This window comes from Rummeliibacillus sp. TYF005, assembly GCF_003844195.1.
GTDB lineage: Bacteria > Bacillota > Bacilli > Bacillales_A > Planococcaceae > Rummeliibacillus.
The window spans coordinates 1-54,315 of record NZ_ML122564.1; the positions used below are offsets into that span (position 1 = coordinate 1).

The following is a 54,315-nucleotide window of genomic DNA, read 5'->3' on the forward strand; positions in this document are numbered from 1 at the left end:
TTTATGATTGACATTTCACCCCTGGGCTTTATTATGAATTAAAATATACACAGATACGACAGCTATTCATCTCTTGAATAGGAATGTCCATATCATATATTTCTTTTAATGATTCTGAGTTAATAATTTCATTTGTCGGTCCATCCTTAATGACCCTTCCATCCTTTAAAGCTACAATATAATCTGAATAGACAGATGCAAAATTAATATCATGCAAAACAATGACAACTGTCTTGTCTAACTCGTCTACAAGCTTGCGTAAAATTTTCATAATCTGAACAGAATGTTTCATATCTAAGTTATTTAAAGGCTCATCTAGTAAAATGTATTCCGTATCTTGTGCAATGACCATCGCTATAAAAGCTCTTTGTCGTTGTCCTCCTGATAACTCATCTAAATAATCATGTTGAATATCTTCTAAGTTCATATATTGAATTGCTTCATCGACTTTCATATGGTCTTTCGCATTTAGATGTCCATGTGAATACGGGAACCTCCCGAAAGAAACAAGTTCACGAATCGTTAAACGTACATTCATAAAGTTCGATTGTTTTAATATCGAAACTCGTTTTGCAAAATCATTTGATTTTACTTTTTTCACATCAGTACTATCAAGTAATACTTCCCCAGTATCTGCATCCAATAATCGACTTACCATTGATAGTAATGTCGATTTACCAGCCCCATTCGGACCGATAAATGACGTGATTTTCCCACGCTTTATATCAACACTTACCTTATCAACAACTCTCTTTTTACCGAAGTTTTTGGATATTTCTTTTACTTGGATCATGCAGATCGACTCTCCCTTAATAATAAGTAAATAAAGTAAATACCACCGATGAAATTGATGATGACACTTAAAGTTGTTGAGAATGTAAATACACGTTCGACAATCCATTGCCCACCGATTAAAGCAACTAAGCTTAATAGGGCTGCACCCGTGATTAACACGGAATGCTTATAAGTATTAAAAAATTGATAGGAAAGGTTAGCGACGATTAATCCAAAGAATGTGATTGGACCAACTAATGCTGTTGAAACAGCAATCAATACAGCAGATATAATAAGCATACGTTTTACAACCTTATCATATGGGACACCTAGATTAATGGCATTATCACGTCCAAGGGATAAAACGTCTAACTCATTGACCATTCTCAATCCAATAATCATAACAATGATGACGATTACTAATGCAAACCACACTAAATCACCATTCACATTATTAAAACTTGCAAACATCTTATCTTGCACTCGAGTAAACTCATTCGGATCGATTAATACTTGCAAGAAGGTTGTAATGCTTCCTAAAAATGTCCCTACAATGATTCCTACTAGAAGTAAAAAGTAAATTGGACGTCCGCCGGAGCGGAATAAAAACTGGTAAAGTAGTAAGGCAAAACCAACCATAGCGATAACAGATATAAAGAAGTTAACTTGTGTATTCATCACCGCCATATGGCTAGAGCCAAGGAAAAAGATAATCACCGTTTGCAGCAATAAGTACAATGAGTCTAATCCCATAATACTTGGGGTTAGAATACGATTATGTGTGATTGTTTGGAATATAACGGTTGAATACGCAATTGAAACCCCTGTCAGTGCCATAGCAATCAATTTGATCATACGTCGTGGCAATATGTAATCATAATTACCATTCAATCCTTGAAACAAATATAATCCACAAAAAATCGTAGACAAACCTGCTAATATTAAAATCTTTATACTATTACGCATATGCTTTCCCCCTAAACAACAAGAATAGGAAGACTGCACTACCAATAACGCCAACCATTAAACTAATCGATATCTCATATGGATATATGAGCAATCGTCCTAAGATATCGCAAACCAAAAGGAAGATTGCACCGAGTAATGCAGTATGAGGTAAAGTCTTTTGTAAATGATCCCCCTTAAAAATGGAAACAATATTCGGGATAATCAACCCTAAAAATGGAATCATTCCTACAGTTAATACAACAGTAGTTGTTATTAACGCTACAAGGATTAACCCAAAATTAACGATACGTTTATATGCTAGACCCAAATTTTTCGCAAAGTCTTCCCCCATTCCTGCAACAGTGAAACGATTTGCATATAAATATGCAATGATTAATACTGGCACACTTATATAAAGTAATTCATAGCGTCCTTTCATAATCATTGAAAAATCACCTTGCAACCAAGTCGAAATATTCTGAATAGTATTCGTCTTATAGGCGAAGAAAGTGGTAATTGAAGACAAGATATTTCCGAACATTAACCCAACAAGCGGAATGAAAATTGCATCTTTAAATTTAATACGGTCCAAAATTTGCATAAATAATAGGGTGCCAGCTAAAGCAAATACAAAGGAAACCGCCATTTTCTCTAACATCGATGCATTTGCAAATAACAACATCGATACAAGAATACCTAAGCGAGTGGCATCTAATGTTCCTGCTGTGGTTGGTGAAACGAACTTATTACGGCTTAAACTTTGCATGATTAAACCAGCAATACTCATTCCAACCCCCGCCAATATAATGGCTATTAACCTTGGTACACGGCTAATAAGGAAAATTTGTGTTTTGTCCGAATGTATGTCTAGCAAATCCTTTGGTGAAATACTACTTACCCCAACAAAAAGAGATAAGATTGATAAAACAATTAATGCTATAAACAAATATCGTTTCTTCATAACAACCCCGACTTTTTCCATTTTATAAGTAATACAATCTATTGAAAATCATTATCATTTACTTACAATACATATTATACCATCAGTAAATTCTATTTCAATAGTTAAATGAAAATGATTATCAAATATTTTCCGAAGACTCTATAAACCCCTTCACCATCGATGTTTAGAGTACCCATATTCTCAATTAGAATGAAGAAGGACGTTATTATGCCTCTCCGCAGCAAAAGTATTGTAGTTGGAGAATATAAAAAAACCTGTCCCAAAATCATCTAAAATGATTTTAGGACAGGTTTCTATCACAATTAGTGACTCTTATTACAGGCGTTTCACTTTATCGAATATTACCCATTTTCTTAGAAATCCATGGGCTTAAGATTAACATAACTAAGAATAGTAAAACAGATGCTCCTCCTAGATATCCGAAATATTGAACTTCAGTAATTTTTGCAAATAATTTTGCAAATTGAGCATTCAATGCTTGAGCTGCAGTACTTGTTAAGAACCAAAGTGACATCGTTTGTGCTGCAAATGCCGCTGGAGCTAATTTAGTTGTTGCTGATAGACCTACTGGTGACATTAATAATTCCCCTACGACTACTAAGAAGAATGAAAGAACAATCCACCAAGGGCTAATTAATTCTTTACCACCAGAAGTGATTGCTGGAATAATCATGATTAAGAATGAAACCCCGGCAAATAAAAGTGAGAATGCAAATTTAATCGGTGTAGATGGTTGACGTTTACCCATTCTCACCCAAATCCAAGCAAAGATTGGTGCCATCGTAATGATAAATAATGGATTCAAAGATTGGAACCATGCTGCTGGAATTTTAAATGATCCCATTGTTAAATCTGTACGAGTATCAATATACGCTGCAAGAATTGTTGATCCTTGTTCTTGAATAACCCAGAACATTGTACTTGTAATGAATAAAGGAATATATGCAAGAAGATGTGATTTTTCTTCTTTTTTTGTTTTTTTACTAGTAAACATCCAGATGAATACAGCAATTGGAGCTAATAAGCCGATTACAGTAAAGAAGTTAACGACGCTACCAATTGATAACATACCTGACATTGCTGCAATAACTACCAATACTGCCACGATAATAACAGCAGCGATGAATTTTTTAAGGATACTGTTACGTTCTTGAATATTTAATGGATTTTTAGGTTCTAGACCTGCAAGGCCCAATTTTTGTTTTTGTTTATGTGTATACATAAATAAACCAATTGCCATACCGATTGCTGCAATACTAAAACCTACATGATAATTATACTCTTTTTGTACTGCCCCTACGATTAATGGAGAGATAAATGCACCTGCGTTAATCCCCATGTAGAAAATGTTGAAACCAGCGTCACGACGAGTATCATCTTCTGCATACATATCACCAACAACTGAAGATACGTTTGGTTTCAAAAGACCTGTACCAAGAATAATCAAAATCATTGAAGCAAATAAGAATGTTAAACCACCAGGAATTGCTAAAGACAAGTGACCTAAGATGATTAAAATACCACCCCAAAAGATTGTTCTTCTTGTACCGAGAATACGGTCAGCAATCCATCCACCAATAATCCCTGACATATATACAAGTGAACCATAAATTGCCATGATTGAAGCAGCTGTAGCTTTATCTAATCCTAAACCACCGTTTTGAACAGTATCATACATGAAGTAGATTAGGATTGCTTTCATACCGTAGTATGAGAATCGTTCCCAAAATTCTGTAAAGAACAAACTAAATAAACCTTTAGGATGTCCGAAGAATCCTGTTTGAGGAACTGACTTGACGATTTCCTCTTTAGTTGCCATAAGAAAACTCTCCTTCTTTCAATATAAAAAATAGTCTCACAATTCAAACTATAAAAATTATAGGTTTATAATTTAGTGAAGATGTTGTCCATTATACACGCACAATTTGAAGTTGTCAAAAAAACATAATAAACAGATAATTTTATATTTTTAGACTATTTAAATAACAAAAAACCCCATAAATAAAGGATTCCTGAGATTAACGAGGGTGGAAAATTATTATTTATTTAACTTTTGGGAACTCCTTCTATAACATTGCTGTATTTTCCAGAAACACACTTCAATTCATAAATACCCATAATTTACACATATAAAAAGAGATAGCAATTTGCTACCTCTTTAGTTTAACCAAAATTCCTTATATTTTTCGGCAATCGCCTCATGAAGTTCTACTTCAATAATAGTTCCTCTTTCATCATATGAAGTTTCCATAATATGTGCATGCTCGTTCATATACGATACAATGTCCCCACGTTCAAATGGTATACAAAGCGTACAAGTTACATAATTTGAGAAAATATGTTTGCGAATTAGTTCTAGTAGTTCGTCTATTCCTTTTCCTTCTTTTGCAGATATCCAAATTTGTTCGTTATTAACATAAGGATAAGCGAGATTGGCTAAATCTGATTTATTGAATACATATAAAGTTGGAATATCCTCTACACCAACTGCTTGTAAAGTATTATTTGTAATTTCCATCATATACTGATTTTCATCATTTGATGCATCAACAACATGCAAAAGTAAATCTGCATCTCTCGCCTCTTCCAAAGTAGAGCGAAATGCCTTTACTAAATGATGTGGAAGCTTACTAACAAAACCAACTGTATCTGTTAATAAGAAACTTTTATTATCCGGCAATGATATTTGTCTGACCGACGTTTCAAGTGTCGCAAATAGCATGTCTTTCTCAAAAACTTGTTTATGATCTTCTTGATCTATTTTGTTCAGTAGCTGATTCATAATAGTGGACTTTCCAGCGTTTGTATACCCAACTATTGAAACAATAGGAATTTCACTTTTGCGACGTTGCTTTCTTTGCGTCTCACGTTGTTCTTTTACACTTTCTAATTCTTTATGCAGTTTGGCGATTTGATCTTCAATCTTTCGTCGATCTAATTCTAACTTTGTTTCACCAGCTCCACGGTTTTTGAATCCACCGCCTGTACCTCCACCTTGACGACTTAAAGAGTCTCTAAGTCCTACTAAACGAGGTAGCATATATTGTAATTGAGCTAATTCAACTTGCATTTGAGCTTCTTTTGACTTTGCTCTTCTAGCAAATATATCAAGGATTAGCATTGTTCGGTCAATTACTTTACATTCCAAATCTCTCTCTAAATTTCGAATTTGAGATGGCGATAATTCATCATCAAATATTACCAAATTTGCATCTGCTGCTTCATAAAAATGTTTAATTTCTTCTATTTTTCCTGTACCTACATAGTGTGAAGGATTTATTCTTTCTAAATTTTGTGTTACTACTCCAACTACCTCAACATCTAACGCTTCAGCTAAATTCCCTAATTCTTCTATTGAATAGTCAAAGTGTAAGTCATTACGTAAGTTAACTCCTACTAATACAGCTTTCTCTATAAATGGTTCCAAAAAACTTCCTCCTTCACGTTACAAAATCACAATCTCAAAAACAATAGGAGAGTAGAATTCCACTCTCCTTAATCTTCCATAATATAAGTTATGTCCATCCTAACATAAGAAATGTCTAAAACTCAAACTTTCACAATATCGATTGTTTGTAAACGTTCCTTACCTTCTGGTAACTTTTGAAAAGAAAATATTGTATTCTTTAACCTTAAAGTATTACCTGTAATCGGCAAGGATAATAGGCGTGACCACTGAATTAGTTTTTGCTGTACATCTTTTACCTGAAATACGCATCTTTCTATGCGTATTTCTTCATTACCTTTTTGGATTGTCCCATCAGCTTTTAGCATTTTTTGTCGCTCTTCAAACGAATGCTCCCATTCTATAAAAAAAGGATACGGTAAAGAATCCCCAAGCTTATGTTTGATGAAAAGCATTTTCCATCTAATAATTTGACCATCTGCCGTTTTTCTTTCTGCAGGAATAATTCCAGTCGTTCGATAACCTAGTTTCCGGATATATCTATCACTTTCCTCCAAATTTTCGGAACGTAAACACAACGCTTTATATCCTTCACCATCATCAATATCATAAAGTAATTGTTGAACAAGAGGGTGAGTTGACCTCTTTGCTATAGTTGAATCTTCAACAGCTAACCATTCAATGTAACTATTCTTTGTATAAAATAAAGCATTAAATGTACCCCATTGTAAATGTCTTCCTCCCACAACAGGCTGAATCCCTTCAATAGTTATGTCTTTAGCAATATCTACAGGTGCCTTTTTCGTGAAATAAACAACATGATCTAACTCAAACATTGCACTCATCCCCTTACTTGTAAAAAAGCCCGTAGCTATATATAAAACTACGGGAAATTTACAGTTTCTTCTTATTTATAAGATACTCATTTTTGTTCCTCTTGCAACAAAGTTAATGTTTCATCAAATTCTTTCTCAATTTCATCACTTTTCTTGTAAGTCATTAAACTTACAATCACAGCAACAATCAACCCTAATACAAAGCCTGGAACAATTTCATAAAGTCTTTCATGAAGAGAAGCAATAGTTCCCCAAACATAAGAAACAACTGCACCGACTACCATCCCCGAAAGAGCACCCCAATTTGTTAACTTTCTCCAATATAAAGAAAGTAAAATAATTGGGCCAAAAGCTGAACCGAAACCGGCCCATGCAAATGCCACTAAATCCAATATTTTGTTATCTTGACTCCAAGCAAGAACAATAGCGATTAATGATACGATTAATACTGCCATTCTTCCCATAAAGACATAATGCTTATCTGAACCGTCTTTTTTGAAAATCGCCTTATAAATATCCTCAATTAATGCTGAGGATGTAACGATTAGTTGAGATGAAATTGTACTCATAATTGCAGCTAAAATTGCAGCTAACATAATACCTGCGATAAAAGGATGAAATAATATTTGGCCTAATGCAATAAATACTGTTTCAGGATTTTTCAAATCCAGACCATTTTGTTGGTAATAAGCGATACCAACAAGTGCAGTAGCAATGGCACCAAATAGGCTTAAGAACATCCAACCAATACCAATACGACGAGCTTGTTTCGTTTCCTTAACACTTGAAATAGCCATAAAACGAACAACAATATGTGGCTGACCAAAGTAGCCTAGTCCCCATGCCAATGCCGAAATAATCACTGCAGCTGTTGCAGTACCTCCTGCAGTAAAACTTAACAAGTCAGGATTTACTTCACGAATAGAAGAAGCTGTTTCTGAAAATCCACCTGTTTTAAAAAGGCCAAAAATCGGTACAGCTATAAGAGCTATAAACATTGTTAATCCTTGTATAAAGTCTGTATAACTAACAGCTAAAAATCCTCCAAACAATGTATAAGCCACCACTACGCCTGAGACAATTAGCAATCCGGTGTGATAGCTATAACCAAAAGAACTTTCAAAAAATACTCCTCCAGATACCATTCCTGAAGATACATAGAATGTGAAGAATACCAGAATGATTAAACCCGAAGCAATTCTAAGTAATTTTGTACGATCACGTAATCGATTATCTAAATAGCTAGGGATTGTTATAGAGTTATTTGCAACTTGTGTATACATGCGTAAACGCGGTGCCACTAGCCTCCAGTTTAAATATGCACCGATTGTTAAACCAATTGCAATCCAACCTTCGATTAACCCATTTGCATATATAGCACCTGGCAAACCCATTAATAACCATCCAGACATATCAGCAGCACCTGCGCTCAGTGCTGTAACAGCTGGTCCTAACGAACGCCCACCTAACATATAATCTGTCAAATTAGACGTTTTCATAAATGCATACCATCCAATGCCCAACATTGCAACCATATAAATAATGATTGCAAATAATTGGTACATATTATCTGACATATCAAATCCCCCTTCAATAAAACATCATTTTTAAAAATTTTTAGATTTTTCAACAAACAATATATGACTATCACTTATATAAATCTATTATTCTATAATATCATAAGATTCTGTTATTAATAAATACTATAAAATATGTTGAATGAGATGAATTATGAATTTTGACTGTCAGAAAGTAAAAAGGGTTACCTATAAGTTTTTAACTTATAAATAACACCTCTTTAGAATTATTCTATGGAAGCATCCAAGATAGCACATTACTTTGTAAGAATGTTAGGATACAGATCAGTAACAATAGGAAAATACTATATTTTAAAGTAAACCGTAGTAATTCTGATTCTTTACCCGCTAATCCAACTGCCGCTGTCGCAACTGCAATGGATTGAGGTGAAATCATTTTGCCTGTAACTCCCCCGGATGAATTAGCAGCAAGAGATAAGGTTGGATCCATACCAACAGAACCAGCAGTAACTTGTTGAAGTTTTGCAAACAATACATTGGAAGATGTATCTGATCCTGTGATAAATACGCCTAACCAACCAAGTACTGGAGAAAAGAATGGGAAAAGTGCGCCCGTTTTTGCCAATACCAATCCTAGTGTTGTTGTCATTCCTGCAACATTTGCTACATATGCAAAAGCAACTACTGAACAAATAGTTATTAGCGGATATTTTATTTCATTAACTGTTTCAATGAGAGTTACAATCCATTTACTCCAAGATACTTTTAGAACAAATTTCGTGACAACTGCTGCCAATAGAATTGCAGTACCCGCTGCCCCTAACAATTCTAACTTGTATACAGCTGCTATTGGTTCATGAGATGTGCCACTAAGTACTTTGTTGTGTAAAAAGGGAACCTCAGGCATAAATGTAAGTGCATGTCCAATAGCATTTACACCTTTTAAAATAACATTTGTCCCTTCGTAATGTCCTGTTAAAGCAAGCTTAATTGTTGGAATCCCCCAAATAGAGATAAATCCTGTCAGAATAATAAATGGCGACCAAGCCTTTAAAACTTCCCCTCCCGAATAATGTTCTTCATGTTCTCCTTCATTTTGTCCCACTGTAGCAACGGTTACAGCTACTTCCTGTTCCGCTTTAAAACGGAAGATTGTTTTTGGTTGCCAGAATTTCATAAATACCGCAAGCGCTACCAATGATACTAAAGCTGAAAGAACATCAGGTAATTCAGGCCCTAAAAAGTTAGAAGATAAGAACTGCGTAAGTGCAAATGAAATACCAGAGATGAGCACTGCTGGTAATACTTCTACAGCTTTTTTAAATCCAGCCATAATAACAATTAGGAAGAATGGAAGAAAAACTGATAACAATGGTAATTGACGTCCTACAACTTTTGAAATTTCAGTTGCAGCGATTCCCGTTGGACCTTCCATTGCTGTAATAGGCACTCCTATTGCTCCAAATGCAACTGGTGCAGTATTTGCGATTAAGCACAGGCCTGCTGCATATAAAGGGTTAAAACCAAGTCCTACTAATAATGCTGCTGAAATCGCAACTGGTGCACCAAAACCTGCTGCACCTTCTAAAAATGCTCCAAAAGAAAACGCAACAAGCAATGCTTGAATTCGTCTGTCTTCCGTAATAGATAATACTGAATGACGAATAATATTAAAGTATCCTGTTTTTACAGTTAAATTATAAAGAAATACAGATGTGATAATAATCCAACCTATTGGTATTAATCCATAAACAGCACCTTGTGTAGCAGACATAATTGCTGTACCAGCGGGCACTTTGAAAACGATTACAGCTAAAACCAACGAAACTAGTAATGTTGTAAGTCCGGCATTATGCCCTTTCATTTTTTTAATAACTAATGCCCAGAAAAAGTATAGTATCGGAATAACAGCAATTAGTGCTGTCCATCCCAAGCTTCCCCCTACTGCTGTGAAATTTTGCGTAAATGTCATTTTTTCTCCCCCTAAATTATCAAGAAACATTCTAATCTCTGATAAAAAATCCCCTTTATAACCATATATTTATAAAATATGAATATTAGGTCATCTGATGACTATATGATAAGATTATATTGTTTAGTTTTTATATTTTCAACAATTTTTAGAAAATTTATCGTAAGTAAATAAATACTTTGAAGAGCAACATCATGTATAATTATAGAAATAATAGTGTTTTTACTATTTACGAGGTGAATACATATTGCAATATAAAAAGATCAAAGCTAAAAAAATATACGAAGAAGTTGCAGAAGCTTTGCATGAAATGATTCGAACAGGTGTCTTACAACCAGGTGATCGCCTGGATTCAGTCCAGCAACTTTCGGAAAACTTCCAAGTAAGTCGCTCTGCTATAAGAGAAGCTCTATCTGCACTTAAAGCAATGGGATTAGTTGATATCAAACAAGGTGAAGGTACATTTGTTAAATCATTTGATGCAAACCAAATAGTATTTCCGTTATCAACGGCTATTCTTATGAACAAAGAGGATATATCCGACCTTTTAGAAGTACGTAAAATTATTGAAGTAGGAACAGTAACTGCCGCGGCCCGAAATCGAACGAAAGAAGATTTAAATAAAATGCGAGAGATTTTAGAGGAGATGAAAGAATCCCCTCTTAATGAAGAGTTAGGGGAAAAAGTTGATTTTGAATTTCACACTGCTATATCCCTAGCATCACATAATCCATTACTTTCTATTTTCTTAGAACAAGTATCTGGGCTGATGTTCGAGACGATGAAAGAAACCAGAAGAATATGGCTATATTCTAAACAAACAACACGAGAAAAGTTATTTGATGAGCATATGAAAATCTATGAGGCTATTGAACAACAAGATGAAACAAAATCGAAACAAGCTATGTTATGGCATCTTGAAAACGTAGAAAATATCCTCATTAAATACTTTAAAGAAACTAATATTATGAAAAAAGAATAATAATCATTAAAATTTGCTGAGCTGGATCTAAGTTTTATCCAGCTCTTTTTTATCAAATTGACTAGATAACATATTTAATTTAATTCATTTTATTGACTACATTTAAATACGTGGTAAAATACTTTATAGATTCAACGCGTTGAAGTGAAAAAGTATATTCCAAGCGATGGACGAAAAGTAGTCTTGTCAATGACAGCAAAAAGAAACTTGGCGGTTGATGTAAGCCTAGGTTATGACAAAGATGAATTACACCATTAACAACTTGGAACCAATGAAGTGGTCAAAACTATTTTGACAATTAGGGTGGTACCGCGGAGTTTTCCTTCGTCCCTTTTGATGGGATTGAAGGATTTTTTTATTTTCAAATTGGATGACTTTTGAGGAGGATTTATAATGTTTCGAATTCATGCTAAGATGACCCCTTCCTTTTTGGAAGCATTTATCTTAATCTTTTTAATAATATCCATTATGACTGTTTGTATTGCTATTTTTGATGCAGTACCACATATGCCTATCCTTATCGCAATTCTATTATTGATAGCATATGGTTTATACAAAAAAATCCCATACAAAGATTTAGAGAATGGACTCACCCAAGGTGCTTCGGCAGGACTTAGTGCCATTTTTATCTTCTTCTTTATCGGCACATTGATTAGTAGCTGGATGATGAGTGGTACAATTCCTACACTTATTTATTTAGGGTTTGAAACAATCACTCCCCATTTCTTCTATGCAGTTGTTTTCATCGTCACTTGTATTGTAGGTATTGCAATTGGTAGTTCCTTAACAACAACTGCAACAGTAGGTGTTGCCTTTATCGGTATGGCAAACGCGATGGATATCTCTTTAGCAATTACTGCTGGGGCAATTGTATCTGGGGCATTCTTTGGCGATAAAATGTCTCCATTATCTGACACATGTAATTTATCATCTACTATAATGGGCGTAGACTTATTTGAACATATAAAGAATATGTGCTGGACAACGATTCCCGCTCTTATTCTTTCGGCTATAATTTATGCTATTTTGTCACCATCTAAGGTTTTACAGAATACGCATAAAATAAATACCTTTAAGGAAGGCCTACTTTCAACTAACATGGTACATTGGTACACGCTAATTCCCCTGTTAGTTCTAATGATCATGGCAATAAAAAAAGTTCCTGCTATTATAACATTAGCTACAGGAACACTCATAGCTATACTCATATCTTACTTTCATCATCAATATGGATTTAGTGAAGTGTTATCTAATCTATTCAATGGATACACTTCTCATACAGGTATAAAAGATATAGATTCACTCCTATCTCGCGGTGGTATTAATAGTATGATGTTTACGGTAGGTCTCGTAATATTAGCGCTTAGTATGGGTGGACTATTATTTACTTTAGGTATTATACAATCGGTACTATCACGTATTGAGAAACTATTCAAAAGCGTTGGTTCTGTAATTACAGGTGCTGCATTCACAGCTATTGGGATCAACACCTTAATCGGTGAACAATATCTTTCGATTTTATTAACAGGACAAGCATTTCAAGCCCAATTTCAAAGAGTTGGCTTAAAAAATAAAAACTTAGCACGAGTCGCAGAAGATGCAGGAACTGTCGTTAACCCACTTGTTCCATGGAGTGTATGTGGCATATTCATCACAAAAGTATTAACTGTATCTACTTGGGCATACTTTCCTTTTGCCTTCTTCTGTTTACTTTCACCTATATTAACAATCCTTGCAGGTTGGACTGGTAAGACACTAACTTATATAGATGAAAAACAACAAAACTAGCATTAGTTTAAGAAGGCCTAAATTATGATACACTTATGCCATCGATTAAATAATAAAGAAGGCGAAAAGATGGATTTTAATGAAATGAAACAAAATTTATTACAGCTTCTTCTTAAGGAGCAACTTGTATCAGCAACTATCAGTCAACCACGAACAAAATCTAACAATTTAAAACGTGTTAAGCTGAAACCACTTAAACTAAAAGGTATTTATCATATTCAGTTAGAGTACCAATACGAACGTATATTAAAACACGAAAATGTTCCATTATCTTTAATCGGACAAAGCATTAATGATCTATTTGATCAATTCCGCCAATTCCAAGGCGAATTCATCGAAGAGAATATCCATATACAACTTTCTAAGAAAAACAAAGTGTTGTGGAAAGCTGAAAAAACAGAGCTGAAAGAAATAAATTTATCACATAATCGTAAGAAGAATTATTTGCTTGATCCAGATAAACCTTATCCATTTTTAATACGTCTTGGAGTTCAATCCCCCGAGGGTAAAGTTAAAAAGCAAAAGTATGATAAATTCAAACAGATTAATCGCTTCATTGAATTTATCCACGATTCTTTAGATTATCTTCCTAAGGATAAAACAATCCGTATTTTAGATTTTGGATCTGGGAAATCGTATTTAACATTTGCTTTATACCACTATTTAAAAGTCGAACAAGGCTTAGATATTCGCGTTACTGGACTTGATTTAAAAAAAGAAGTTATTGAAGAATGCTCTAAAATCGCTAAGGATTTGCAATATGATCAACTTGAATTTTTAGTCGGCGATATTAATGACTATAATGACGAAACGTCAGTTGATATGGTTGTTACTCTTCACGCCTGTGATGTTGCAACTGATATGGCATTAGCACGTGCTGTGAAATGGGGAGCACACGTTATTTTAAGTGTCCCTTGCTGCCAACATGAACTCAACCGTCAATTACAATCCTCTCCTCTCGATATTATGTTACAACATGGACTTATTAAAGAACGCTTTTCGGCACTTGCAACAGATTCAATACGTGCTGAAATTTTAAATTTAGTCGGTTATGATGCACAACTTTTAGAATTTATCGATATGGAACATACACCTAAGAATATCTTAATCCGTGCTTACTATACTGGTAAACAACCAACAATTGTGCAAAAGGCACGTTATAATGCATTCACAGATTTTTTATCTGCCAAACCATTTTTAGAAAATGAACTAAAACAATTTCTCGATTAAATAACATTTCAAAAGTATGTTTACTTTTTCATAATTGTTAGACATGCTTTTGAATTATTAAAGACAAGAGCAAATCCCCAATGGCAAAAATTCCTATAATCTCTCTAATTCAATGTTAATATTTACTCTTTGGTATATCCCTTCCTTTTCTTAATATATATAGGAAAGCTATACAAATTTCCGTGCTATATTTTCTTTAAAAACATGATACAATTTGATAGATTATTAGCGTTATTTTTGTCTAAAAAAAATTCTTTTCTTAATTCTATTGATTTTTATATTGATAATGATTATCATTGCTATTAGTGAAAACGTACGTAACAAATCATTAGAAAGAAGGAAATAAAAATATGAAGGCACAATCATTACTAGCTATTTTATTAGCAGGGAGCGTCGTAATGACTGGATGTAACAGTACAGATGATGCAAAAAAAGACGATAGTAAAGCAAAAACTGAAGAATCAACAAAAAATGCCTCATCAGTTGATTTACAAAAAGAAATTGATGCATATCGAGAATTTGCCCTTGACCAATTAGATAAATTCACTGCTGAGACAGAGAAATTTGTAGCTGCTGTTAAAGCTGGAGATATAGATAAAGCAAAAGAAATTTATCCTGTTGCTCGTATGTATTATGAACGTTCTGAACCAATCGCAGAAAGCTTCGGCGATCTTGACCCACGTATTGATGCTCGATTAGCAGATTTAAAAGAAGAAGGCCAAGGTGAAGAAGATTGGACTGGTTACCATAAAATTGAATATGGTCTATGGGAAGAAAACACAACTAAAGGTTATGAAAAAACAGCTGATCAATTACTTGCTGATGCTAAAGAATTACGTGGCCGTGTAGAAACTGCTGAAGTAACGCCTGATACTATGATGACAGGTGCAGTAGATCTATTAAACGAAGTATCTACTTCAAAAATCTCTGGAGAAGAAGAAATCTATTCTCATACTGACTTATATGACTTCAAAGCTAATATAGAAGGCGCAGAAAAAATCTTCACTATTTTAGAAGATCAAATTAAAGACAAAGATTCTAAACTAGCAGAAGACTTAACTAACAAATTCAAAGCAGTTAATGATTTACTTGCAAAATATGAAACAAAAGATGGCGGCTATGTATCTTACACAAAACTAACTAAAGAAGATACAAAAGCATTATCAGAAGCTGTAAACCACTTAGGCGAACCATTAAGTCAAATGGGAATTATTATGGAGTGAGAAAAAAATGACTAAGACAAACAATGATGAAAAATTGATAGATAAAAAAATAACACGCAGACAAATGTTAAAAATTACTGGTGCTGGAGCTGCTGGAATAGCAATTGGCGCTACTGGTATGGGAGGCGTATTAAAAGCATTCGGCAAAGATTTCTTACAAGAAGACGATACAACCGCTACTAACAAAGTGAATTTTTATGGCAAACATCAATCAGGTATCGCCACTGCTGTTCAAACAAATATCTACTTTGCTTCATTAAATGTTTTAGTTAAATCTAAAAAAGAATTGCAAGAGTTGTTCCAAATGTGGACACCTCTTGCTGTTCAAATGATGAATGGTAATATGATTGGTGAATACAAGAATGATATGATTCCACCAAAAGATACTGGAGAAGCAAAAGGATTAGATGCTCGCAATCTATCAATTACATTCGGTGTCGGACCATCTCTATTTGAGAAAAAAGAACTTGGCCTTGCATCATTAAAACCGAAAGAACTAAAAGACTTACCCCACTTCCCTAAAGATCAACTAGAAGATGCTTATACAGGTGGAGACATATGCATTCAAGCTTGTGCTGATGATCCACAAGTTGCGTTTCATGCAGTTCGAAATTTAATCCGTGCTGCTTCAGGAAAAGTTTCTATGAGATGGTCACAATCCGGTTTTAATTCATTCCCTACGAAAAACGGAAAAAAACAAACACCTCGCAACTTGTTTGCATTCAAAGATGGTACCGAAAATCCAAATACCTCTGATGAAAAGGACATGAATAAGGTTGTTTGGGTACAATCCGGTGATTCTAAACCTTGGATGACAGGAGGGACTTATTTAATCGTACGTCGTATCCAAACACATTTAGAAACATGGGATCGTACTTCTTTAAAAGAACAAGAAAATACTTTTGGTCGTCATCGTGATTCAGGCGCACCAATTGGAAAGAAAAATGAATTTGATGCAGTGGAGATTGAACGAAAATATGAAAATGGAAATTACATCGTACCCGAAACATCACATGTTTTTCTAGCAAAACAAGCAAAAGCTAGAATAATGCGTCGTTCATTCTCCTACTCTTCAGGTATTGTTGATGCGACAGGTACCTATGATGCCGGACTCGTATTTATCTCTTTCCAAAAGAATCCTGAACAATTTATTAAGATTCAAAACAGTTTAGGACGACTAGATAAGTTAAATGAATATATTACACATCGAGGAAGCGGTGTTTTCGCTTGCTTCCCTGGTATAAAAAAAGGAAGTTATATAGGTGAAGCATTATTTAATACGTTGTAGTCAATTTCTCATTATCTTATTGTTTGCTACACTCACAACAATCCATCCTGTAGCAGCAGCGGAATCCTATAGTAACCTGTATATTTCAATCAGTGATGCCATAATGAATTCCAAACAAGGTAATGATGCAAAGGCAAAAGATGCAATCAGAACTTTTGAGGAAAGTTGGCAACAAGCTAACGTCAAAGATTCAAAAGAAGCAAAAGCTGTTGAACAAGCTCTTGAAGACACACAAACAGCTACTACTAAAGAGGATCGTTTGAAGGCATTAACTGTTCTCTCAAAAGCATTAACAGCTCTTGAAAAGGCTGAAAATCCTGTTGATGAAAAAGCTGAAAGAAAAGCCTTCGCAAATGTTATGCAACCTGCACTAAATCAATTACAAGCCTCCATTAAAGAAGGCGATGTTGAAAAACTTACAAAGGCTTATAATGCCTTTAATACTTTCTGGACAAAAAAAGAAGTACCTGTTCGAGAATACGACATTGCAGCTTATGGCAAAATTGAAACACAAATGTCTTTTATACGAATTGCACTTTCTGATGAAAATCCGAATATGGATTCCATTCAAGATCAATTTGACGGGCTACAAAAGGCCATTAATGATTTTGGAGCTGGGAAAAAAGTAGCTTCATCTGCTAAAGGTACTTACTCTTTACAAACTCTAGTTGATCTAATCGATGATGCAAAGGCTCAAATAGACGACGAAGATTATGAAAAAGCTTCTGCAACGGTCAAAAAGTTCATCACAACTTGGCCAAATGTTGAAGGGGATATCCGTACAAAAAATGCTAGTCTCTATACAAAAATTGAAAGTGATATGCCGATTATTGCTAGTGATTTGATGAAAGATACTGTTGATGTAAAAGATATCAACTCACAATTAGATAACTTTAAACAACAAATTCAACTGATTCAAGGTGATCAAAACTATAGCTTTTGGGATTCAGCTTTAATCCTATTACGTGAAGGTTTGGAAGCATTATTAATCATCGTTGCACTAATTGCTTTCTTAAAAAAATCCGATCAACAACATATGGGAAAATGGATTTACATGGGTGCTCTCTTCGGGGTTGCATTAAGTGCTGTTTTAGCAGTTTCAATGTCTACTATATTTAACTCTGCTACGATTAATACTAGTCGTGAAATGATTGAAGGATATGTAGGTTTAATCGCTGCAGCAATGATGATTGGTGTTGGCGTTTGGATGCATAGCAAGTCGAATATTAAAGCATGGAACTCTTATATAGCAAAACAGATGAATCACGCAATGTCTAAACAAAGTATTTGGGCAATGGCATTTATCAGTTTCCTATCTGTCTTCCGAGAAGGTGCTGAAACATTAATCTTCTATATGGGAATTGCTCCTAAAATGTCAACAACCGATTTTAGTCTTGGAATTGTAACTGCAATTGTCATCTTAGCAGTTGTAGCCTTCTTCTTATTACGAGTTAGCGGCAAGATTCCAGTACACAAATTCTTTGCGGTTGCTACAATTTTAATCTATATTCTTGCGTTCAAGATTATTGGTGTCAGCATTCATACATTACAATTGACTGATATATTGCCATCATCAGTAATTAGCGGTTTACCAGTTTGGTCAACTATCGGTTTCTATCCAACAGTTGAAACAATTGTCGGTCAAATTATTCTACTTGTTCTAGTTGTTATGACAACAATCTATAAAAAACGTAACGAAAAATAAATTCAAAAAATGGTATGAGTGCATGATACTCATACCATTTTTCATTCTAAAAATCATTTTACTAGAGGATTACTCTGACAATAATAAGTACTATCCACACTCCAAAAACTAAATTGAAGTATCTTTGATGATTAATTTATATTAAAAACTTTTGATTTAGTTGTGCTTTTAATCGTATCCTTTAAAGAAAGTTTATCTGTCTTTACGTATAAAGTGACTTTATATACTCCTTTTTTCAACTTTAAATCCTTGTAGCTATGTCTACTTATATCATCAACCTTTAAGGCCTTTATCTTTTGATATTTTCCAGTTGTCCCCTTTTTCCACACAGTCAAGTGACCATTATAGTAAGGGGATTCTATATTATAATTCACTCTGACTTGTTTCGTTCCTTTTTTATCTACTGATTTTCCTATTGTTAGTTTTAGTGCTGTGATTTTAGGGGTTACTTGATCTATAGCTTTAATGGTATGGTATTGTACTGCTACTGTTTTTGTTCCTTTAATCCTACTTGTTATTCTGAACTTATAATTACCTTTTTTCTTTAATTTATAGCTATATTTCTTTCCCTCATTGTATGGTGAAATATTGTCATATTTCTTTGTTTTTGGATTATACAAGTCCCACTTTGTTTCAATAGTTGCCCCTTGCAAATTAGCATGTGACACAAAGATTTCAAAACTAACATTAGTTCCTGCATAGACTAGTTTACCGCTTTTTTCTATTGGAACATCTTTTGCTAATAAAGTACCTTGTAGTGTATTCATGAGTACAAAATTATAGTTTTCTAGATTTTTCAGTTTTCCAGTATCTACTATCCGCAAAGTATAATTCCCCTTTGCTAATTTGAAGAAATCCGTTGTTATAAGCGCATTACTCATTTTGTCGCTAGGTATATCAAAACGTATTTCTTTCTTAGTGTCTCTATTAGTTAGTACCCCATAAATAGCCCCTGTCATGTCCTCTTTTGTATTTTTTGAGGACATTGAAAGGTCTACTACGAAGTTATATGGTGTTTCGGAATCTTTTGTAACAGTAAAATTATACTGTTTTTGAATTATATTTTTTAATGTCTTCTCTATGAAGGACATCTCTCCATTGTCTAATTTCAAATTCACTGTTGGTAAGTCACTAATACTTTGTGAATCTACAGCTTGTTGTTCAAAATTATAGTAGTGATAATAATCACCATAGACGAAGATAGGTTCAATAAAATTTTGATTTTCTGTAGTTGCCACTGTATTGACTTTATCTATTAAACTTAACCCTATTCCATCATTTGATTGCGCATGCGCTAAGCTGTTAGCCCCTATAAATCCTACTAGCATCACTGACACTAGACTCAAACTTGTTATAATACTTTTCTTTTTCTGCATGTTAAGTTCCCTCCCATAAAACTAGAACACCATTTGATGCAGCACGAATAAGATATTCAAGACCTTGAATACTATGATAAGTGCAAGTAATAATTATATAAAGTGTTTTTCTTATGAACTTTAAAGGGTGGCATAATTAGAGTCTTAATTGCGTTTGCGCTTTAAATCATATGAAAGCAAAATCCTTCTTCTCCAATTATCCACATGTTATCCGCATTTGCATTAGTATTCTATCTAAAAAATCCTAAATCAAATATTACACTTGGGGATAATAGATAAATTTATACACAATTTTATAAATTGTAGTGCATAAGTTAGCAACTAATCATAGGCTATTTCGTAATATGTGCAAAAACTGTGCATAACCAAAAAAACATGAATTCTTAGAGTAAAAAGAAGCTGAATAAAAGATGTATATAAGTATTTTATCAAAAACACTCTAACAAAATAAAAAACGCCTGAGTATTTATTTATATACTCAGGCGTTTTTTTATTTAAAATATTAAAGACTAATTTTTAGAATTTAATCATTTTACTTGGGACAACCCATTCGTTGAATTGTTCTTCTGTTAGAAGACCAGTTTCAAGTGCTGCAGCTTTTAAAGTTAAGCCGTTTTTATGAGCATGTTTTGCGATTTTAGCAGCATTTTCATAACCGATGTATGGGTTAAGAGCTGTAACTAACATTAGTGAGTTGTTTAAGAAGTGTTCAAGTTTATCTTTGTTTGCAGTAATACCCACTAAGCAGTGTTCATCAAAGCTGCGGATTACATCAGATAATAATTCAACTGATTGCATGAAATTGTGAAGGATAATTGGTTTGAACACGTTCAATTCAAAGTTACCTTGTGATGCAGCAAAGCCGATTGTTACATCGTTACCCATAACTTGTACAGCTACCATTGTAACAGCTTCACATTGAGTAGGGTTTACTTTACCTGGCATGATAGATGAACCTGGTTCGTTTTCTGGAATTGAGATTTCACCAAATCCAGAACGTGGACCTGAAGCTAACCAACGAACATCGTTTGCGATTTTCATCAAATCAGCTGCTAATGCTTTCATCGCACCATGAGTAGTAGCGATTTGATCGTGTGATGTTAATGCATGGAATTTGTTTGGTGATGGTACGAAATCTAAGCCTGTTTCTTTTGAAATTTCAGCAACAACCTTTTCATCGAAGCCATCTGGAGTGTTAAGACCAGTACCTACTGCAGTACCACCGATAGCAAGTTCGCGCATGTTTAATGCTGCTTCTTTGATCATTTTTTCAGAAGACTCGATCATGTATAACCAACCACTAATTTCTTGGCCAAGTGTTATTGGAGTAGCATCTTGTAAGTGCGTACGACCAATTTTGATCAAGTGCATAAATTCTTCAGATTTAGCTTTTAATGTTGCTTTAATTTGCTCTAAAGCTGGGATTAAATTTTTCTCAACAGCGATAGAAGTAGCGATGTGCATAGCTGTTGGGAATGAGTCATTTGAACTTTGAGATTTGTTAACGTCGTCATTTGGATGAAGGCGTTCTTCAGAACCTTTTGCTTCTAAGTATTCATTACCAAGATGAGCGATTACTTCGTTAACGTTCATGTTTGTTTGAGTACCTGAACCTGTTTGATAAATCACTAATGGGAATTGATCATCCCATTTACCTGCTACGATTTCATCAGCAGCATGAGCGATTGCTTCATATTTGATTTCAGATAGAGTACCAAGTTCAACACATACTTTTGCTACGGATTTTTTAAGGATTGCATAGCCGTGGATAAAATCGATTGGCATATGGTCAGAACCGATGCGGAAGTTTTGTTTACTTCGTTGTGTTTGAGCACCCCATTTGCTGTCTGCTGGTACTTTAACTTCTCCCATAGAGTCATGTTCAATACGGTATTCCAAGACATTCATCTCCATTTCTTTTGCTACGAGTTTTGTTCTCACTCTAACAATATGATAGCGTTTTCCCCTCTAATTGTCTGCAATTCTGTATTAAATTATAGTAAAAACCTTTTGAAAAAGTAAAAATTCTAATTACTTTACATTTAACCCCTATTCTAAGAAGTACTATGATGGCATAGGAGTTGGTGTTGGTGTTGAATATCCTTCTTTATAATCCTGATCAATTTGTTTGCGTATCTCTTTAAGTGAGGCACCTTCTTGTGCCTGTTTAATGGATTTAATCGCAATTTCTACACAAACAATACAACGTGTTCCATGATCATCCCAAACAACAGCACCATTGTCTTTTACCTCTTTTATAAAGCAATTTAAATTACTTTTATGATTAGCACTTTCTGCACATCCACAATAACATGGCATCCATTTTAAAATCTCGGTAGCTTGTCCAGCAGCTTTATATACAAGTTTTAAGTCTTCAGTTTGATTTTCTAAAAAGCTAGGTAAGATTTCTGCTGATTTTGTTTCTTCTTGAAGATCACCATTCGCTAGTTTGTGTTGATGATTTGCATGATTAGTATGCTCCGTTGTTTCAGTTGTCTTTGTTTGATGATGGTCATTATGATCTTCCTTTGACGATTCTCCTGAATTGTTTCCGCAGGCTGCTAAAAGCATCGTGCCTGCTAATAACACCGATAACCATTTTTTCTTCAATTTAAAACTCCTTTAAATACCTTTTTTCTTCATTATACCTTAGGAGGGTATTATATATAATGACAAATAGAAGACAATCTTCCACAAAAAATTGCCCGGCAAACCACTATAATGGTCTGATTGGGCAATAATAATTTATTCACCTTCAATAGTTGTTGCAGCTGATGCATCGTCTTTTTGTTGTACATTATCAGCTAATCGTTCGATACTTGGACGTATTGTATATTTACCAGAATAATTCTCTAACAATTCCTTCATATCAATACCTGATGATGCTTTTAGTGTTTCTTGTAAAGTGGCCATTAAGTCAGTTGCATATCCTGTTACCTTATTGGCGCCTCCACCTTCTCCACCACCTGTATCAACTACTGTAATCTTATCGATGTTCGCTAATGGGCTAGCTACTTGTTTTGCATATTCAGGCATCATACGGATAATCATATCTAAAACAGCTGCTTGACCAAATTGCTCGAAAGCTTCTGCAATTTTACGTTTTGCCTCTGCTTCTGCAAGACCTTTCAGACGGATAATTTCAGCTTCAGATTCCCCTTGTGCACGTTCTGAATCAGCTTTTGCCAAACCGTCCAAACGGATTTTTTCAGCTTCTGCCTTTGCTTTCGCTTCGATGCGATATTTTTCTGCATCGGCTTGTGTTAATTGTTTCATCTTTTCAGCTGCAGCATTTTGTTCGATAGCATAACGATCTGCATCTGCTTTTTTCTTTACCTCTGAGTCATATTGCTTTTCACGACGTAAAATTTCTTTTTCTTCCAATTCAATTTGCTTTTGACGTTCAATGATTTGAATTTGCATTTCTTGTTCTGTTACTTCTTGTTTTGCACGAGCAGTTTCAAGCTCGTATGCTTGGTCAGCACGGGCTTTTGCAATATCTTGTTCACGACGAAACTCTGCTACTTTTAGTTGATTTTCTTTTTCAGCTTCTGCAATCTCAGTTGCACGTTCAAGTTCTGCCTTTTGTGCTTCTTTATCCGCTTCTGCACGTTTAATACGAGTTTCCTTTTCTGCATCTGCTGTTGCAATATCCGCATCACGTCTAACCTGAGCTATTCTTGGTTTCCCAAGTGAATCTAAGTAACCGTTTTTATCTCTAACATCTTTTATCGTAAAGGATACGATTGTAAGGCCCATTTTCGCTAAATCTTGAGAAGCAACGCGTTGGACTTCTTGTGAGAATTTATCGCGATTTTTGTAAATTTCTTCAACTGTCATAGACCCAAGAATCGAACGTAAGTGACCTTCAAGTACTTCTTTTGCTTCGTTTTCACGGTCTTCTTTCGGTTTACCTAAAAACTGTTCTGCTGCTGTTGCAATTTCTGAAATTGAACCACCTATTTTAATAATGGCAATCCCATCAGCCATCACCGGTACACCTTGTTCTGTATAAACTTCAGGTGTTGTTACTTCTAGTTTACTGGATAGTAAACTAAGAGGTTCAGCTTGTTGAAATACTGGTAAAACAAACGTACCACCACCACGGATAATTTTAATACGGTTTCCACCTTCATCCGTATGTACGTTTTTAGACCCTAAATAACTCCCTGTCACAATAAGTGCTTCATCGGGACCTGCAGTTCGATATTTTGTTACATACACTCCGATTATAGCTAATAAAATAACCACTACAATTATCCCAACAATTAAAATCGGTGATGCTAAAAATGACATAATAATTCCCCCTATTTTTATATAAGTAAGCCATTAAAATAATGGTTCATACTCTCTGACATATAACGTTCCTTCTTTCACTTCTACTATGAGTACCTTTGAATCATATGGTATTGAAACATGATCATAACTTGTTGCACGTTTAGATATAATGCCGTTAACTGTCTCAACAACCACTTCACCAAAACCATCGATGGGAATAGGTACAATCACCTTTCCTACTTGACCACCCAAGGATTCTTCCGTATACGCCATCGATACTTCAGCTGATTTCAAAGGAACGAGGATGAAATAATACATCAGGATATCTAGTACGATTGAAAAAATGGCAGAAATAATGGCGATAACGTAACTGTTCAAGGAAGTAAATGTTTCAATAATAAAACCAGTTGCAGAGAAGAAGGTTAAAAAAGCTAGAATAACTGTCGGATTAAAAAATGGAATTCCTTCTCCAATCCCATCAGCAATGTCACCAAAAAAAAGATATAAAATCATACAAATTGCTAAGAATAATAATGAGTACAGATACCATTGTTCAATAGACCATAAATTCAGCTCAATCATCTTCACCCCCTTTTCTGTGAATTTGTTCCTTTCTTTCTATATGTTATACGTTTGAATACAGCGGAAAGTTTCAAATTTTTCTAATTATTACAAGCGTGATTTTCAAATGTTACGGGAATGTAAATTTTAAAAAAATTCACAGGATTATTGTATTGGTTTCTCGTACAATTTGTTATGATTATAGTTGCGTTCAAAAATAAGATAGTAATGATTTATAGACAAATTAGGAGGCTTTATATGTTTAGCTCAAAAAAAGAAGACCCTTTCTTTACTGCGCTTTTGAAAGTTGCTAAAAATGTAAATGAAGCAGCTCATTATGCTGATGATTTTAAAATAACAGGCGTTGCAGATTTGAAAGAGCTTAGCGTAACACTTAAAAAATATGAAACAGATGGAGATTCGTTAATCCACGAATTAATCCAAATGCTGAATAAATCATTTATGACGCCAATCGAACGTGAAGATATTTTGGAATTAGCTGTACGAATGGATGATATTTTGGATGGTGTTGAAGGTTGTATTGCTCACTTTGAAATGTTCTCACTTACAGAAGTAGATGATTATATGAGAGATTTCTTAAAATATATTGTGTTAAGTACAGATGAAATCGCAACTGCGATGGAACATTTAACGAATAAAAAATTAATCAACATGCGCGAACATGCCATTCTCATTAAGGATTACGAACGTAAATGCGATGAAGTATTACGTACTTCAATTAAACAATTGTTCTTACATGAAAAAGACCCTATCCGCATTATTCAATTTAAAGATATTTATGAACAACTAGAAGAAGTGGCTGACTACTGTCAAAATGTCGCCAATTCAATGGACACTATTATAATGCGTAATGCATAGGAGCTGTAGAAACACATGAATACTTTAATAATCGTAACTGTTCTAGTAGTAATATTCGCATTACTATTCGACTTCATAAACGGTTTCCATGATACTGCAAATGCTATCGCTACTGCAGTTTCTACCCGTGCGCTTTCGCCTCGTGTTGCTGTAGTTTTGGCTGCATCAATGAACTTCATCGGTGCCGTTACATTTACAGGCGTCGCTAAAGCATTGGCAAAAGATATTGTTGATCCATTTTCACTTACGAATGGTTCATTCATAATATTAGCTGCATTAATATCAGCAATTATATGGAACTTGATCACTTGGTACTTCGGTATACCTTCAAGTTCATCACACGCAATTATCGGTTCTCTAGCTGGTGCTGCCATTGCTGCTGCAGGTTTCTCTGCTATAAACTATAACGGCTTTCTTAAAATCATCAAAGCCTTAATCTTTTCACCATTTATCGCAATTATTGTCGGATATTTGATGATGTCTTTATTTAAATTACTATTTAAAAACTTAAATTTATATCGTACCAACAAAAGCTTCCGACGAGTACAAATTGCTACAGCCGCACTTCAAGCATTTACACATGGTACAAATGATGCCCAAAAGTCTATGGGGATTATTACTATGGCTTTAATTTCTGCAGGATTTTTAAGTGGCAGTGATGGTGTACCTTTATGGGTTCGTATTGCATGTGCTGTTGCAATGGGTCTTGGTACTTCGATTGGTGGATATAAAATTATTAAAACAGTTGGCGGTAAGATTATGAAAATCCGTCCTGTTAATGGTGTCGCAGCTGATTTGTCTTCTGCACTTATTATTTTTGGTGCTACACAAATACATCTTCCAGTTTCTACAACTCATGTTATTTCTTCATCTATCATGGGTGTTGGTGCTGCACAAAATGCTAAAGGGGTACACTGGGGTGTTGCACGGAGTATCGTTATCACTTGGGTGATTACATTACCTATATCTGCATTAGCTGGTGCCGCCATTTTCTCTATATTTAAGTTATTTTTATAATTTGCAACCTGAAAAACTGTTATAATTCTAACAGTTTTTTTATATGATCAATTTATTATATGGTATTTAATTTAGTCAGATTAACATAAAAACTCACTTCACAAATTGAAGTGAGTTTCTTTAATACGGGGATTTTAATGTATAAATATTGTTCTTGATAAAGTTCCTTGTGTCACTTCTGTTGAAAAACCTAATGATTGTTGGTTTGGTTGATGAGGGTTATTTTTATAAAAAGCTGATATCGAAATATAAACAAGTAGCAAACAAATAAGGACAATACCAACAACGATTAGTGCCATTCTTTTACCTGACATCTAGATCCACCTCTTCCTTTCAGAGTCCAAACTATTTGTTAGAAGGTTTAAATCCTTCCGCCAATAGATACTCTTCAGCATCTGAGCGTGTACCAAAGCTTTCTTCTAAGTTAAATCCATGATAGATATTCCAGAAAGGCTCATCATTAACAAGTAGTAATTGATCACCTGTACGATTGCGCCATATTTGTTCAATTTTCACTTCTTCAACGGGTTCATCTACTTCTGATAAATACATAATAGAATCTTCAATTACTTCGCGCAATTCTTGTTCAGAGAAGTCACGAATATTGACTAGTCCCTTTTCATCTGCCTTATAGCGAAGTAAATCTCCAACATAAACGAAGCCATTGCCATTAGGATGTAGTTTTTCAACTACAATTTTCTTATCATATTGACTACCTTCAAAATGGTAGTTTAAACGATTCATTGAAATTTCTTTACGTGTTAGTTCAGGAAAACTTTCAATGATTTGTTGTTTTTGTTCAAATGTTAACATAGTGATCTCCTTTGTCTTTGACAGTCTTTATTAGTATAGCATTTTTTGTCACTCAATCCTCTAAGACTAAAAGAACGAAATGAGTTGATATTCAAATCTCTCAACTCATTTCGTTATTATTCTTCGTCATTTCAACATAAAAATACTTATAAAAACCTTTTCTTTAATATTGTTGTTAATAACGTCATATATTTGTTATTATAACGAACAAAATCGCTTGGCTTAGCATCTAGCGTGAAATTTACCTTTTCTCCATTTTCAAGAATCTTAAATCCAGTTAGGGGAAGCAATGGTAGATCTCCTTCAATAAATTGCACAACATCCATAAGCTTTGAACATACTATACCTGCAACTTCCTCTACTTGAAGATGAAAATCAGTGAATGCTCCTTTTTGAATGGCCAAGAATACATGAGAAAATTCTCGATCAATCATTAGAGGCTTCTCAATAATACATGGTATAACGGCAATTTTCTCTAAATCCTCTTTTAACAATGATAAGCCCAGTTCTTCTCTCAATTCTCTAATACCGTCCTCAGGACTTTCTGTTGCCAATAAATGACCTGCAGCTGTAATATCAAAAAGCGAAGGATAGTCTTTTTTATCTGCACTTCTTAACTGAAAGTACAAATAATACTCCCCGTTCACCTGACTAATTAGCCAACAATGGAATGTCTCATGCCATAATCCATTCGCATGTATTTCCGCTCTTGTGGCAACACCAGTTTGTTTATGATTTTCATCAAAGGTTTTTAAAATCTCTGTCTCCACTAATTTCACCTACACATTTTTAGTTGCAGTAGTACGAATCTCTTTCCAATGTTGATAGACATTTTTTACAACAACTTTACCTACAGCATATAATGGAACTCCTAATAGAATACCTACAAACCCAGCAATATTACCTGCAGCTAAAATAATCGTAATAACAGTTAGTGGATGTATATCAAGAGTTTTCCCCATTACATTTGGTGTAATAAAGTTACTATCAATTTGTTGTGCAACTAGTGTGACTACACATACCCAAACAGCTTGCATAGGGTCATGTATAAGACCTACTATTACTGCAGGAACCAACGCAATCCATGGTCCAATGAACGGTACCATATTCATAAAGAAGGCAAAGAGAGCTAACAGTAATGCATATTCTAGTCCAATAATTTTATAGCCGATGAAAATAATAACTGCCAAGATGAAACTTATCAATAATTGACCTTGAATATAATTTCGTAAAACATCATCAATTTCTGATAAAGTTTTCTTAATCCATGCACGTCTTGATCCAGTGAATATATTATAAATTGTTGGAGCAAACTTTTCGTGGTCCTTTAGCATGTAGATAAAGAAAAATGGAACTAGTATTAAAACAAATGCTCCTGAAACAATACTTGAAATAAATTGCACTAAAAATTTACTTGTAAATACTGCGTAACCTTGAATTGAATTTGTTAAATTGTCTATCGTGTCATTTAGTTGTTCTGGAAGGTTTTCACGGTTTTTCAAGACATAATCGACCATATCTGAAAGTTCGTTAGCCAATGTTGGCGTTGCTTTCACTAAATTATTAATCTGAGTATTAATCGGCGGTACAACAATAGCTATAAACCCATAAACTACAACACATAGTAGTACTATGATAGATAGTATACTTGCCCAACGTGGAAATTTTCTCTTTTCTAAAAAGCGTTGAATTGGCTCTGTTACATAGTATAATATTCCACCCGCTAATAACGGGATAAATATAGCACTCAAAATAACTACAATTGGATAAAAGAGAGATTTAATTTCAAGAAAATACTTCAAGATTAACAAACCTAGAAGTATACCTACGCCTGCTTGAAACCATAGTTTTTTTGTCAATTATTTGCACCTCATTCATAATATTACCGAATTGTTATTCTCATAGTTTAAGTATACGCTATACTCTAAAAAACAGGAAATAACAACATCCATAAAAAAAGAATCTACCTTATAGCAGATTCCATCTTACATATAAAACTATACTCCCCAATTTGACTAGATTATGCATATATAATCTTCGGCGCCTTGCGAATAGAAACTACCCAATTCGTACCCGTCCCAACATGGTAGGCATCTGCAAAAGAGCCTTGATTAATCGCAATCCCTACATTATCCAATGAATTAATATATAATAGTGGCTCACCCACACGTAAATCTGCGAAGGAATGGCCATACGTCATAATACTTTGATAAATTTTGCGATTATCCGTACTAATCGTTACCTCAAAGGTATCTCCATATTTTTTTGCTAATCGTTTAAACAGACTACGACGAATATTTGTCCATAAATTTCCGAAAGGTTTATCCACAATATCGATAAATCCAGTAATAATGTCATCTTCTATCGTAGATTCTTTAATATTCAGTTCTACAATATCTGAAACTTTAAGGGCTGGGCCTACTTCTTCAAATGAAATAATTCCTGCAGCTAAGCGTGCTCCCGTATAGGCAAAGATATCACGGCCATGAAACGTATGAGATTCACCTGAATTCGGTAGACGGTTAATCGTTTCATCGATCTCACGAATTTCTGCAATGCCATAGTAACGCTTTATATGAGTTAATGTCCCATTATCAGGTGTTACAATAAATTGATCATTCACTGTTTTTACAACAACTGCTTTACGGTCTGAACCAACCCCTGGATCCACTACAGACACAAATACAGTTCCTTCTGGCCAATATTGCACTGTTTGTAGCAAACGATAGCTTCCTTCCCAAATATTAAATTGTGGAATTTGATGTGTAATATCATATATTTTAATATCAGGATCTACACAATGTGATACACCATACATCGCACTAACCGCACCATCACTAATACCAAAATCTGATTGTAATACAAGTAACCCTTTTCCCATTTGAAACATCTCCTTATTGAAAATATATCTACCTAGGAACATTAGAAGTAAACGAGCTGATCATTCCCAATAAAAATAAAAACTCGTCCCCTCAATCATTTTGATTGTTAAGGACGAGTTGTATACTCGTGTTACCACCTTTTATTTGCCACTTACTCACATAAGTAGCCTCCATCAGTACAGAATGCAAAATAGCTTCTAGACTGTGATATAGGTAACGGGTATCAAATCCCGCTGTATCCTACTATTGCTTATTGCAAGTTCAGAAACAGAGCTCAGAGGCCATCTTTCAATTGATCAACTCCTACTTCTTTTCAGCTACCGAAGCTCTCTTTTAAGAAATACAATCAATTTACTTCTTCTCATCATCGCTTTTCATATTTCAACTATTAATGTATAGCTAATTAGTATGGATGTCAATGAATTGTTTGAAAATTTTTTATAGTTTATCATCTTGTACTGCATCTAAATATTCTTTAATTGCTTCCATAACAGTTTCTACGCATCCTTCGTTGAATGGTGATTCAAGCTTTGCTTCAGCTACTAGTTTTGTAAATGACATTTTACCGCCTAATTGACATAGGTGGATATAATCCTTCCACGCTTCTTCGTGATTTTCACGAGATTTCTTCCAGAATTGGAATGCACATACTTGAGCTAATGTATAGTCAATATAATAAAACGGACTATTATAAATATGTGCTTGACGTTGCCAGAACCCGCCGCCTTCTAAATAATCAATACCATCATAGTCACGATGTGGTAAATAGGTCTGTTCGATTTTCTTCCAAGCTTCTTTACGCTCTTGGGGTGTCATTTCTGGATTTTCATAAACTACATGCTGGAATTCATCTACCGCTACACCATATGGTAAAAATAATAAGGCTTCACTTAAATGAGAGAATTTATATTTTTCTGTATCTTCTTTAAAGAATAGTTTCATCCAAGGCCATGTGAAAAATTCCATACTCATTGAATGGATTTCACAAGATTCGTATGTTGGCCAAATATATTCTGGAATGCCAATATTACGACTAGTATATACCTGGAATGCGTGGCCTGCTTCATGTGTTAATACATCAATATCACCTGATGTTCCGTTAAAGTTTGAGAAGATAAATGGTGACTGATAATCTTCGATAAATGTACAGTAACCACCGCCTTCTTTCCCTTTCTTTGCCACCAAGTCCATAAGATCTCTATCAATCATAAAGTTAAAGAATTCTGCTGTTTCAGGAGATAATTCCTCATACATTTTCTTGCCGTTTTGAACAATCCACTCAGGTGTTCCCTTTGGTATGGCATTACCACTTAAGAATTTTAGACCTTCATCATGGAATTTTAGTTGATCTACACCAATTCGTTTTGCTTGTCTTTCGCGTAATTGTGTCGCATATGGTACTACAACATCTCGGATTTGATCTCGATAATTTTTCACCATTTCTGCATTATAATCAATGCGATTCATCAATACATAGCCGAGTTCTACGTAGTTTTTAAAACCTAGTTTAAGAGCCATTTGATGACGCACTTTAACTAGTTCATCATAAATACGGTCGAAGTCTTCCTCATGTTCTTTAAAGAAGCCAAAACGAGCTTCTGTTGCAGCCTTACGTACATCTCGATTTGTAGACTCTGTGTAAGGTCCTAATTGTGCTAACGTTAACTCTTTGCCATCAAAAGAAATTTGAGCCGAAGCTACAAGTTTAGAGTATTCAGAGCTTAGTTTATTTTCCTTTTGCATGAGTTCCATAATTTCAGGTGCAAAACCTTTAATTTGATTTTCAGCTAAATCAAATAATTGAGCACCCCACTTATCTTCTAATTCATTGCGGAAAGGAGAAGCTAAGAGCGCTTTATAATACTCTGTTGTCAGTTCTTCCATTTCAGGCGTTTTTTCATCTAAAAAATCTCGTTCTTGTTGATAGAATTCATCGTTAGTATCTATAGAAGCACGAATATATACTAAGTTATATTGAGTTGAAAAATCATTACGAAAGGCATTAATTTTTTCAATAACTTTACTTTTTTCGTCAACTGACTTTGAACTATTAAACTCCTTTAAAAGCTCGTAGAAGTATTTTTTCCCTTCTTCAAGATTCGGACGTTTGTATTCATAATCTTTGAAAGTAACCAAAGTCATTCCCCTTTTCTTATATTTTTCGAAGTTCGAAGTATTAGGTTAATTATTTATTATATTCTGATAAAATGCAACTGATGATGTGAAATATGCGCTATTTTTTGGAAATAACCCCTTATTTCAAAATAGTATAATGAAAACACTTATTTTTTTCACGAAATTGTGCTAACCTAATTTTATGCCCAATTTTTAAAGAGAGGTGCTTTACATTGGTAGGTCGTAACGATCCTTGTCCATGTGGCAGTGGCAAAAAATACAAAAAGTGTCATGGTAAAAATGCGCTAGGCGATATCACTACGATTGTTAGTGAAGAAATCGATCGTATTGTAGAAGGATTTGTCAAGGAAACTTTCCATTCTGCAAATTATCATGAATTAGAAAAGAGAAATCATCTTTGGCAAAACACTTTGCATCATGCATTTACAGATAAATTACTTGATACAATAGCAATGGAAACATATATTTACATTGATCACCCAGAGCTTTGGCAAAATTATATAAATAAACAAATAACTAAACAAATGCGCCAACAAGTAAAAGACATATTACAATCATGGTTACAACCTGTCTTTATGCTTGCTAGAGTCGACTCCCAAAGTCCTGAAGTAATAGCTATTACAGATATTGTGACAAATAAAAGCTATGTAATGAACGGAACACCTGCTAAAACGTTCTCAGGTAAATGGTTGTTTGGTATTTTCATGCCAGATGCACGTAAAGGTGAAAATGGACTAACTGCAACAAGTAGTGTAGTTTTCTTGCCAAATGAAAAGGATAACATCGTAGAAGCTTTACGTCTAAAACTGCAAAATGGTTATGTCGATTCAATGGATCTGTACAAAACATTTTTGGATGGTACAGTCGAAGAGCATTCGAAGGCAAATGAAGAAACAACAACACCTTCACAAGAAGTGAAAGATGAAGTTGCCGTAACAAATGAGACGGTTACTGAAATTTCTCCATTTACAAAAGAAGTACTTGAATTTGTAAACAAATATGTAAAAGAGTATAAGCTAAATGCAGATGAATTCTTAGATTCTCTTACAAGTTTCTTAGAAAATACAGCTATTAAAGCGAAGAAAGCCGAAACAGTTGCTGCTGGCGCTGTTCTAGCTGGACAAGCAAGTAGCTTGATTTCTGAGGGTGGTTTAACCAAAGTTAAAGACGTTGCTGCATACTTTGAAGTATCTGCATCATCTATCTCTAAATATCGTGATCAAGTCAGTGAATTTCTCACTAAATAATGCCACATAACAAAAATGCGTCTCTATGTATCTATGAGGCGCATTTTTTATGTTTAATAAAAAGCTTAAAGCTCTTTTATTACCACTCTAAAAACTGTACTAAACCAAAACTTACATACTTCGTTATTTTCCTGTTACTACTGATTTCAGTAGTGCAAAACGTTCTCTAAATCTCACTTTCTTCTCAATGCTTTTAGGTGTTGTCGCAGGGATCACATCACATTTTATATGTAGCTCTTCTGCAAGCATTTTGGCACGAGCTAGGTGATAATCACTTGACACAATTGTTATTCCTTTTAAGTTATCACCAATCATTTTTTTCGTATTCAATAAATTTTCATATGTAGATGTTGATTGGTCTTCAACGATGATTTGAGATTCAGGAAAACCACGATCCATCAAATATTGTTTCATAACTGAAGCTTCTGTTGCATCTTCATCTTTTCCTTGACCACCTGAAACAATAATTTGGATGGTAGGGTATTGCTTAGCATAATCTAATGCTGCATCTAAACGAAATGCTAATGCTTTTGATGGTACTGCTCCCTTTTTCACCTTTGCTCCTAACACGATGACATGTTTGTATTTTCCATTTGCTTTTGGCTTTTCTCCATCTATTAGCCATAAGGTCGTTATTATCCAAAAGAAAAAGATAGGTATACAAATAATTAGTAAGATTACCATAAGCTTTTTTCTCACCTCAACATCACCTACTTTTTTAGTTTTATTACATATTAAGATTGTTTAATCTTAAAATTTTTCTATTTCACACGGCTCTACGAAACCTATAAATTATAAATTTTTATATTATAAATGGTATTTTAAACTATTTCTGAATCTCTCTTATTATAAAAGCTATCGAAACAGCCATATTTCAAATCTTATCAATAGTATACGTCATTGCAATTGATAATTTCTATCTATTTTCATAAAGTTTCCCACCATATTCATATATAAGAAAATCCAGTGGCCAAAACCACTGGATTTTAGTATTTACATAGTATCTTTTTGCTTATTTATAAGCGTTACATTTCAACATTGTGATACACTTGTTGAACATCTTCTAAATCATCTAAAAGATCAATTAGTCTTTCGAATTTCTCAAGATCTTCGCCTTCTAATTGTACCTCTGTTTGTGGAAGCATTGTCAATTCTGCCACACTAAATTCAGTAATACCTTGTGCTTTTAATGCTTCTTGTACTGCATTGAATTGATCTGGTTCAGCATAAATGATTGTTGAATCGCCTTCTTCGAAAACGTCGCGAACATCTAAATCAGCTTCGATTAGCATTTCTAGAATATCATCAGCAGATTTACCTTCTAAAGCAAAAACTGCTGTTGCATCGAACATGTAGGCTACTGAGCCACTGACACCCATGTTACCGCCGTTTTTACCAAAAGTAGCGCGTACATCAGCTGCTGTACGGTTAACATTATTTGATAAAGCATCGACAATAATCATTGAGCCATTAGGTCCAAAGCCTTCATAACGTAAATTATCGTAGTTTTCTTCGCCGCCGCCTTTTGCTTTTTCGATTGCACGATCAATAATATGTTTTGGTACACTATATGTTTTTGCGCGTTCTAAAACAACTTTTAGCGCACCATTAGATTCTGGATCTGGTTCGCCTTGTTTAGCAGCTACATAAATTTCTCGGCCAAATTTCGCATAAATACGTGCTGTCCCTTGGTCTTTTGCCGCTTTTTTCTCTTTAATATTATTCCATTTACGTCCCATTGGATTCACTCTCTTTCAATATAATATATATATAAATTATGATTGGGTATACACCCACTTGGTTTAGGACATTAATTTACTGTTGTATTATACACTATAATAAATATAATTTGTATATTTGCAAAAAGAGAAAAGTGTCACAAACAAGAGGAAATTAGGTAATATCAGGTATAAAGAATCTTATTACTAGTCTATTTTTGCAAATAAGACTCTGTTATCTTAACTTTATATTCTCCTAATTCGTTAATATTTCTCTATTTGTCTATCTAATTCAATTTTTTGCAACAATGCTTTGCAACCCTCTAGGCATAATTGATACGTTTCTTCAAAATCACCTGTAAAGTATGGATCTGGGACGTCTTTGGGGTCCTTTATCAAATCTAGCAATCGGAATACCTTTGAGCTCTTTTGCTGACCTAGCATTGGTAACGCATTTTTAATATTACTTTCATCCATACAAACGATGTAGTCAAATCGATCATAATCTTCTAGTTTCAGTTGTCGACTATACATTCCTTGAGTAGAAATTTTATGTTCAGCAAGTTTTTTAACGGTTCCGTGGTGCGGTCCATCTCCAATATGCCAATCACCTGTACCTGCAGAATCTATATCAAACTGAGACTCCATTCCTTTTTCTTTTACAAGGTTACGAAATATCGCCTCAGCCATTGGAGATCGACAAATGTTTCCTAAACAAACAAATAACACACCTATCTGCATATTAGTGCTCCTCTAAAATTCATTTTTCCATTAGAATTTAAATGGATAAAATTGAAATTTCACTTCACCAGTAACTGCTGACTTTTTGATAAAGCCATATTCACGACTGTCACTACTATTTTGACGATTATCTCCTAAAACAAAATAAGTATCTTTAGGAACTTTAGACTCTCCAGTTACTCCTTTTAGTGTAAAATCTTCCGTAAAATGGTCACCCATTTCCTGATACTCACTAATACCCTTTTTTAAATACGTTTCACTATACTCTTTACCATTAATAAATAGCTTATCGTTTTTAACTTTAATGGTATCTCCTGGTAGTCCAATAACACGTTTGATATAATGATCATCTTCTACTGGAGATTCAAAAACGATTATATCAAAGCGATCAATATGACTTGTTTTACTGATGATAATCTTATTGTTGTTTTCATATGTAGGTTCCATTGATTCGCCTTTGACAGTTACTGGAGAGAACAAAAATTGTCTACATAAAACTGCAATGACTACCGCGATTAAAATTGGCCATACCCAAGATAATATTTCTTTGCTTAAACTTTTCTTTTCCACTTATTTCACCTTCTAATTGGCTTCATTTATATAACTATTCAATATTATGCCACCATTAGAGGAGTTCTGTCATTCGATAATTATTACAAATCTACAAAAAAGAGGAGTCTATTTCACCTTGTTTGGTTTAAATAGACATCCTCTTTATCCTCTTTATACTTATCACAGCTATGTATTTGGCTGTTCCCTTAGGGTTTCTAAATGTTTCTCCGTAATCCCCAAAACCTCATACACCTTCTGTAGAGTAGTTTCCCTTACTTTACTGTCACCACGTTCCATACGGCTGACGGTTTTTTGTGTGACATTTGCACGCTCTGCCAACTCGGATTGTGTTAGTCCTACTGACATACGCTGTTTAAAAATAATTTGGCTACGCTTTTCTGCCATCATTTCTAAAGGAGATTTCTCCCTTTCAACATTATTATCTTCCTCTTCAAATAAATCTACAGAAACCATCCAACCACCCCTTAAAAGAAATTGTGTTCTACAGTATTCTTTTATTGCGCTATTTTTAATGTAATTGCACTTAGAGTAATATATTGACCTATCTTATTCAAAAATTATGTTATTGTTCTTCCTGGACAATTATTTCTTCTAGTTCCTCTTTTAAAGTAACTAATTGCTTCTTCCCCAAGTAAAGTGTAAATTTCTCCCTACCTTCTCTCCCTCTTGCTGCAACATAAAAAGGCTCTCCATATATTAAATAACACTTTTTACATGCAAGGACCTATTTTGATGTGTTTGGTCCTTATAAGCAGCTGGGACAATAGGCACTTTCACAGCGCTAGGTCCTGGATTTTCACAATCTATCGGAAAAGCATTCCTCTTTGTTTTAAACCACCCAAGTGGTTTATGATCAAAGAGTTGTTTCTTAGCCATAAAATGAATTGGTTTCGGGTAAATAGAAACACCTAGATTCAAAATATCAATCCATCCAATGTTACAAGCAATTACATAGCCACCCTCTGCTGGCAGATTATTCTTGTTATAAACTTTTAACTTATTAAATAAACCTAAAAGCTTTACAACAAATAGTCCTGCAAATCTATACAAATTCTTAAGAAATATAGCAAACCATCCTGTCTACTATATTCTCGCTTACTTAACATACATTTCACATACTTATTAATATCAAAAATAGACGACCTAATATTGAATCTATTCTCTACTTCCCTAATTTATATTGTAATCTAAATTTTTAAAATGTGTACCCAATGTACAAAATTTGTCTAAAAATAATTTGTTTTTTCAATTATTTTAAGTTAGAGAAGTAAAAATGGTATAATTTCGAGCATCAATTATAATTTATGTAGATAACTTGATGCGATTTCACTGGAGAAAATAGTGATAAATCCTTTAATATGTCTACTGTGGGTGGATAGATTCATGGATCACTGTTTTTTAAGAAAAAGCTTATTTGTATTTTGATTTTGTAGCTTCACTATCCGTTTTTGAAAGAAAGACCATTAGTGCAATTAAACTTATTATATTTAATAAAGTACCCCCAATTAGCAAAGCCCACTGCGTACTAAGCGGTATATCCTTTGTCACCGCAAAAGTAATACTAAGAGAACCAATAGCTATCAAAACGATATAAAGTGGTAACCCTTTAAACATTGTGATGCACCTCTTCCCTTTAACTTTTAAACTAATAGTATTACTTGTTGTATGAATCATCAATATTCATCAAGCATGAAGAGAATATTTGTCATCAATCACTTTTGGCAGTAATATAAGCTGAATATAACCAAGATACTGTTTGTACTTGTTTTCTATAATATTAAAAACCAATTCATCTGTCACAAAATAAAATTGTGTTGTTGCATTTGTTCTGCTTAGCAAATGACAATCCTGGAAGAACATACTACGTTGACTGGGTGTAAAATCGGAAGATGAAGCGGGTGGAGTGGTCTTTAAAACGGCTGCAATTTTCTCTCCAGTTGGCGCTAGCTCTTCAAGCATAAAAGTAAATTCATCTTGTTGTTTAACTTGAGAGTAACCTAATTTTAAATGATGCTTTTTAAGTAAAAATTCCTGCATCAATTGTGTTGCTAAATAGTTAACATCCTTTTCTACCTTTCTAAAAAGCCGGCGACATTCACAAAACACTTCAAATTGAGACAGCAAAGATTCCTCTGCAAAATGACGATAGCGATTTTCCTCAAAAAATTGCTGAGCAGCATCCAACTTCTCCGCAATTTTACATAAGGATTCACTTTCCTTAGGGTCTTCTGTAGGGATTGTCTTTGAAATAAGCGCTTCTCTAATAATCTTATTCTTCTTCTTTGTTAAAATTTCCTTCGATACTTTTACAAACTCAATGCAACGACCATATTGTATGGCATCTACACGAAAACCAGCTTCAATCCAAGCGGCCGCTTGAACATAAGTACCACTCTTTGTATTCCCCCACCAAGCTTGATACTTATAAGCAGATCTTGGTAATTTCGCATGTAAAATTTCTTCAATTTCATCAAATGTAAGTACTATATGATTTTCTTCCTGTTGTAATAGGTATTCATATAATGGATAATACTTTCCCCGCACACTATGTCCAGCCATCAAAATTACTCCTTCATAAATTCTAAGTTGCTTTATTTTAACATGATTGTACTAAAAATTCTAAATATTCTTTTTAAAAAAATAAAGGCAGACATATAACAGCGTCTACCTTTAGAATTTCCCAAGCTACTTATTTTTTTGTACTTGCTAAAGCTTGCAAAATTAGTACTTTTGCAAATTCACCCATATGAGCAAAGCGCTTATCTTTAGTTTGCCCTTTAAAATATCGGAAGTATATTTGCTGACAAATAACCGCTAACTTGAAATAGGCAAATGTCAAATAATAATGTATATTCGATACATCCCTTCCACTCTTTTCGGCATAGCGTTCTATAAACTGTTGTCTCGTATAAAAGCCTTCTTGCGTCGTAATTGGAGGCTCTCCCAACCCATACAACATCATTTTAGGATCATCTGGTTGCATCCAATAACTAAGTGCTGCACCTAAATCTGCTAACGGATCTCCAACTGTGGTCATTTCCCAATCAAAAAGTCCTACCATTTCTTGATAATCCTCTGAAAACATAGCATTATTCAATTTATAATCATAATGAATAATCGTAGATTCGCCAGATTGCGGTATACGATTTCGAAGCCACTCTGTAACTTCCACGACTTCTTGAATATCTTCAATTTTTGCTGATTCGTATCGGCCAATCCAACCCTGCACTTGACGTTCCATAAAACCTTCTGGCTTTACCATATCTACTAAAGCCGTTTTTCTGTAATCAATTGAGTGTAATTGAACAAGTTTATCGACCATTATATCAGAGACTAGCTGAGCTTTTTTTGCTTCATCAGCTGTGCCTATAGGGAAATCTGTATCCAAAACAATCCCATGACGTCTTTCCATCACAAAAAACGGACTTCCAATAATGGTCTTATCTGCTGTAAAAACAAGTGGTTTTGGACATGTCGGAAATACTTGATGTATCGATTCTAAAACTCGGAACTCCCTTTCCATATCATGAGCCTTTGCCGCTACAGGACCAAGTGGCGGCCGTCTAAGTACAGCCTCCCATGAACCTATTTTCAAATCATAAGTTAAATTCGAGTGACCGGCTCCAAACTGGAGAATTTCGATCGGTTCTTTTGGTAAGTTTTCAATTGACTCTTGCAAAAACTGATATAATCTAGCAGAATCTAATTCTTCACCCTCACGAACAATAATTGTCTCAGACATGCTTATCCCCCTTATATTACCGCGGTCATCCCACCATCAACTCGAATAATATCACCCGTTACATAATCTGAAGCCTTGGATGCCAGAAATACTGCTACACCTTTTAAATCTTCATCTGATCCTAGCCTTGCTAAAGGTGTGGCCTTCATAATATAATCTTGTCCTCTTTCAATCACAACTTTCGACATTTTCGTCGGGAAGAATCCAGGCGCAATTGCATTTACATTAATATTGTACTGTCCCCACTTTGCAGCTAAATCTTTTGTTAACGTTATTACGGCTCCTTTACTTGCATTGTAGCCTACCGTGTCTAAAAAATCTGGATGAGTACCGTTTAGTCCAGCGACAGATGAAACGTTAATGATTTTACCTGATTGTTGTTTAATCATTTCACGACCAACTGCTTGGCTCATTAAAAAAGTCCCTGTTAAATTTACATCAATAACTTTTTTCCAAGCCTCCACAGGCATATCAACTGCTGGTGTTCCCCAAGTTGCTCCACTATTATTTACTAGAATATCAATACGACCAAATTGTTGGATGACTTTTTCTACTAATTTTTCAACATCCTCTTGCTTTGTCACATCACATGCTAAGCCTATTGCTTCAACACCAAGTGACGTTAGCTCTTGTGCCTTTTCCACGCAAGTTTCCTGTTTGCGAGAACAAAGAACTACATTTGCTCCTGCTTCTGCAAAACCTTCAGCAATTTGTGCGCCTAACCCTTGGCCTCCACCTGTCACAATTGCCGTTTTTCCTCGTAGATTAAACAAGTCGAATACAGTCATCACACTCTCTCCTTTACTTTTGGTTGATGTTTTTTTAGCTCCATTTTTGCAATCTGATTGCGATGTACTTCATCTGGTCCATCAGCCAAGCGTAATGTACGAGAATTTGCCCATTGCGTAGCTAATGTAAAATCAGAACTTATACCTGCAGCACCAAATGCTTGAATAGCTCGGTCAATTACACGTAAAGCCATATTGGGAGCTGTTACTTTAATCATGGCAATCTCAGCCTTTGCTTCTCTATTGCCCACTGTATCCATCATATAAGCGGCCTTTAATGTTAGTAATCGCGCTTGTTCAATATCAATTCGAGATTCCGCAATTCTTTCACGCATAACACCTTGCTCGCTCAACTTACGGTGAAATGCCGTCCGTTCTTGTACACGAATACACATTTCTTCAAGTGCACGCTCAGCAGCACCTATTAATCGCATACAATGATGTATTCTCCCTGGACCTAGGCGACCTTGAGCAATAGCAAAGCCTTTACCTTCTCCCCATAGAATATTTTCTAACGGTACACGTACATCCGTAAATGTTATTTCTGCATGACCTTCAGGCGCATGGTCATAGCCAAATACCGATAACATCCGTTCAACTTTGACCCCCGGTGTATCCATGGGAACTAGTATCATCGATTGTTGCTCATGAAGCGGGGCAGTTGTCCCTTTATGTTTTCCCATGAAAATAGCAACTTTACAACGCGGATCTCCACCTCCTGTAGTCCACCACTTATGACCATTTAATATATATTCATCACCATCTCGTTCAATACTTGCCTCAATATTCGTTGCATCACTTGAAGCAACTGCTGGTTCTGTCATCGCAAAACAAGAGCGTATTTCCCCTCTTAATAGAGGTTCAAGCCATTGTTTCTTTTGCTGTGCTGTACCATAACGTTCTAATACTTCCATATTGCCTGTATCAGGAGCATTACAGTTGAAAATTTCTGGTGCAATAAGTGAACGCCCCATAATTTCACAAAGTGGAGCATATTCCAAATTCGTTAATCCTGCACCATATTCACTATCTGGTAAAAATAAATTCCATAATCCTTGCTCTTGTGCTTTTTTCTTTAGCTCCTCCATAATTGGTGGGATACTAGAAAACCCAGTCTCTTGTTGTTTCAATTGTTCTGCATATACAACCTCATTTGGATATACATACTCCTCCATAAATGCTGTTAGTTTTTCTTGGAGTGCAACCACTTTGTTTGAATACGAAAAATTCATATCATTCTCCCCCTTTAAACTAGTAATCCCCTAATACTAGTGACAAAACTCCCTAAAAATGAATGGTCATTCATATTTATAATATATTTTAACAAATATAAAATCAATACATTAAATAGATATTTATTGATTTTAAGAGAATTTAAGTAGAATTTTTTATTAGGAACTTTTTTACATCCATTAAATTGAACAAAAGAAAAAAACGTAAGAATAGCCCATTAGCATTCTTACGTTTTTAGATGATTAAAATTAAGCCCTTTTTTCAGCGTAGTATTCTTTTAATTCATTATAATATTTGTTCAATGAAGAAGTGGAAACACCGAATTCTTCAGCTAAGTCTTTGACCGTGATTTCTAAGGGTTCAAACAATCCAACTTCTCCTCCAAAGCGAATAGCACCTGCTGCAATTGCAACTGCTTTACGTGCTTTCGGTTGTCGTTCCACAACATAATCTTCCACAACTTCTACTATTTCTTTTGGATTCCGATTATGTGCTTCTAAAAATTCAAGAACTTTCAAGAACACATCCGCCTCAAAATCAGTAAATTCTCCGCCTTCAAATCCGTGCTCACCTAGGTCTTTCCAGAAACTTAGTGAATGGTCTTTCCAGAATCCTTCTTCGTCTAATTGATGCTGTTCTTTATATTCAGTAGCTAGTTTTTCGAATACTTCCTGATGATCTTTTGGGAAGAAAATCATACTAGATACAGCTAAGTAATGGCTTTCTTTGTTTGAACCATCTGGTAATTTAAAGCAGAATACATGAACATCAACAGGAATCGGCTTATCACCTTCACGACGTAAGTGAACCACTTCATCTGTTAAAATATTTTGTACAACCATATACTCTTCTTCTACATCAATAACTTTAGCAACCATCATCGTTGGATGATCCCAAGTATTAAGTACTGCTAATGTCGATGGTCTTACAGTTTCTTTTTTTGTCTTTTGTAAATAGCCTGTCCAAATATCGGTTCTTTCATGGAAAAAGAAAGCATCCATTGCAACTGCTTCAATCATATCTTCCACTAAATATGCTCCAACAGCCTTTTGCCATTTATCTGCAACTTCACCGTAAGCTCTGTAGTCTTTTCTTAACGGATAGACATCATAGAATGTCTGTAAAACCCGTTCAAGTTCTTCTGCATATACCTCTTCAACTGTAACTGCTTCTTTTAAGGCACAGCATTTTTTGTACTTTTTACCACTACCGCATGGACATGGATCATTACGTCCTGGCATTTTAACACGTCCTTTATTTTTAAGTGCTGTATAAGCATAACATGTTTCTTTCATTATCAAAAGTTACTGATTGATGGAGTTACAACCCGACCTCATGGCAAATAACCCTTTTTCTACCCTTAAATTATTAGAAAGATTTACTTATAGAACCTTTACTTTTACTAAATAATCAATGAAAACTTTGCGTATGTGTGGTACGGTTTATTTATGAAAAAATTTATTCCTTTAATCATTTTATTGTTGGTTATTTTTATCTCATCAAGTCAAACGTATGAGCAACAATCTATTGTTCCTACATTAGAAACATATTTTCCAAGTAAACCCCTTGAACCACTTCTATCAAAATTACATTTTCATTATTACGGGATGGAAATCTCTGTAGAATCAAGAGGCTACTATTACTTTTTAGAATTTCTAATTCGAAAAGCAGCACATTTCGTTACATTTGGTGCAATCGGAATAGCCATTTTACTAGCACTATCCAACTTCAAACAACGAATACTTATTTCTATATTAATGTCATTTCTATTTGCAATAATGGATGAAACACATCAATATTTCACCTCAGGTAGATCAGCCTCTTTTCAAGATGTTTTGTTAGATACTTCGGGTGCTATTACATTTATAGTAATCTTTATATTTATTAGAAAGCTCATACGAAAAAAGCCCACAAAAGCGTAATTCTTTTGTGGACTTTTTATTTATACTTTACCAATTAGTATATCTAAATCAATCGTGATTTCTTTAACTTTAGTCTGATCAATATCAGCTACTTGGTGCCACCCCATTGGCGTCATGTGCAATAACATAGGTACAAGCTCTTCATTGATGGCGACTGTTTGAGTAATTCTTTGCACAGTAACGTTACTAAAGTTTTCTTTAAATCGTTCTACTGTATGATTGTTTGAATAAGACTCTTTATCTGAATCAGCAAAAAACAATTCACGTAGTTGGTGAAGATATCCACTTTGCGGTACTACTTTTACCACACAGCCATTGGGACTTAAAAGCCGTCGGAATTCCTTATAATTTGCTGGGGATAAAATATTTAAGATCACATCAAAGCTAGACTTTTGGAATGGGCTTTTTGCTAAATCTCCTACACACCAAATCATCTCTTCATAGTTTCTTCCAGCAGTAATAATACCTTCTTTTGCAATATCAATTCCTGCTGAGACCATTTGCAGACCTATTGCATCTTCAAACTTTTGTTTAATCTTTGCTAAATGAGAACCCTCACCACAACCAGTATCTAGAACTTTGATATCTTGTTTAAATGTTAGTAATAATTCTACTATAGCTTGATGTAAAGGTGCATAAAGACCGCTTCCTATAATTTGCTTTCGTGCTTCAAACAAATCTTTGCCGTACATGGATGTAGCGGCGTGCGTCATAAAATTTACATATCCTTGTTTTGCGATATCAAATGTATGATGATTTTCACATGTCACTACACATTCGTCAGTCACTTCCATTTTCTCATGGCAAACAGGACAAGCAAAGATTGCTTGTTGTTCTCTCATATAATTTGCACTTGCTACCTTTCTCGATAATCCCATGAAAACACCTCGTTTAAACTTCTCTTTCATTAGTATATAACTTACTTTTCTTTGTAGACATATCTTTTAGATATCGATGAAGTACTTTCTACTAGTGTTCCACTTTGTTTGGCGATACAAGTGCATAACGTTCCCACTTGCGGCTCTTCCACCTAAAGAATACAAGTATAGCACGGCACCACTCATCTGCAGCAATCGCAAGCCAAACTCCAACAAGACCTAGATGCAAATGGAAGACTAAGAAGTAACCCAATGTTAAACTCATACACACCATTGAGAAGAAGCCAATCACAACCGGATATTTTGCATCTCCCGCTGCTCGCAACGTGTTAATAATAGTAATATTAAATGTTCTCCCTGTCTCCAGTAAAACACTTAAAAGCAAAACAGAAGTCCCGATTTTAATCACTTCAGGATTGTCTGTGAATATTCTCATCAATGGGTACCTGAAAATCATAACAAAAACTACCATCACGAGAGTAAAAGAAATTGCCCATTTCACACTAGTCCATAGTTGTTCATAAGCATCATCTTTTCGATTGGCTCCAACATACCGGCCAACAATAATTGCTGTACCAGAACCAATTGCCATAGCAAATAGATATGTAAACATCGAAATATTATAAGCATATTGTCGAGCAGCTAATGCTTCTGAACCTAAAAAAGTAACATAATATAAGAACGTAATTTGACATCCCTGATAGAGCACTTGCTCAAGAGCAGAAGGAATTCCAATCGCCAAGATTTTCTTAATATATTCCTTTGGTAAAGCTAAATAATATTTGAAGTCAATTCGAAATTCTAGAGCCTGATACAGTAACCAGAAGAAAATCGCAAGTGCGATGACACGACTAATAACTGAAGAAATTGCTGCACCCTGAACACCCAATTCAGGAAAACCAAATTTCCCGAAGATTAAAATATAGTTTCCGACAATATGTAGTACATTCATCGCTACAGATACATACATCGTTTGCCTAGTCCAACCATGTACACGTACAATGGCTGCTGCTGCATTGATCAATGCCTGTAGGAATATTCCACCACCAATAATTGCTAGATATTTATCTGCATAAGTCAGTACATCACCTTGCAAATTCATGGCAAGCATCATTTGCTTTGAAAAGAGCACAAAAAATGTACTTAATACCAATCCAATAACAAGATTCATCGAAATAGCAACAGCTGCAATCTTGGGAACCTCTTCGTATCTTTTAGAACCTAAATATTGTGCCACCACAATCGACGCACCGTTACCAATCACTTCTAATATTAATATTGTTATATGAATAAATTGATTGGCCGCACCTACACCTGCCACTGCATCATCTGCTAAAGCACTAAGCATGAATGTATCTGCTACACCCATCAATGTAAATAAAAATACTTCTAAAAAAATGGGCCATGTTAAATGGAATAAGCTTAATTTTTCTTTAGAACCGTTTCTTTTCATTACTTGTTCCATGTCATCGCCTTTCTTTCTTTATTGAATTTTGAAACAATGTGTGTATCGTATCCTATCCTACTACGCTATCGAATATGAAAAAAATTCGCCGAATACTCGACGAATTTAAAAGTACATACTTCAAAAAAGTTCTTATTTTTACTACATGAAAGCGTTTAAAGAAATCCACCAATTTTTATGCAAAAAAGTAACTTAAAATTAGACCTACTGAAGATAATAAACCATAAAATGTGTTTGTCATTGCCGTTGACTTCATAGCAAGTCCTAATTTCGCTGGTTCTTTTTCTCCCTCTTTAAAGCTTTTAATAGCAGTGATAGGCTTAGGAATACTGATAAATACCACCAGTAGCCATGGACTTACAATTCCCATTATGATTAAAACAACCATCCATGCATATGCAATCACAAAAGATAGTCCTAATAGATTAATAGCATTTTCTCTACCTACAAGAATCGCTAAAGTTTTTCTACCACCGAGAGTATCCTCTTTTATATCTCGAATATTATTAGACATATTGATACCGCCTACTAAAATACCGACCGGAATCGATACAAGAAGGCTTGTCATGCTAATACTTCCAGCTTGGATAAAATAAGATATTAATACAAATGCAAATCCCATACTAAGGCCAGCGAATAATTCACCAAATGGAGTATATGCAATCGGATACGGTCCTCCAGTATACAAGTAACCAATTGCCATCCCTACTACGCCAATAGCTACAAGCCACCAACTACTACTCATACAAATATAAATGCCAAGAATAACAGCAATTGCATATAATAGTAAGGCAAAATTTAATACGGTTTGAGGTTTTGTGCCATGTCGTACTAATGCCCCACCAATTCCAACAGATTCAGCTGTATCTAATCCTCGTTTAAAATCGTAGTATTCGTTAAATAAGTTGGTTGCAATTTGGAGGCATAGACAGCATACAAGCATAGCAATAAATAATATCCAGTTGATTTGGACATCAAACATTGCAAGTACTGTCCCCAAAATTACAGGCGAAAATGTTGCCGTTAAAGTATGCGGACGCGTTAATTGCCACATCAGCTTTGCTGTACTAATCTCCTCTATTTGTTGATTACGATTGTTACTCATAATCTACTTCCTTTCAATCTTTATCTACAACTATTCTATATTAACTGATTTTTTTCATTCGTGCCAAAAATGCTTCTTCATAAATTTCCAAACATCCTCTAATTTTTATGCCACTTTTAATGATTTTTACATATAATGCAGAATGAAAAATCAATAAGATTTAAGGATGTGATCATATGTGCGGAATTACTGGTTGGTGTGATTTAAAAAAAGACTTAACAACACAATTACCCTTATTACATACAATGACAAACACACTACAAAAAAGGGGCCCTGATGCAGATGGCATTTGGTGTGATGGACCAATTGCATTTGGTCATCAACGTTTAGCCATCATCGATCTTGAAGGTGGAAAGCAGCCAATGACTTATGAAAAAAGCGGTCATCATTATACCATTACGTATAATGGTGAACTGTATAACACAGATGATTTACGAAATGAATTGATCCAAAGAGGCTATCATTTTCAAACAACTTCTGATACGGAAGTGTTACTCGTTTCATATATCGAATGGCGCGAAGAATGCGTAGATAAGATTAACGGTATTTTCGCCTTTGGTATATGGGACTCTACAGAAAAAAGTTTATTTTTAGTACGTGACCGACTAGGTGTAAAGCCTCTATATTACAGTGACATACAACATCAATTATTATTTGCCTCGGAGATAAAAGCATTACTTGCCCACCCGGATATCCCCGCGACTGTTGGTTATGAAGGATTAGCTGAACTATTTGGCGTAGGTCCTTCCCACACACCTGGTAAAACTATCTACAAACATATTAAAGAGCTACGTCCAGGACATTTCCTAAAATATGACGTAAATGGTCTAAAAATAAATCGTTATTGGAATGTTACAAGTAAAGTCCATGAAGATACTTTTGATGAAACTGTCGAAAAGGTACGCCATTTAGTTGTAGATGCTGTCGAACGACAGCTAGTATCAGATGTACCAATTTGTACATTGCTATCTGGTGGCCTCGATTCAAGTATTATCACTGCAATCGCTGCAAATAAGTTCAAAGGAACGGACAAATCACCCCTCCATACTTATTCTATTAACTACGAAGACAATGCACAATTTTTCAAAGCTAATGATTTTCAACGATCAGATGATACTTTCTGGATTAACAAAATGTCTGAAACTTTCCAAACAATTCATCACTCTGAAGTCATCTTACAAGAAACTTTGATCAAAGAACTTACAGAATCCGTTTATGCAAAAGATATGCCTGGAATGGCCGATATCGATTCATCTTTACTATGGTTTAGTAAACAAATTAAAAAGAACTTTAAAGTAAGCTTATCTGGTGAATGCGCAGATGAAATTTTCGGTGGATACCCTTGGTTTTTTGCTAAAGAAACAGAAGGATTCCCTTGGATGCGATCTACAAAAGAGCGGATTGAGTTACTAAGACCTGAGTGGCGTCAAAAATTGAATATTGAAGATTATGTACAACAAGCCTATGAAACAGCTAGAAAAGAAACACCTATTCTAGAAAATGAATCGCTTGCTGATGCAAAAAGAAGAGAATTGTTTTACTTGAATATGACTTGGTTTATGCCTACTCTATTGGACCGAAAAGATCGTACGACTATGCGTGCAGGGCTTGAAGTACGTGTGCCTTTTGCTGATCACCATCTTGTCGAATATGTGTGGAATATTCCCTGGGAAATCAAAAATTGCGGAAATATGGAGAAAGGTGTCCTTAGAAAAGCAATGGAGGATATATTACCGTCTGAAGTACTTTATCGCAAAAAAAATCCATATCCAAAAACACATAATCCTGCATATACAGAAGGAGTAGGAAAATGGCTTTCTTCTATTTTAGAGGACAAAAACTCCGTACTTCTCGAATTCTTTAACAAAGAACAATTAGATTCGCTTATTGAATCAGGTGGAGCATCTTTTTCCGCACCATGGTTTGGTCAATTAATGACAGGTCCACAATTACTTGCCTATTTAATACAGACTCATCTCTGGTTCGAAGAATATAATATTAATTTAGTTAAATAAGTATCACCACCACAATATCAAAGAGAGTTTTGTTGAAACAAATCGTCTCATTTGCTAAGATAATATCAACTTAATAACACAATGATTTCTAGGGTTCCGTAAGCACTGCTTGGTCTGGTCCAAGAGAAATCACATAGCATATATGCTATGCCACGGAAGGATAAAAGCCTGGGAGATTACTGATTCGTTCAGTTTTCTCTTAGGCTTTTTTTATGTAGGAAGGAATGGTAAAAGATGAAAAAACAATGGTTGATTGTACTACTAGCTGTATTATTTGAAATTTTATGGGTAGTTGGTTTAAAACACTCCCATAACGTTTGGGCTTGGGGAGGAACTGCTTTTGCTGTAGTTTTCACTTTCTATCTTTTGTTGCTTGCCGGTCGATTTTTACCTGTCGGAACGGTCTATACCGTCTTTACAGGTCTCGGGACTGCAGGCACAGTCATCGTAGGTATTCTCTTTTTTGGGGAATCAATCAGCTTAGCAAAGGTCTTACTATTAATACTTTTATTGACGGGTGTTATTGGCTTGAAAGCAATCACTACAAAAGGCCAAAAGGAAGGTGAAGTCTAATGGCTTGGTTGGCTATTATCATTGCCGGTTTGGGAGAAGTTTTTGGTGTAGCTATGATGAATCGCTGGCAAGAAAAACGAACTCTCTCTACTATTATATTTTTGATTGTTAGCTTTGGTTTAAGTCTTATGCTATTGTCTTTTGCGATGAAAACTATTCCTATGGGCACTGCATACGCTATTTGGACTGGTATTGGTACTTCAGGTGGTGCGATAATCGGAATGTTATTCTTTGGAGAATCAAAAGAATGGAAACGTATTATGTTCATCTGTATGATTTTATTTGCAGCAATCGGTTTAAAACTTATTTCATAAAGACGTATATCTATTACTCTACTTTCAAACATTTTTCATATATAATATGCAATATTATAGACCTGTTATTGAATATCAGAAGAAAGAGGGAATTTCATGAAAGTTTTTGAAATTACAACTCAAGAGGATTTACAAAGAGAGTTTAAAATTCGCATGAAGGTATTTGTAGAAGAACAAAAGGTCCCTAAAGAAGAAGAAATCGATTCTTACGATCATCTTGGTGGGGAATGCTATCACTTTCTTGTTACAACAGATGAAAACCAAGCAATTGGCACTGGACGAGTTAGACTTGTTGACGGTATTGGTAAACTGCAACGTGTGGCTGTACTTAAAGAATATCGTTCACATGGAGTCGGTCGTATCATCATTCAAGCATTAGAAGATAAGGCCAAGAAACTTGGTGCCTCTAAAGTAAAACTTGACGGACAGTTACAAGCTCAAGGTTTTTATGAAAAATTAGGATATGAAGTTAAGTCTGGTATCTTCCTTGATGCAGGTATTGAACATGTATTAATGGTTAAAGAAGTTTAAATAATTAGGACACTTAAGGAAAAGCTAAGTGTCCTAATTATTCTAAAGCAGTTCGGTTTGGCTTCCATAAAGTAAAAATAATACCTCCGAATATGAATACAATTCCAAGTGTTTGCCACATGGTAGGTCTAAAATCCAATATTAAAATATCAAGTAAAATAGCAACAACAGGATCCACAAATACTAACGCCGAAGTAATAACTGTCGGCAAATTACGTAAGCTATCAAAGAATAGATAATATACTATACCTGTATGTATCAATCCCGTTCCTAAAATATAAAACCAATTCCATTTAGTTAGCCCATCGAAAACTGAAAAATCCATAAAAGGCAATAACATTACAATACCAATAATCGTCTGAATAAAAGTCATCGCATATGCACTTAAATGTGTAATTCCTTTACCAACTATCATCGTCATTGCATAACAAAAAGCTGATAGAATCGCCCATACAAAGCCTGAATTAAAGAATGTTTCAATCGATGTAAACTGTTCTATCCCTATGATGAATATACTTCCTAAAAAACAAACAGCTACGGCAATTGCAGAACCTACTGACATCTTCTCTTTCAAGAATAAACTACCTAAAATCAGTACAAAAATAGGTGCTAAATTGTAAATAGAAATAGCGACTGATATCGACATTTCATTGAATGCTTTAAATAAAAAAACCCAATTCATAACTAAAAAAACGCCACATAACATCGTTTGTAAAACTTCTTTACGCGACCACTTTTCCGTTTTATAACTACCGGTAAAGAACCACACCCCAGATAGAAATAACGTCGCACAAATACATCGTATGAAAACCAATTCTTCTGCCGGGATACCTGTATTCACTGTGAAAAATCCGATAGATCCGAATATGGCCATTGCGAGTGTCATCTTCAACATTGCATTTATATTCAATCTCATAAATCCTTCCTAAATCCAAATTATTAGATATATCATAACACTTTTAGAAAATATAAAATATTTAAAATTTAAGTTGTCTTATTCAAGGTAATAATGTTGCAACTTTTGGCGTTTCGAAAAATCCAAGCCATATTCTTCTTCAAAGAAACGATTTTCATCTCCATATTTTTCATCAATGGCTTGAAATACTGCTTCCAAATATCTTTCTTTCGCACTCATGATATCTCCAAATCGACGCATTTCTGTTTCATTTAAATGCTTAGTTAATATCGGTATCATTGCATCTCTCATTGGTTTCATATAATCATTTGTCAATAGATAATCGGCTAATATTAGATTTCGTGGAACACCCAACGCCAATAATATTAATGCCCCTCCTACTCCTGTACGATCTTTTCCTGCAGCACAATGATGTAAAATCCCAAGCCGGTCTGGCTCTTGAATAATCTCTATTAGTTTTTGATAAGAAGGATTGTTAAAGGCTAATTGACTATACATCTCAGTGAAAATATCTGCATTGATACGCTCTAAAAACTTTTTGTTATCTATATCCTTTAATGTAACCGATGGCATTTTAATTCCATCATTTCTCTTCGCAGGAATACGAATATTGGCCACATCTTTAAACGTCGGATCGGGCTTTGCAATAGCTTCATCATCATCTCGATAATCAAAAATTGTGCGAATGCCTAATGATTCTAAAAGGGCTTTATCTTTATCGGTCATTCTAGACAAATCACCTGAACGATAAAATATCCCCTTCTTTACTCTCCTTCCATCACTGGTCTCATAGCCACCCATATCTCTAAAATTCATCACTTTTTCAAAAGAAAGATTGTACGACTTATCCTTATTTGCCAAATATATTCCCTCCCATTAATCAAAATAATATCCTTTTAAGATAGATTAACAGAATTGCATTCAAAAATAAAAACCACAGAGGTATACTGTGGCTTTTATTTCAAGAATCAATAATTATTCAATTGGTATCCAAATTTCAATTTCACTTTTCTCTGTTCCATCTTTTTCATGAAACTTTTCAAAGCATGGCGCATGTCGGAATTTAATCCCCTTAACATTCAATAATGCTTCAATGCTTGCTGGGATTCCTTCAACACCATTCTCTACTATGCCGACAAGATACCGTCCTGCCGCAACTAATACTTGGTCTGTATCACTCAATCCTTTTGCGGCATTAGATACTATTCCTGCTATATAATGATAACCTTCGTCGTCCATTGATATATATACGCCATATTTAATTTTCGGGTGAATATTTGATTTTTTTAATTCTGCCTCAAGTTTCTTCCATTGAATTGGTAGGTCTTCTTTTTGACCGTTTATAATTGCGTATCCTTTTACGATAAAACCTTCAATCTCTTCAAATCTCGCGAACATCTTGTCACCTCATACCGACGCTTTTCAAAGATGGAGCTCTTTCCAAAATTCATTCACTTATATTCCTTATTAGGTAACAGCAAGACACCAACTCCAAAAGCAATAATCCCAACGTAAAGAATATATTTAAATATGTCAGAATCCACTATTCCTAGTGGATGTGCTAATCCTAATACTAATAAGATTAATCCAAAATAAAACACAAATACCCTCATTGGAATCTCACTCCTTTACGTATTAGCATTTCTATAGTCTAATTACTGCATAAAGCAGATTTCATAATGTTACTATTCCCTAATTTCTAAAAAACACACGATTATTAACTCAGCATCATCCATTTATTTTTTTAGATGATATGGTACTGTGATTAATACAACGTCTTTTCGATATAATAAGGATGTTCGTATTAACAGACTCGATTGGTTATGCAATATATTATGCCAACCTTTCTTAGGTATAAATTGAGGAATAACAATAGAAACTTGACGATTTTCTTGTTTTGTCTTGCGCTCAATTTTATCGATTACTTTGGTTCTATACTAATTGTTGGGGTTGTCAAA

Annotated in this window: 52 protein-coding genes, 1 pseudogene, 1 riboswitch and 1 other annotated feature; of the genes and pseudogenes, 14 read left to right on the top strand and 39 right to left on the bottom strand. The window is 34.6% G+C overall.

The window, feature by feature from the left end:
* Positions 1–31: 31 nt before the first annotated feature.
* The 8 genes from CW357_RS11800 to CW357_RS11835 all read right to left on the bottom strand — a co-directional run bounded on the left by CW357_RS11800 (position 32) and on the right by CW357_RS11835 (position 10,438).
* Positions 32–793, bottom strand: a complete 762-nt coding sequence (locus tag CW357_RS11800) for an iron ABC transporter ATP-binding protein (RefSeq protein ID WP_119417329.1) — start codon at positions 791–793, stop codon at positions 32–34.
* The gene (locus CW357_RS11805; protein WP_119417330.1) at positions 790–1,740 is read right to left on the bottom strand and encodes an iron chelate uptake ABC transporter family permease subunit; all 951 of its coding nucleotides are present in this window, start codon (positions 1,738–1,740) and stop codon (positions 790–792) included. The genes CW357_RS11800 and CW357_RS11805 overlap by 4 nt, the downstream gene beginning before the upstream one ends.
* The gene (locus CW357_RS11810) at positions 1,733–2,683 is read right to left on the bottom strand and encodes an ABC transporter permease (RefSeq protein WP_119417331.1); all 951 of its coding nucleotides are present in this window, start codon (positions 2,681–2,683) and stop codon (positions 1,733–1,735) included. The genes CW357_RS11805 and CW357_RS11810 overlap by 8 nt, the downstream gene beginning before the upstream one ends.
* A gap of 334 nt (positions 2,684–3,017) precedes the next feature.
* Positions 3,018–4,505, bottom strand: a complete 1,488-nt coding sequence (locus tag CW357_RS11815; protein ID WP_124218159.1) for a peptide MFS transporter — start codon at positions 4,503–4,505, stop codon at positions 3,018–3,020.
* Between the two features lie 339 nt (positions 4,506–4,844).
* Positions 4,845–6,113: a GTPase HflX gene (gene hflX, locus CW357_RS11820; protein ID WP_119417333.1), complete on the bottom strand. Its 1,269-nt coding sequence runs from the start codon at positions 6,111–6,113 to the stop codon at positions 4,845–4,847.
* A 122-nt stretch (positions 6,114–6,235) separates the two neighbouring features.
* On the bottom strand, positions 6,236–6,928 hold the full coding sequence (locus CW357_RS11825) for a VOC family protein (RefSeq protein WP_119417334.1): 693 nt from the start codon (positions 6,926–6,928) through the stop codon (positions 6,236–6,238).
* Positions 6,929–7,014: 86 nt separating this feature from the next.
* Complete coding sequence (gene putP, locus CW357_RS11830; RefSeq protein WP_124218160.1) at positions 7,015–8,505, bottom strand: sodium/proline symporter PutP; 1,491 nt, start codon at positions 8,503–8,505, stop codon at positions 7,015–7,017.
* Positions 8,506–8,737: 232 nt separating this feature from the next.
* Positions 8,738–10,438, bottom strand: a complete 1,701-nt coding sequence (locus CW357_RS11835) for an L-lactate permease (protein ID WP_124218161.1) — start codon at positions 10,436–10,438, stop codon at positions 8,738–8,740.
* Between the two features lie 247 nt (positions 10,439–10,685).
* Between CW357_RS11835 and CW357_RS11840 the strand changes: the two genes are divergently transcribed.
* From CW357_RS11840 to CW357_RS11865, 6 genes are all read left to right on the top strand, one after another.
* Positions 10,686–11,420 (top strand): FadR/GntR family transcriptional regulator, encoded by a 735-nt coding sequence (locus tag CW357_RS11840; RefSeq protein ID WP_119417184.1) that lies wholly within the window; start codon positions 10,686–10,688, stop codon positions 11,418–11,420.
* Positions 11,421–11,813: 393 nt separating this feature from the next.
* Positions 11,814–13,208: a Na+/H+ antiporter NhaC gene (gene nhaC, locus CW357_RS11845; RefSeq protein ID WP_119417185.1), complete on the top strand. Its 1,395-nt coding sequence runs from the start codon at positions 11,814–11,816 to the stop codon at positions 13,206–13,208.
* 69 nt (positions 13,209–13,277) lie between these two features.
* The gene (locus CW357_RS11850) at positions 13,278–14,438 is read left to right on the top strand and encodes a class I SAM-dependent methyltransferase (RefSeq protein ID WP_119417190.1); all 1,161 of its coding nucleotides are present in this window, start codon (positions 13,278–13,280) and stop codon (positions 14,436–14,438) included.
* Between the two features lie 350 nt (positions 14,439–14,788).
* Entirely contained in the window at positions 14,789–15,661 is an 873-nt protein-coding gene (gene efeO, locus CW357_RS11855; RefSeq protein WP_119417186.1) for an iron uptake system protein EfeO, read from the top strand.
* Between the two features lie 7 nt (positions 15,662–15,668).
* On the top strand, positions 15,669–16,949 hold the full coding sequence (gene efeB / locus CW357_RS11860) for an iron uptake transporter deferrochelatase/peroxidase subunit (protein WP_124218162.1): 1,281 nt from the start codon (positions 15,669–15,671) through the stop codon (positions 16,947–16,949).
* On the top strand, positions 16,924–18,654 hold the full coding sequence (locus CW357_RS11865; protein WP_119417188.1) for an FTR1 family iron permease: 1,731 nt from the start codon (positions 16,924–16,926) through the stop codon (positions 18,652–18,654). The genes efeB and CW357_RS11865 overlap by 26 nt, the downstream gene beginning before the upstream one ends.
* A 131-nt stretch (positions 18,655–18,785) precedes the next feature.
* Here the strand turns inward: CW357_RS11865 and CW357_RS11870 are convergent, their stop codons facing one another.
* From CW357_RS11870 to CW357_RS11890, 5 genes are all read right to left on the bottom strand, one after another.
* The gene (locus CW357_RS11870) at positions 18,786–20,030 is read right to left on the bottom strand and encodes a hypothetical protein (protein WP_124218163.1); all 1,245 of its coding nucleotides are present in this window, start codon (positions 20,028–20,030) and stop codon (positions 18,786–18,788) included.
* Between the two features lie 516 nt (positions 20,031–20,546).
* Entirely contained in the window at positions 20,547–21,929 is a 1,383-nt protein-coding gene (fumC, locus tag CW357_RS11875; protein WP_119416152.1) for a class II fumarate hydratase, read from the bottom strand.
* 165 nt (positions 21,930–22,094) lie between these two features.
* Positions 22,095–22,640, bottom strand: coding sequence for a PCYCGC domain-containing protein (locus CW357_RS11880; RefSeq protein ID WP_233548088.1), 546 nt, complete (start codon positions 22,638–22,640; stop codon positions 22,095–22,097).
* Between the two features lie 135 nt (positions 22,641–22,775).
* On the bottom strand, positions 22,776–24,326 hold the full coding sequence (locus CW357_RS11885) for a flotillin family protein (RefSeq protein ID WP_124218164.1): 1,551 nt from the start codon (positions 24,324–24,326) through the stop codon (positions 22,776–22,778).
* A gap of 33 nt (positions 24,327–24,359) precedes the next feature.
* Positions 24,360–24,890, bottom strand: coding sequence for an NfeD family membrane protein (locus CW357_RS11890; protein ID WP_369973800.1), 531 nt, complete (start codon positions 24,888–24,890; stop codon positions 24,360–24,362).
* Between the two features lie 237 nt (positions 24,891–25,127).
* On the opposite strand from CW357_RS11890, the gene CW357_RS11895 reads away from it, so the two are divergent.
* Together CW357_RS11895 and CW357_RS11900 are read left to right on the top strand one after the other, a co-directional pair.
* On the top strand, positions 25,128–25,748 hold the full coding sequence (locus CW357_RS11895) for a DUF47 domain-containing protein (RefSeq protein ID WP_119416144.1): 621 nt from the start codon (positions 25,128–25,130) through the stop codon (positions 25,746–25,748).
* Positions 25,749–25,763: 15 nt separating this feature from the next.
* Positions 25,764–26,765 carry an inorganic phosphate transporter gene (locus tag CW357_RS11900; RefSeq protein WP_119416143.1) on the top strand — a complete coding sequence of 334 codons (1,002 nt, stop codon included), beginning with the start codon at positions 25,764–25,766 and terminating at the stop codon, positions 26,763–26,765.
* Between the two features lie 134 nt (positions 26,766–26,899).
* Here CW357_RS11900 and CW357_RS11905 read toward each other — a convergent pair whose 3' ends face one another.
* The 6 genes from CW357_RS11905 to CW357_RS11930 all read right to left on the bottom strand — a co-directional run bounded on the left by CW357_RS11905 (position 26,900) and on the right by CW357_RS11930 (position 32,596).
* On the bottom strand, positions 26,900–27,079 hold the full coding sequence (locus tag CW357_RS11905) for a hypothetical protein (protein ID WP_119416142.1): 180 nt from the start codon (positions 27,077–27,079) through the stop codon (positions 26,900–26,902).
* A 31-nt stretch (positions 27,080–27,110) separates the two neighbouring features.
* Entirely contained in the window at positions 27,111–27,578 is a 468-nt protein-coding gene (locus CW357_RS11910; RefSeq protein ID WP_119416141.1) for a hypothetical protein, read from the bottom strand.
* Positions 27,579–27,724: 146 nt separating this feature from the next.
* Entirely contained in the window at positions 27,725–28,348 is a 624-nt protein-coding gene (locus CW357_RS11915; RefSeq protein ID WP_164489596.1) for an NUDIX hydrolase, read from the bottom strand.
* Positions 28,349–28,357: 9 nt separating this feature from the next.
* Positions 28,358–29,437, bottom strand: coding sequence for an AI-2E family transporter (locus CW357_RS11920; RefSeq protein WP_119416139.1), 1,080 nt, complete (start codon positions 29,435–29,437; stop codon positions 28,358–28,360).
* Positions 29,438–29,598: 161 nt separating this feature from the next.
* On the bottom strand, positions 29,599–30,459 hold the full coding sequence (locus CW357_RS11925; protein WP_119416138.1) for an SAM hydrolase/SAM-dependent halogenase family protein: 861 nt from the start codon (positions 30,457–30,459) through the stop codon (positions 29,599–29,601).
* 106 nt (positions 30,460–30,565) lie between these two features.
* Positions 30,566–30,837: a binding site (T-box leader), on the bottom strand.
* Between the two features lie 61 nt (positions 30,838–30,898).
* Entirely contained in the window at positions 30,899–32,596 is a 1,698-nt protein-coding gene (locus tag CW357_RS11930; protein ID WP_124218166.1) for a M3 family oligoendopeptidase, read from the bottom strand.
* A gap of 212 nt (positions 32,597–32,808) precedes the next feature.
* Between CW357_RS11930 and CW357_RS11935 the strand changes: the two genes are divergently transcribed.
* The gene (locus tag CW357_RS11935; RefSeq protein ID WP_164489597.1) at positions 32,809–33,843 is read left to right on the top strand and encodes a YecA family protein; all 1,035 of its coding nucleotides are present in this window, start codon (positions 32,809–32,811) and stop codon (positions 33,841–33,843) included.
* 123 nt (positions 33,844–33,966) lie between these two features.
* On the opposite strand, the gene CW357_RS11940 is transcribed toward CW357_RS11935, so the two are convergent.
* From CW357_RS11940 to CW357_RS11995, 12 genes are all read right to left on the bottom strand, one after another.
* On the bottom strand, positions 33,967–34,542 hold the full coding sequence (locus CW357_RS11940; protein WP_241155085.1) for a YdcF family protein: 576 nt from the start codon (positions 34,540–34,542) through the stop codon (positions 33,967–33,969).
* Between the two features lie 326 nt (positions 34,543–34,868).
* Positions 34,869–35,582 (bottom strand): YebC/PmpR family DNA-binding transcriptional regulator, encoded by a 714-nt coding sequence (locus tag CW357_RS11945; RefSeq protein ID WP_124218169.1) that lies wholly within the window; start codon positions 35,580–35,582, stop codon positions 34,869–34,871.
* A 243-nt stretch (positions 35,583–35,825) separates the two neighbouring features.
* A complete protein-coding gene (locus CW357_RS11950) occupies positions 35,826–36,302 on the bottom strand; it encodes a low molecular weight protein-tyrosine-phosphatase (protein WP_124218170.1) in 477 nt (158 codons plus the stop codon).
* A 30-nt stretch (positions 36,303–36,332) separates the two neighbouring features.
* A complete protein-coding gene (lepB, locus tag CW357_RS11955; protein WP_124218171.1) occupies positions 36,333–36,872 on the bottom strand; it encodes a signal peptidase I in 540 nt (179 codons plus the stop codon).
* A 168-nt stretch (positions 36,873–37,040) separates the two neighbouring features.
* The gene (locus tag CW357_RS11960) at positions 37,041–37,328 is read right to left on the bottom strand and encodes a helix-turn-helix domain-containing protein (RefSeq protein ID WP_124218172.1); all 288 of its coding nucleotides are present in this window, start codon (positions 37,326–37,328) and stop codon (positions 37,041–37,043) included.
* A 243-nt stretch (positions 37,329–37,571) separates the two neighbouring features.
* Entirely contained in the window at positions 37,572–37,925 is a 354-nt protein-coding gene (locus tag CW357_RS11965; protein ID WP_371684130.1) for a lysophospholipid acyltransferase family protein, read from the bottom strand.
* Positions 37,926–38,285: 360 nt separating this feature from the next.
* Complete coding sequence (locus CW357_RS11970) at positions 38,286–38,549, bottom strand: hypothetical protein (RefSeq protein ID WP_241155086.1); 264 nt, start codon at positions 38,547–38,549, stop codon at positions 38,286–38,288.
* Between the two features lie 9 nt (positions 38,550–38,558).
* Complete coding sequence (locus CW357_RS11975; protein ID WP_124218173.1) at positions 38,559–39,434, bottom strand: DUF7662 domain-containing protein; 876 nt, start codon at positions 39,432–39,434, stop codon at positions 38,559–38,561.
* Positions 39,435–39,564: 130 nt separating this feature from the next.
* Positions 39,565–40,617: a phosphotransferase family protein gene (locus CW357_RS11980; protein WP_124218174.1), complete on the bottom strand. Its 1,053-nt coding sequence runs from the start codon at positions 40,615–40,617 to the stop codon at positions 39,565–39,567.
* 11 nt (positions 40,618–40,628) lie between these two features.
* Positions 40,629–41,405, bottom strand: a complete 777-nt coding sequence (locus CW357_RS11985; RefSeq protein WP_124218175.1) for an SDR family oxidoreductase — start codon at positions 41,403–41,405, stop codon at positions 40,629–40,631.
* A complete protein-coding gene (locus tag CW357_RS11990) occupies positions 41,405–42,637 on the bottom strand; it encodes an acyl-CoA dehydrogenase family protein (RefSeq protein WP_124218176.1) in 1,233 nt (410 codons plus the stop codon). Before CW357_RS11990 ends, CW357_RS11985 begins: the two co-directional genes overlap by 1 nt.
* 249 nt (positions 42,638–42,886) lie before the next feature.
* A complete protein-coding gene (locus tag CW357_RS11995) occupies positions 42,887–43,933 on the bottom strand; it encodes an SEC-C metal-binding domain-containing protein (protein WP_241155087.1) in 1,047 nt (348 codons plus the stop codon).
* Positions 43,934–44,086: 153 nt separating this feature from the next.
* On the opposite strand from CW357_RS11995, the gene CW357_RS12000 reads away from it, so the two are divergent.
* Positions 44,087–44,560: a VanZ family protein gene (locus tag CW357_RS12000; protein WP_119416127.1), complete on the top strand. Its 474-nt coding sequence runs from the start codon at positions 44,087–44,089 to the stop codon at positions 44,558–44,560.
* 20 nt (positions 44,561–44,580) lie between these two features.
* Here the strand turns inward: CW357_RS12000 and CW357_RS12005 are convergent, their stop codons facing one another.
* From CW357_RS12005 to CW357_RS12015, 3 genes are all read right to left on the bottom strand, one after another.
* The gene (locus CW357_RS12005; protein WP_124218177.1) at positions 44,581–45,438 is read right to left on the bottom strand and encodes a putative RNA methyltransferase; all 858 of its coding nucleotides are present in this window, start codon (positions 45,436–45,438) and stop codon (positions 44,581–44,583) included.
* A gap of 91 nt (positions 45,439–45,529) precedes the next feature.
* A complete protein-coding gene (locus tag CW357_RS12010; protein ID WP_124218178.1) occupies positions 45,530–46,903 on the bottom strand; it encodes an MATE family efflux transporter in 1,374 nt (457 codons plus the stop codon).
* 175 nt (positions 46,904–47,078) lie between these two features.
* A complete protein-coding gene (locus CW357_RS12015; protein ID WP_119416124.1) occupies positions 47,079–48,008 on the bottom strand; it encodes a 1,4-dihydroxy-2-naphthoate polyprenyltransferase in 930 nt (309 codons plus the stop codon).
* A 176-nt stretch (positions 48,009–48,184) separates the two neighbouring features.
* On the opposite strand from CW357_RS12015, the gene asnB reads away from it, so the two are divergent.
* The 4 genes from asnB (at position 48,185) to CW357_RS12035 (ending at position 51,441) form a co-directional block, all read left to right on the top strand.
* The gene (gene asnB / locus CW357_RS12020) at positions 48,185–50,023 is read left to right on the top strand and encodes an asparagine synthase (glutamine-hydrolyzing) (RefSeq protein ID WP_119416123.1); all 1,839 of its coding nucleotides are present in this window, start codon (positions 48,185–48,187) and stop codon (positions 50,021–50,023) included.
* 77 nt (positions 50,024–50,100) lie between these two features.
* Positions 50,101–50,200: riboswitch (guanidine-I (ykkC/yxkD leader) on the top strand.
* 57 nt (positions 50,201–50,257) lie between these two features.
* Positions 50,258–50,596, top strand: a complete 339-nt coding sequence (locus CW357_RS12025; RefSeq protein WP_119416122.1) for a DMT family transporter — start codon at positions 50,258–50,260, stop codon at positions 50,594–50,596.
* Positions 50,596–50,910, top strand: a complete 315-nt coding sequence (locus CW357_RS12030) for a DMT family transporter (protein ID WP_119416121.1) — start codon at positions 50,596–50,598, stop codon at positions 50,908–50,910. The genes CW357_RS12025 and CW357_RS12030 overlap by 1 nt, the downstream gene beginning before the upstream one ends.
* Positions 50,911–51,006: 96 nt before the next feature.
* The gene (locus CW357_RS12035; protein WP_119416120.1) at positions 51,007–51,441 is read left to right on the top strand and encodes a GNAT family N-acetyltransferase; all 435 of its coding nucleotides are present in this window, start codon (positions 51,007–51,009) and stop codon (positions 51,439–51,441) included.
* A 37-nt stretch (positions 51,442–51,478) separates the two neighbouring features.
* Here the strand turns inward: CW357_RS12035 and CW357_RS12040 are convergent, their stop codons facing one another.
* The 5 genes and pseudogenes from CW357_RS12040 to CW357_RS18600 form a co-directional block, all read right to left on the bottom strand.
* Positions 51,479–52,351 (bottom strand): DMT family transporter, encoded by an 873-nt coding sequence (locus CW357_RS12040; protein ID WP_124218181.1) that lies wholly within the window; start codon positions 52,349–52,351, stop codon positions 51,479–51,481.
* A gap of 84 nt (positions 52,352–52,435) precedes the next feature.
* Entirely contained in the window at positions 52,436–53,218 is a 783-nt protein-coding gene (locus tag CW357_RS12045) for a tyrosine-protein phosphatase (protein ID WP_233548085.1), read from the bottom strand.
* A gap of 114 nt (positions 53,219–53,332) precedes the next feature.
* A complete protein-coding gene (locus tag CW357_RS12050; protein WP_119416119.1) occupies positions 53,333–53,755 on the bottom strand; it encodes a GyrI-like domain-containing protein in 423 nt (140 codons plus the stop codon).
* Between the two features lie 53 nt (positions 53,756–53,808).
* Positions 53,809–53,970 (bottom strand): hypothetical protein, encoded by a 162-nt coding sequence (locus CW357_RS18285; protein ID WP_158582362.1) that lies wholly within the window; start codon positions 53,968–53,970, stop codon positions 53,809–53,811.
* A 123-nt stretch (positions 53,971–54,093) separates the two neighbouring features.
* Positions 54,094–54,288: pseudogene (locus CW357_RS18600) on the bottom strand (hypothetical protein); the annotation flags it as partial.
* Positions 54,289–54,315: the final 27 nt, after the last annotated feature.

Coding starts and splice junctions, on each gene's coding strand:
- CW357_RS11825 (WP_119417334.1), bottom strand. CDS start 6,928: ATGTTTGAGTTAGATCATGTTGTTTATTTCACGAAAAAGGCACCTGTA.
- CW357_RS12050 (WP_119416119.1), bottom strand. CDS start 53,755: ATGTTCGCGAGATTTGAAGAGATTGAAGGTTTTATCGTAAAAGGATAC.
- nhaC (WP_119417185.1), top strand. CDS start 11,814: ATGTTTCGAATTCATGCTAAGATGACCCCTTCCTTTTTGGAAGCATTT.
- CW357_RS12000 (WP_119416127.1), top strand. CDS start 44,087: ATGAAAAAATTTATTCCTTTAATCATTTTATTGTTGGTTATTTTTATC.
- CW357_RS11850 (WP_119417190.1), top strand. CDS start 13,278: ATGGATTTTAATGAAATGAAACAAAATTTATTACAGCTTCTTCTTAAG.
- CW357_RS12035 (WP_119416120.1), top strand. CDS start 51,007: ATGAAAGTTTTTGAAATTACAACTCAAGAGGATTTACAAAGAGAGTTT.
- CW357_RS18285 (WP_158582362.1), bottom strand. CDS start 53,970: ATGAGGGTATTTGTGTTTTATTTTGGATTAATCTTATTAGTATTAGGA.
- CW357_RS11905 (WP_119416142.1), bottom strand. CDS start 27,079: ATGTCAGGTAAAAGAATGGCACTAATCGTTGTTGGTATTGTCCTTATT.
- CW357_RS12010 (WP_124218178.1), bottom strand. CDS start 46,903: ATGGAACAAGTAATGAAAAGAAACGGTTCTAAAGAAAAATTAAGCTTA.
- CW357_RS11985 (WP_124218175.1), bottom strand. CDS start 41,405: ATGACTGTATTCGACTTGTTTAATCTACGAGGAAAAACGGCAATTGTG.
- CW357_RS11895 (WP_119416144.1), top strand. CDS start 25,128: ATGTTTAGCTCAAAAAAAGAAGACCCTTTCTTTACTGCGCTTTTGAAA.
- CW357_RS11810 (WP_119417331.1), bottom strand. CDS start 2,683: ATGAAGAAACGATATTTGTTTATAGCATTAATTGTTTTATCAATCTTA.
- efeB (WP_124218162.1), top strand. CDS start 15,669: ATGACTAAGACAAACAATGATGAAAAATTGATAGATAAAAAAATAACA.
- CW357_RS11885 (WP_124218164.1), bottom strand. CDS start 24,326: ATGTCATTTTTAGCATCACCGATTTTAATTGTTGGGATAATTGTAGTG.
- CW357_RS12025 (WP_119416122.1), top strand. CDS start 50,258: ATGAAAAAACAATGGTTGATTGTACTACTAGCTGTATTATTTGAAATT.
- CW357_RS11805 (WP_119417330.1), bottom strand. CDS start 1,740: ATGCGTAATAGTATAAAGATTTTAATATTAGCAGGTTTGTCTACGATT.
- CW357_RS12030 (WP_119416121.1), top strand. CDS start 50,596: ATGGCTTGGTTGGCTATTATCATTGCCGGTTTGGGAGAAGTTTTTGGT.
- CW357_RS11800 (WP_119417329.1), bottom strand. CDS start 793: ATGATCCAAGTAAAAGAAATATCCAAAAACTTCGGTAAAAAGAGAGTT.
- efeO (WP_119417186.1), top strand. CDS start 14,789: ATGAAGGCACAATCATTACTAGCTATTTTATTAGCAGGGAGCGTCGTA.
- CW357_RS11960 (WP_124218172.1), bottom strand. CDS start 37,328: ATGGTTTCTGTAGATTTATTTGAAGAGGAAGATAATAATGTTGAAAGG.
- CW357_RS11890 (WP_369973800.1), bottom strand. CDS start 24,890: ATGATTGAGCTGAATTTATGGTCTATTGAACAATGGTATCTGTACTCA.
- CW357_RS11945 (WP_124218169.1), bottom strand. CDS start 35,582: ATGGGACGTAAATGGAATAATATTAAAGAGAAAAAAGCGGCAAAAGAC.
- CW357_RS12005 (WP_124218177.1), bottom strand. CDS start 45,438: ATGGGATTATCGAGAAAGGTAGCAAGTGCAAATTATATGAGAGAACAA.
- CW357_RS11815 (WP_124218159.1), bottom strand. CDS start 4,505: ATGGCAACTAAAGAGGAAATCGTCAAGTCAGTTCCTCAAACAGGATTC.
- CW357_RS11910 (WP_119416141.1), bottom strand. CDS start 27,578: ATGTTAACATTTGAACAAAAACAACAAATCATTGAAAGTTTTCCTGAA.
- CW357_RS11990 (WP_124218176.1), bottom strand. CDS start 42,637: ATGAATTTTTCGTATTCAAACAAAGTGGTTGCACTCCAAGAAAAACTA.
- CW357_RS11995 (WP_241155087.1), bottom strand. CDS start 43,933: ATGAAAGAAACATGTTATGCTTATACAGCACTTAAAAATAAAGGACGT.
- CW357_RS11900 (WP_119416143.1), top strand. CDS start 25,764: ATGAATACTTTAATAATCGTAACTGTTCTAGTAGTAATATTCGCATTA.
- CW357_RS11925 (WP_119416138.1), bottom strand. CDS start 30,459: ATGGGAAAAGGGTTACTTGTATTACAATCAGATTTTGGTATTAGTGAT.
- CW357_RS11980 (WP_124218174.1), bottom strand. CDS start 40,617: ATGTCTGAGACAATTATTGTTCGTGAGGGTGAAGAATTAGATTCTGCT.
- putP (WP_124218160.1), bottom strand. CDS start 8,505: ATGTCAGATAATATGTACCAATTATTTGCAATCATTATTTATATGGTT.
- CW357_RS11950 (WP_124218170.1), bottom strand. CDS start 36,302: ATGCAGATAGGTGTGTTATTTGTTTGTTTAGGAAACATTTGTCGATCT.
- CW357_RS11835 (WP_124218161.1), bottom strand. CDS start 10,438: ATGACATTTACGCAAAATTTCACAGCAGTAGGGGGAAGCTTGGGATGG.
- asnB (WP_119416123.1), top strand. CDS start 48,185: ATGTGCGGAATTACTGGTTGGTGTGATTTAAAAAAAGACTTAACAACA.
- CW357_RS11975 (WP_124218173.1), bottom strand. CDS start 39,434: ATGGCTGGACATAGTGTGCGGGGAAAGTATTATCCATTATATGAATAC.
- CW357_RS11970 (WP_241155086.1), bottom strand. CDS start 38,549: ATGATTCATACAACAAGTAATACTATTAGTTTAAAAGTTAAAGGGAAG.
- CW357_RS11870 (WP_124218163.1), bottom strand. CDS start 20,030: ATGCAGAAAAAGAAAAGTATTATAACAAGTTTGAGTCTAGTGTCAGTG.
- CW357_RS12015 (WP_119416124.1), bottom strand. CDS start 48,008: ATGAGTAACAATCGTAATCAACAAATAGAGGAGATTAGTACAGCAAAG.